Origin of the sequence: Microbulbifer echini (assembly GCF_041447225.1) — a bacterium.
GTDB classification, from domain to species: Bacteria; Pseudomonadota; Gammaproteobacteria; order Pseudomonadales; family Cellvibrionaceae; genus Microbulbifer; species Microbulbifer echini.
The window spans coordinates 1-57,671 of record NZ_JBGMEL010000001.1; the positions used below are offsets into that span (position 1 = coordinate 1).

38 protein-coding genes (1 of these 38 running past the window's edge) are annotated in these 57,671 nt (G+C 47.4%); 5 read left to right on the top strand and 33 right to left on the bottom strand.

Annotated elements, in window-relative coordinates:
* Nucleotides 1–443: transposase (locus tag ACCI51_RS00005; RefSeq protein WP_371842145.1), on the bottom strand; the 443-nt coding region annotated here is incomplete at its 3' end.
* Between the two features lie 175 nt (nucleotides 444–618).
* Between ACCI51_RS00005 and ACCI51_RS00010 the strand changes: the two genes are divergently transcribed.
* On the top strand, nucleotides 619–897 hold the full coding sequence (locus ACCI51_RS00010) for a zinc-ribbon domain-containing protein (RefSeq protein WP_371842146.1): 279 nt from the start codon (nucleotides 619–621) through the stop codon (nucleotides 895–897).
* A 139-nt stretch (nucleotides 898–1,036) separates the two neighbouring features.
* On the opposite strand, the gene ACCI51_RS00015 is transcribed toward ACCI51_RS00010, so the two are convergent.
* The 5 genes from ACCI51_RS00015 to purU form a co-directional block, all read right to left on the bottom strand.
* Complete coding sequence (locus tag ACCI51_RS00015; RefSeq protein ID WP_371842147.1) at nucleotides 1,037–2,356, bottom strand: glycosyl hydrolase family 18 protein; 1,320 nt, start codon at nucleotides 2,354–2,356, stop codon at nucleotides 1,037–1,039.
* A 113-nt stretch (nucleotides 2,357–2,469) separates the two neighbouring features.
* On the bottom strand, nucleotides 2,470–5,268 hold the full coding sequence (locus ACCI51_RS00020; protein ID WP_371842148.1) for a TonB-dependent receptor: 2,799 nt from the start codon (nucleotides 5,266–5,268) through the stop codon (nucleotides 2,470–2,472).
* A gap of 399 nt (nucleotides 5,269–5,667) precedes the next feature.
* Entirely contained in the window at nucleotides 5,668–6,399 is a 732-nt protein-coding gene (locus ACCI51_RS00025) for an AraC family transcriptional regulator (RefSeq protein WP_371842149.1), read from the bottom strand.
* Between the two features lie 109 nt (nucleotides 6,400–6,508).
* A complete protein-coding gene (locus tag ACCI51_RS00030) occupies nucleotides 6,509–6,931 on the bottom strand; it encodes a hypothetical protein (RefSeq protein WP_371842150.1) in 423 nt (140 codons plus the stop codon).
* Between the two features lie 66 nt (nucleotides 6,932–6,997).
* On the bottom strand, nucleotides 6,998–7,834 hold the full coding sequence (purU, locus tag ACCI51_RS00035) for a formyltetrahydrofolate deformylase (RefSeq protein WP_299585323.1): 837 nt from the start codon (nucleotides 7,832–7,834) through the stop codon (nucleotides 6,998–7,000).
* Nucleotides 7,835–7,917: 83 nt separating this feature from the next.
* Here purU and pepQ point away from each other — a divergent pair, with 83 nt between their 5' ends.
* Together pepQ and ACCI51_RS00045 are read left to right on the top strand one after the other, a co-directional pair.
* Nucleotides 7,918–9,231: a Xaa-Pro dipeptidase gene (gene pepQ / locus ACCI51_RS00040; protein ID WP_371842151.1), complete on the top strand. Its 1,314-nt coding sequence runs from the start codon at nucleotides 7,918–7,920 to the stop codon at nucleotides 9,229–9,231.
* A gap of 305 nt (nucleotides 9,232–9,536) precedes the next feature.
* Nucleotides 9,537–11,588 (top strand): amidohydrolase family protein, encoded by a 2,052-nt coding sequence (locus ACCI51_RS00045; RefSeq protein ID WP_371842152.1) that lies wholly within the window; start codon nucleotides 9,537–9,539, stop codon nucleotides 11,586–11,588.
* Nucleotides 11,589–11,683: 95 nt separating this feature from the next.
* On the opposite strand, the gene metE is transcribed toward ACCI51_RS00045, so the two are convergent.
* A complete protein-coding gene (gene metE / locus ACCI51_RS00050) occupies nucleotides 11,684–13,918 on the bottom strand; it encodes a 5-methyltetrahydropteroyltriglutamate--homocysteine S-methyltransferase (protein WP_371842153.1) in 2,235 nt (744 codons plus the stop codon).
* A 176-nt stretch (nucleotides 13,919–14,094) separates the two neighbouring features.
* Here metE and ACCI51_RS00055 point away from each other — a divergent pair, with 176 nt between their 5' ends.
* Together ACCI51_RS00055 and ACCI51_RS00060 are read left to right on the top strand one after the other, a co-directional pair.
* Nucleotides 14,095–15,030, top strand: coding sequence for a LysR family transcriptional regulator (locus tag ACCI51_RS00055; protein WP_455363767.1), 936 nt, complete (start codon nucleotides 14,095–14,097; stop codon nucleotides 15,028–15,030).
* 104 nt (nucleotides 15,031–15,134) lie between these two features.
* Nucleotides 15,135–15,674, top strand: coding sequence for a cytochrome b (locus ACCI51_RS00060; RefSeq protein WP_299585333.1), 540 nt, complete (start codon nucleotides 15,135–15,137; stop codon nucleotides 15,672–15,674).
* Between the two features lie 126 nt (nucleotides 15,675–15,800).
* Here the strand turns inward: ACCI51_RS00060 and ACCI51_RS00065 are convergent, their stop codons facing one another.
* The 26 genes from ACCI51_RS00065 to ACCI51_RS00190 form a co-directional block, all read right to left on the bottom strand.
* Nucleotides 15,801–17,570, bottom strand: a complete 1,770-nt coding sequence (locus ACCI51_RS00065; RefSeq protein WP_371842154.1) for a DEAD/DEAH box helicase — start codon at nucleotides 17,568–17,570, stop codon at nucleotides 15,801–15,803.
* A gap of 223 nt (nucleotides 17,571–17,793) precedes the next feature.
* Nucleotides 17,794–19,035 (bottom strand): capsule biosynthesis protein, encoded by a 1,242-nt coding sequence (locus ACCI51_RS00070; protein ID WP_371842155.1) that lies wholly within the window; start codon nucleotides 19,033–19,035, stop codon nucleotides 17,794–17,796.
* A 679-nt stretch (nucleotides 19,036–19,714) separates the two neighbouring features.
* The gene (locus ACCI51_RS00075; protein ID WP_371842156.1) at nucleotides 19,715–20,776 is read right to left on the bottom strand and encodes a phytanoyl-CoA dioxygenase family protein; all 1,062 of its coding nucleotides are present in this window, start codon (nucleotides 20,774–20,776) and stop codon (nucleotides 19,715–19,717) included.
* 133 nt (nucleotides 20,777–20,909) lie between these two features.
* On the bottom strand, nucleotides 20,910–22,922 hold the full coding sequence (locus ACCI51_RS00080) for a capsular polysaccharide biosynthesis protein (protein WP_371842157.1): 2,013 nt from the start codon (nucleotides 22,920–22,922) through the stop codon (nucleotides 20,910–20,912).
* Nucleotides 22,923–22,951: 29 nt separating this feature from the next.
* Nucleotides 22,952–23,872, bottom strand: a complete 921-nt coding sequence (locus ACCI51_RS00085) for a glycosyltransferase family protein (protein WP_371842158.1) — start codon at nucleotides 23,870–23,872, stop codon at nucleotides 22,952–22,954.
* An 18-nt stretch (nucleotides 23,873–23,890) separates the two neighbouring features.
* On the bottom strand, nucleotides 23,891–25,624 hold the full coding sequence (locus ACCI51_RS00090; protein WP_371842159.1) for an SLC13 family permease: 1,734 nt from the start codon (nucleotides 25,622–25,624) through the stop codon (nucleotides 23,891–23,893).
* A 594-nt stretch (nucleotides 25,625–26,218) separates the two neighbouring features.
* Nucleotides 26,219–27,034: a phytanoyl-CoA dioxygenase family protein gene (locus tag ACCI51_RS00095; protein WP_371842160.1), complete on the bottom strand. Its 816-nt coding sequence runs from the start codon at nucleotides 27,032–27,034 to the stop codon at nucleotides 26,219–26,221.
* A gap of 64 nt (nucleotides 27,035–27,098) precedes the next feature.
* Nucleotides 27,099–29,318, bottom strand: coding sequence for a glycosyltransferase family 2 protein (locus tag ACCI51_RS00100; protein ID WP_371842161.1), 2,220 nt, complete (start codon nucleotides 29,316–29,318; stop codon nucleotides 27,099–27,101).
* A gap of 863 nt (nucleotides 29,319–30,181) precedes the next feature.
* Nucleotides 30,182–31,372, bottom strand: a complete 1,191-nt coding sequence (locus ACCI51_RS00105; RefSeq protein ID WP_371842162.1) for an alginate O-acetyltransferase AlgX-related protein — start codon at nucleotides 31,370–31,372, stop codon at nucleotides 30,182–30,184.
* A 207-nt stretch (nucleotides 31,373–31,579) separates the two neighbouring features.
* Entirely contained in the window at nucleotides 31,580–34,549 is a 2,970-nt protein-coding gene (locus tag ACCI51_RS00110; RefSeq protein WP_371842163.1) for a glycosyltransferase, read from the bottom strand.
* A gap of 14 nt (nucleotides 34,550–34,563) precedes the next feature.
* A complete protein-coding gene (locus tag ACCI51_RS00115) occupies nucleotides 34,564–38,727 on the bottom strand; it encodes a hypothetical protein (protein WP_371842164.1) in 4,164 nt (1,387 codons plus the stop codon).
* Between the two features lie 670 nt (nucleotides 38,728–39,397).
* Nucleotides 39,398–40,159: a class I SAM-dependent methyltransferase gene (locus ACCI51_RS00120; protein WP_371842165.1), complete on the bottom strand. Its 762-nt coding sequence runs from the start codon at nucleotides 40,157–40,159 to the stop codon at nucleotides 39,398–39,400.
* Between the two features lie 471 nt (nucleotides 40,160–40,630).
* Nucleotides 40,631–42,064 (bottom strand): mannose-1-phosphate guanylyltransferase/mannose-6-phosphate isomerase, encoded by a 1,434-nt coding sequence (locus tag ACCI51_RS00125; RefSeq protein ID WP_371842166.1) that lies wholly within the window; start codon nucleotides 42,062–42,064, stop codon nucleotides 40,631–40,633.
* 161 nt (nucleotides 42,065–42,225) lie between these two features.
* Nucleotides 42,226–42,405 (bottom strand): hypothetical protein, encoded by a 180-nt coding sequence (locus ACCI51_RS00130; RefSeq protein WP_371842167.1) that lies wholly within the window; start codon nucleotides 42,403–42,405, stop codon nucleotides 42,226–42,228.
* Between the two features lie 27 nt (nucleotides 42,406–42,432).
* Nucleotides 42,433–43,434 carry a hypothetical protein gene (locus tag ACCI51_RS00135; protein WP_371842168.1) on the bottom strand — a complete coding sequence of 334 codons (1,002 nt, stop codon included), beginning with the start codon at nucleotides 43,432–43,434 and terminating at the stop codon, nucleotides 42,433–42,435.
* Between the two features lie 29 nt (nucleotides 43,435–43,463).
* The gene (locus ACCI51_RS00140; RefSeq protein ID WP_371842169.1) at nucleotides 43,464–44,633 is read right to left on the bottom strand and encodes a glycosyltransferase; all 1,170 of its coding nucleotides are present in this window, start codon (nucleotides 44,631–44,633) and stop codon (nucleotides 43,464–43,466) included.
* Nucleotides 44,626–48,450: a glycosyltransferase gene (locus ACCI51_RS00145; protein WP_371842170.1), complete on the bottom strand. Its 3,825-nt coding sequence runs from the start codon at nucleotides 48,448–48,450 to the stop codon at nucleotides 44,626–44,628. Before ACCI51_RS00145 ends, ACCI51_RS00140 begins: the two co-directional genes overlap by 8 nt.
* 75 nt (nucleotides 48,451–48,525) lie before the next feature.
* Nucleotides 48,526–49,806: a UDP-N-acetyl-D-mannosamine dehydrogenase gene (gene wecC, locus ACCI51_RS00150; protein ID WP_371842172.1), complete on the bottom strand. Its 1,281-nt coding sequence runs from the start codon at nucleotides 49,804–49,806 to the stop codon at nucleotides 48,526–48,528.
* A gap of 80 nt (nucleotides 49,807–49,886) precedes the next feature.
* Entirely contained in the window at nucleotides 49,887–51,011 is a 1,125-nt protein-coding gene (gene wecB, locus ACCI51_RS00155) for a non-hydrolyzing UDP-N-acetylglucosamine 2-epimerase (protein WP_371842173.1), read from the bottom strand.
* A 30-nt stretch (nucleotides 51,012–51,041) separates the two neighbouring features.
* Complete coding sequence (locus ACCI51_RS00160) at nucleotides 51,042–51,503, bottom strand: hypothetical protein (RefSeq protein ID WP_371842174.1); 462 nt, start codon at nucleotides 51,501–51,503, stop codon at nucleotides 51,042–51,044.
* 2 nt (nucleotides 51,504–51,505) lie between these two features.
* Nucleotides 51,506–52,636: a dTDP-glucose 4,6-dehydratase gene (gene rfbB / locus ACCI51_RS00165; RefSeq protein ID WP_371842429.1), complete on the bottom strand. Its 1,131-nt coding sequence runs from the start codon at nucleotides 52,634–52,636 to the stop codon at nucleotides 51,506–51,508.
* Nucleotides 52,637–52,735: 99 nt separating this feature from the next.
* Nucleotides 52,736–53,608 carry a dTDP-4-dehydrorhamnose reductase gene (rfbD, locus tag ACCI51_RS00170; RefSeq protein ID WP_371842175.1) on the bottom strand — a complete coding sequence of 291 codons (873 nt, stop codon included), beginning with the start codon at nucleotides 53,606–53,608 and terminating at the stop codon, nucleotides 52,736–52,738.
* Nucleotides 53,609–53,749: 141 nt separating this feature from the next.
* Complete coding sequence (gene rfbC / locus ACCI51_RS00175; RefSeq protein ID WP_371842430.1) at nucleotides 53,750–54,292, bottom strand: dTDP-4-dehydrorhamnose 3,5-epimerase; 543 nt, start codon at nucleotides 54,290–54,292, stop codon at nucleotides 53,750–53,752.
* Nucleotides 54,293–54,322: 30 nt separating this feature from the next.
* Nucleotides 54,323–55,237 (bottom strand): glucose-1-phosphate thymidylyltransferase RfbA, encoded by a 915-nt coding sequence (gene rfbA / locus ACCI51_RS00180; RefSeq protein WP_371842431.1) that lies wholly within the window; start codon nucleotides 55,235–55,237, stop codon nucleotides 54,323–54,325.
* Nucleotides 55,238–55,377: 140 nt separating this feature from the next.
* The gene (locus ACCI51_RS00185; RefSeq protein ID WP_371842176.1) at nucleotides 55,378–57,012 is read right to left on the bottom strand and encodes a polysaccharide biosynthesis/export family protein; all 1,635 of its coding nucleotides are present in this window, start codon (nucleotides 57,010–57,012) and stop codon (nucleotides 55,378–55,380) included.
* An 88-nt stretch (nucleotides 57,013–57,100) separates the two neighbouring features.
* Nucleotides 57,101–57,671: the end of a hypothetical protein gene (locus tag ACCI51_RS00190; RefSeq protein WP_371842177.1), read on the bottom strand. The gene runs 665 nt beyond the window's last position; only the last 571 of its 1,236 coding nucleotides appear in the window; its start codon lies off the right edge, out of view; the stop codon is at nucleotides 57,101–57,103.

The window sequence follows — 57,671 nt, forward strand, 5'->3', positions numbered from 1 at the left end:
TCTATGCGCTCTGGAATAAGCTTTACGCCGGCCTCAGAACTTGCCCGTTTACGATAAGGTTTGCCTTTCCTTGGCAGACGTGACCTCCAGTTAAGTCGACGGATCCAGCGGTAAATTGTTGAACAGCTAACTGCTTTCGTACACCGTTCAAGCCGCATTCGCCCAGCGATTTGTTCAGGGCTTGCATTTTTTAGCTGGAGGTCGATTTGTACCTGCATGGCAAAGTCGAGCTTGGTGTGCTTAAGAGCTCCGTGCCGCCGTTGCAGTGCCTGACGATGGGCACTCTCGGCACAGTAGGGGCTGCAACGACCAAGCTCGCGAGAGATGGTCTTATTGGCTCTATGGAGGCGTTGTGCAATGGTTCGAGCTGAATAGCTCTGCCCATTAAGGGCCTCAATCTGGTATCGTTCTTTTAAGGTCAGCTGGTTGGTATGGGTTCCCATGAGGTTCCTGGCTTGTTTGTGTGGAAGCTTACTAGCCTACAGCCAGCTGGCCTCTCTCGCTATTGCCAAGTGTGTCGGTTGTTATGGGAATCTAGGGTTAAATAAGGGAAAGATCCTTGATCAATTCAGTGGCCCCATTCCCAACTGGGCTATTGCGGTAGATAGGGCAGCTATTGTGCACCACTCTTACTACATTGACATTCCACTCTACTACTTGGATCGAGAATTCCAATGTAAAGATTGTGGCTCAGATGAAGTATGGACGGCCAAGCAACAAAAATGGTGGTATGAAATCGCCAAGGGCGACTTTGAGACCTCTGCGGTTCACTGCCGTCCCTGTAGGAAAAAGAGAAACCAATCGAAGGCAGAGCAGAAAGCTCATATGGAAGCAATGGCAAAGAAAAATCCACACCCCAATGAGGCCTTTTTTAAAAAGGGCTTTATTAAAGAATAGTACAGGTGCATCCAGTAAGAACCAGAAATCACTCCTTAGGAACCGAGTATAAGGATTGTATTTCGGAGTGTTTACTATCCACTCCGAAATAGATTTACTACAGAGAATTAACTAAATTACATCTATCAATATTTTTGAACTACTTAAGACAATTAGGAAGCGCTGAAGTACCTGGCCATATTGTAGAAAGGTAGCTGCTCGAATCTTTAGTCATATTAAATATCATAGTGCCGCCACCCAGGTTATTATTTTCATTACAGGAAGCTAACGCACTTGCAGCGGAAGCACTATTCAATACAGTAGAAGCGCCAACACCCAACTTAGATCTATCGACCCCCAAGTTTAAGTACTTCTGAACTCGAGAGGTGCAGCTTGAGCCCAACCAATAGCTCATCTCCCAGCCATAAGTTAGTTGATCGCCCAGCTTCTTGCCATTCCATTCAGCCTGAAAAGCATCGGTATCACTCCAAAGTGCTTTGGAAATGATTTTATTCGGCATTTTCTCTCGTAATACACTAGTCACTTTTACCAGGGAGTCAGAATAGGTTTGACTGCACTGTGAGTACTCATCATCAATATCAATACCATCCAGCCCATATTGATCGACTGCATCTTTCAACTGCTGAGCAAAGCCTTCTGTGGATTGCTCATCGGCAAAACAAGACCAACCAGCATTTTGATGATTTCCGAGAACGCTGAGTACCACTTTCGTACCCTTGGCCTGCAAATCTTGCACCGTACTCAAATTGTTATTGAGTAAGTCTGAAACTTGGTCATTAAAATGTAGAACAGCTTTCTGGCCATCGTAATTAATATTTGCCGCGAAGATCACAGCTATATCAAATAACTGGCTGCCATCACTCCCTGTAAAGCAGCCTGCATTGCCCAGGTTATTACTATTAACCTCTACGTAAGCAACTTTGGGAGCGGATCCACTTTCCTGAGGAGTATCAGATTTACACAGTGTTGAGCCCAGCTCACGGATTTCATTCTTGCGTGAACCACACCGATACCCACTGCCATCCATGGAGGCATTATCGGCAAGGTTTGCAATTTCCCAGTCTCCCAGAACAGAGCACAGCTCATCTTTATAAATTTGTGCCTCAAGATAGGTAACTGGGCCGGCATCCGACGAACAACTGCTTCCACTGACAACATGTGGTGCTGAAGGTTCAGACTTACATAATGTCTTGGACATTTGGCGACTTTCATTATCCGTCAATTGGCAATTGTCCCCCAGGCGCTCTATTGAGGCCCCTCCAGATAGACCGGCCAGATCACCGCTATTGACAAGATCACAAAACTCATCAGGATAATTAAGCACTTCAGAATACCCTACTGTTGTAGAGTCCGAGGGACATACGTCTGAATTGACTACTTCAATATCCGCATATGCACCAGCTTGTAATAGAAAGGTGGCACAAGCAGCTAGCATTGCTCTACGTGTCGGTTGCTTCATATCTATGCTCATTTCTTATTATGTAGTTATATGAATTTTATAATCTAACAACTATAGTCAAAAAAATGGTGTAGAGCTTACGCTCTACACCCAACACTACGATCAACGAGGTGTTAGAATTTATAGTTTGCGCCAATATACAATCGGCGCCCAGAATAGTTGTTGTATGTCATCCGATTTTCCTGTTTCCAATATCCCTCAGCCACTTCTTCAGTTAAATTGATAATAGAGGCAGAGATATTAAAGTTATCAGTGAAGGTATAAGTTGCATTCAGATCCAACTGTCCGTAGTCCTTATCGTATACCGCATACCCACGATGTAAACTTGTAACCCTGTCATCCACCCAATTATAGGAGGCACGAACACCGAAATTTTCATTCTCATAAAATGCAGATAAATTATATTGGTGTCTCGCGGTACCAGGTATCTCAGCTTCGATTGACTCATTAGCTAGGATGATGGTGGAAGTGCCGGTATCGGTAAATGTATAGTTGGCCATAAGACCGAAGCCACTTTCGAAAGCATGCTGGGCAAACAACTCCACCCCACTAGAAGTTGCGTTTCCTCCCCCTATCTGCCCCTTCATTTCCACTTCAATAGGGCCATTACAACAATCGTGCTCACGCTCAACAATTTCAGTTACTTGGATTGGCAGATTGTCGATATCTTTGTCAAATAAAGTTACACCCAATGCAGAACCATCGGCGTAATACCACTCTAGGCCAAGGTCGAACTGCTTGGAGATCATTGCCGCCAGATCCGTATTCGCAAAGAAGCCACTTCCTCGCCCCGTCCACTCATCCGGAGAAACAATATGCACTGGTGGACCATAAGTTTCAGCCTGCCCCAGATAAGCGTAACTCACCCTTGACATGGCTTTAGAGGCTGTAAATCGTATTACCAGATCACCAGTTAAATCCCAAGCAACATTCAAACTTGGCAGAAATTCTTTTGTGGTATTGCTGCGTGAGTTAGCAATAATTTCATCCGATTCCATTCCGGTAATATCATCATACGTTTCCGTAGATAATTTTGTGCTGACATAGCGAACCCCCAAGTTTCCGCGGAAGTCTCGCCATATAAAATCTGCTTGGGCATAGGTTGAGAATATTTCCTCATCAATTGTATAGGTGCCAGATAGTACTGGCATAACAGTGAGGTTGAAGTTTCCACGCACATAGTCCATCAAGGCATCGGTATCAAATGCCAGGAAATCAATTGCACCTGTATTACCAGCACTATTATCAACTACCTTATCACTAATTAAAGTTGAAGTATCTGGATGGTAATCAGGATTGTGGAACCATTGATCGCCAGATAACCAACCCCGGTAACCGCCATTATCATCAGTCTCGTCATCCCAGCGATAGATATCTCTATAGGATCTAGCCTCATGATCCCGATACTTTGTACCCACATAAAACTTATTAACAATTCCCCAGTTAGTATCAAATGCCAAATCTAGCTGATAGTAACTCTCTTCATCGCTATTTTCCGTAGCATCTGAGCCAAACCAGTCATAATAGGGATAAGCTTCAGTATCTTTAGTGAGATCTGTGGAAACTTCATAACTCGGCTTACCATCTGCAATTGACCAAAGCCAGCTATCCACGGAACCATAACGAGCATCCATATTAGCGTATGTGAGTTCAGAAGTTCCTCCCTCAGCTTCTGTATGCCCAACATTTATAGCCGCGGTATAAAAATCCCCCTCATAGATAACTTCAAAATCATAAGTATTAGATTCCGATTCACCCTTGCGGGTATAGCCTGTCAGCTGAGGAGACATCAAACCACGGTATACGTCTACACCGCCATTTACATCTCCATCGCCCCAGTTATTTTCATTAAGGTCGCCATTGTCATTAAAACCATAGGTGACGACTGTATCTCCATCCACTTCAATGCCATAGTATGCATCGTCATGATCATTCCATTCCGCAAATGTCAGGCTTTGAGTATTAGTGTCATAACCAAGCTTGGAGCCGAAATAAGCAAAACCAAACTCCAGGCGTTCAGTGGGGCGCCACTGTGCGGCAAGCTGGTATCCATCACGGGTTCGGTCTTCCTTAGAGTTGTGAATACTTACCTGCGTGGGCGCCCAAACATCGTTGAAAACTTCTTCTGTGGTCTGATCAACAAGAGCTGGCAAATCTGCATTTTCATCCGTATCTGAGTGTAAACGCCAGCCACTTGCATAATTGGTAACTCCGGTTACGCCACGGTCCTGACTGGTATACCCCACTAAAACACCAAAAGTATCGCTCTCATTTTTCCAGGAGTAGAAAGCATTATATTGTGGGTCCCACTCTTCGGTAGTATCTGAATAAGTCGCCTCTGTGGTGATTACACCTTGTCCAGCATCAAGATCAAGAGGTTTGTGGCTATGTAGGATAACGGTACCACCGACACCACCTTCATCAATTCTTGCCTCGGGGCTTTTATAAACCTCTGCCCTGCTGATCATACTGGAGGGAAGCAATAAGTAGTTAAAATTTCTAGAGGGGGCTCCGCTACCGGAAGTGGCAATGTAATTTCCATTTAACTGGGTAAGAGTCCACTCTGAGCTAGTTCCTCGAATACTAACCGTGCTACCTTCACCACCACTGCGATCGATAGTGACACCTGGCACACGCTGGAGAGAATCAGCTACATTCTTGTCGGGGAACTTACCAATATCTTCTGCAGTAATAGCATCTACTACAGCAAGGGAATCCCGTTTGATTTCAAGGTTTCTGGTAGCACTCTCAAGAATTCCAATGACTTGAACTTCTTCAATCCTCTCATCAGAATCGGAAGTATCTTCCGCGATCGCCATGCTACTTACGACCAGCGTGATAGCTGCAACCATAGACTTCTGCGTGAAACCTCTCCTCCAGGTATTAACCATTTCTCGGCTATTTTTCTTCATTATTTTCATAGCATCCCAACTTTGTTTTCTTTCTCTCACTGGTTCAAAAATTGCCAGCCCTCTTTGGGAGGCTGGCGTAAAACTGTCACGGGATCCTAAACCCCAAAAGACAGTTCATTTGTTGAGCACTAAAACCCTAAAAAAAAAACCTGTTGAAGAGGTAATCAATACTGGGATACTAATGAAACAAAATCGGCGCTTTAGATTTTTAAGAAAAAAAAGCAGTCACAGACAACCAAAAATGAATCGGCTAACTCCCTGCTTTAGGCATAAAATCCTAAGTCAAACTTGGAGCTAGAATTTTCGGAAATGAATGAAATGGGCGACTGTCAACTCATCGATTGAAGTTAACGTAGCAATCTCTCTAAAGTTTCTGAGGAAAATCAGCTTGATCGATCTTTATATATTGGACTGAACTTCACTGCGATAATTTGCTGGAAGCTGTCCAAACATGCCTTTGAAGTGTCTACTAAAGTAACTATGAGATGTAAAGCCAACCCGATAAGCAATTTCAGATATTGGGCTTTGTGTTTCCACTAACATACGACGAGAGTTCTCTAATCTGACTTCCCGAACGAATTGCATGGGTGTTTTATCCAGATATTTTTTGAAACGCCGCTCTAATGCACTAACCGATAAACTCGCAGCCTCTGCCAAATCTTCAACCGCAATTGGTTGGCTATAGTTATTTTTTATGTATTCAACTGGCCTTTTAAGTTTATCCATTCTAGAGAGAGCCTTAACCGTCTCTTTAAGGTCTCGAGCTACGCCATAGGTTCCTATGATTTCTCCATTGGTACTTTTTAATGGTCGCTTTGATGTCGTAAACCAAACTAACTCGCCTGTTTTACCAATATTCAATTCCAGCCGATCTGTAATCGTCTCTCCCGATATCACCCTTTTGTCATCACGCATATAGTTTTTTGCGAGATAAGAAGGGGAGAAGTCCATATCTGAACGGCCAACCACCTGATGTAATGACCTACATCCGACATGCTCAATAAATTCCCGGTTACAATGCACCACATAGCCGGATTCATCTTTTATCCAGAAAATAATATCTGATATAAGATCAAACACCGCAATGATCTGCTGCGTGGTGACCTGCTCCAAGACTGATTTATACTTCATTATTCTTATTTACATTTTGTATAAAACTGGAATTTAGCTGAGCCTACTGACTAACCTCTTAAAAATTAACAAACTCAATAAGTTTTTTCTAATCAAAACACTAAAAAAATCAAAATGCCCCCTCTCTACACTCGCCTCGCACTTCCCCTCCATATGGGGAGATGATTCGCTCAATTTCAAAATAACCACGCTCGCAGAAACCGGTTTTTATCAACTTCTGCTCCAGAGCCCAGTCAAAGTAAGCTTCTACCCGGCGACTCGAAGGACCACCGCTACCCATGGGGCCTCGTCTCTGCATTTGGCTCTGCGAACTTGAGCTGGCCACTATCGGCGTAGGAATATCACGCCGTTCCCTCTTAAGCGTAAAAGTAAAGCGCTTAGCGCCATTGGGGGCGATTTCGGTCTCGAAAGACTCCTGCATTCCAGGTATAGGGCTATTGCTAGCACAACCCGAAAATACCAGAGCAACCGCCAGGCAAGCCACTAGCTGCAGCGGGGGAAATCGATCATTTAGTTTATTCGCATTCAGCACGGCAAGCTCCCTCAGCTTATTTTTGCTTTTTCGTACAAGGCTTTTAGCCTCCTCATATTCTATTTATTACTTGAATACTACGGTTTTATTGCCGTGGATAAATACCCGTTCCTGTAGTACGAGTTGCAGTGCTCTTGTGAGCACCAGCTTTTCCACATCGCGACCCGCATCCGCCATGGACTCCGCCGAATAGGCGTGATCCACATGAATCACATCCTGTTCAATGATCGGCCCCTCATCCAGGTCGTCAGTAACAAAGTGTGCGGTGGCACCAATAATTTTTACCCCGCGCTCATAGGCCTGCTGATAGGGCTTGGCGCCAATAAAAGCCGGCAAGAAGGAGTGGTGAATATTGATAATACGGCCGCTGTAGCGAGCGACAAAATCGGACGTCAGCACCCGCATATACTTGGCTAACACCAGATAATCCGGAGTGTACTTATCCACCAGGGTCGCCACTTTTTGCTCATGCTCAAAGCGCTCAAGGCCTTGCGCAGATACGCAGTGGTAGGGAATGTCAAATTTCTCAACCAGCCCACCCAGGTCCGGGTGATTGCCAATCACTGCGGCGATCTCCACATCCATAGCGCCGGAGTAGCACTTCATCAAGATATCTCCAAGGCAATGGGGCTCCCTCGTTACCATCAACACCAGGCGCTTGCGCTCGGCCGAGACCAGGCGCCGTTCCGCCCCCTGAGGCAGGGCCATATCCAAGTCTTCGAGAAAGGTGGCATCGTTAAAGATACCCTCGAGGGCAGTGCGCATAAAAAAGCGGCCCTCGACGCGGTCCACGAACTCATCATTCTTGATAATATTGAGCTGGTGCTTGTAGCAAATATTGGTAATCTTCGCGATCAGGCCCTTATCATCGGGGCAGTCGGTCAGCAGTATCTTCTTTTCCATGGTCGAATTTCAGGCCAAATATCCAGAGTTCAGACTATACACTATGCCGTCTTATCGATTCAGCGATCCATCCTGGGGAGAACATGGATAACAACCTTTACGCAGATCACATGGCCAGCCTGTGCCGCCGCTACGACGACATTCTCGAACAGAGTGGCTTTGAAACGCTCAATGTATTTAGCGGTGCACCTAGGATGCAATTCCTGGATGACAATCCCTACCCCTTTAAGGTCAATCCTCAGTTCAAGGCCCTGGTACCAATTACCGATAACCCCAACAGTTGGGTGATCTACAAGCGTGGGCAGAAGCCCAAACTGCTGTTCTATCGCCCGGTGGACTTCTGGCATTATGTTCCCCCCGCTCCGCAGACTTTCTGGAGTGCGTTCTACGATATCGAGCTGCTGAGCAAGCCCGCCGATGCACGGGAATTCCTCAGTGCAGACAGGGCGGCCTTTATCGGCGAAACTGAAAGACTACAAGACTGGCCTCTCGGCACCATCAACCCAGAGCCCCTGATCAATCGCCTGCACTGGGCACGCGCTTACAAGACACCCTACGAGGTGGCCTGCCTGCGCGAGGCCAACCGCATAGCGATGGCCGGCCACCGCGCTGCCGAGCAAGCCTTTCGCAGCGGTGCCAGCGAGTTCGAGATCAACCAGGCCTACTTGAGTGCTACCGGCCAGGGCGAGAACACCATGCCGTACGGCAATATCGTGGCCCTCAATGAACACGCGGCGATACTGCACTACACGCACCTCTCCACCCAACGCTTGCCTGGCACAGAGTTAAAAACCTTTCTGATCGATGCTGGGGCCAACTGCAACGGTTATTGCGCAGATATCACCCGCACCTATACCTACGCCGATAGTGAGTTCTCTCAGCTCATTGCGGCGATGGATGAAAAGCAGCTACAGCTGGTCGATGGCCTCAAACCCGGCCAGCCTTACCCGGACCTACACCGTCAGTGCCACCTGAAGGTCGGCGAACTACTGGCTCAATTTGGTATTGTTAAGTCCTCTGCCGAAAGCGCAGTGGAATCGGGTCTTACCCGTCCGTTTATGCCTCATGGCCTGGGTCACTTCCTCGGCTTGCAAGTGCATGATGTGGGCGGCCACCAAAGCAGCCCCGATGGCGGCGCAACACCCCCACCGGAAGAGTATCCCTTCCTGCGTACCAGCCGTACGATTGAAGAGAGTCAGGTATTTACTATTGAGCCGGGACTCTACTTTATCGACAGCCTGCTGGCGGAATTGAAAGCCTCCGATCTTGCCAGTGAAGTGAACTGGGACAAGGTGGAGGAGTTCCGCCCTTACGGTGGTGTGCGTATCGAGGACAACATTGTGGTCGGCGCAGACACGAACATGAACCTGACCCGCAACTGGGAAGCTCAATCCTAACGTTAATGCCCGGGATCTTAGTGCCCAGTCCCTAAGCGCACCCCGCAGCCAGGTAAGGTCATCCACAACCTGGCTGCCGAATTTCTCTTTTTCTTCCAAAAACCTTCCTGCGCCTTAAGACTAAAAAGCACGAATCTACGCGCGATCTACGGCTATAAAAAACCAGCTGCAACGTCTTGCCGCGCCAATTAATCCCTCTACCGATTTTTATCCTTAGATGCCTTAGCCGAAAGCCCCTATCTCTTGCCTAAAAGTACAAAAGCAGCCAATCTCCCCAGCGCAAAAACAACAACAAGGCCCATCTCATGAAGAAATCCAGGCTAGCCACACTCGTCACCGCCGCTGTACTCACAGCGGCTAATTCCACCTATGCAAAATCCATTGAGTATGTGTTCTACGATAAAGAGGGGATCGCCGGCACCGAGGTTATCGAACAAAAAGGTTCTAAAGTTACCGGCGAGCTAAGCCTCGGGTGGAACAACCGCCGTCTCAACCTCAAGGAGAGTTTTACCATTGGCGCGGCCAAGATGCCCGAGCATCTCTACATTGAAGGTATCAGCCCATTTGGCGCTCCGGTCAGTGAAGAATTTACCCTAAAAAATGGTGTGGCTAGCTGGCAGGGTTCCGATGAGCATGGCAGCGCGAAAACTTCCGAAGCGCAATTTTATATTCCTAAAAATACGACCCTGGCCATCCAAACTCAGCTGGTTAAAGCATTGATCGCCGATAAAGACCACAGCATAGGCTTATTGCCCCAAGGGCAGGCGCAGCTGCACAAACTCGACCAATTGACTCTACAGCAGGGCGACGAGAAGAAAACCGTCTACCTCTACGGTGTGAGTGGCCTCGGTTTTACACCGGAATTGGCCTGGCACGATGAAAAAGGCGATCTGTTCGCTGCCGATGAGGGGGGCTGGTTTGCTATTTTGCGCAAGGGTTGGGATAAATCACACTTACAGGAACTAAAAGAGCGGCAGGTGGCCGCTGCCGATAAATACTTGCAAGAAATCGCCGAGAGACACACGCACACCTCGGCCCAGCCGATTCTGATTAGTAATGTCAGCCTGGTGGATGTAGAAGCGGGCAAACTCCTGAATAAACGCCACTTGCTGGTCGAAAACGGCAAGATTAAAAAAATCAGCCGCCGCCCCCTCAAACTCGATAATGCCACTCAAATTGATGCCAAGGGCCACACCCTGATTCCAGGATTGTGGGATATGCACGCACACTTGTCCCCCAACGATGGTGCTTTGAACATGGCTGCGGGCATTATCAATGTGCGCGACATCGGCAATACTCACGAAAATATCACGCGCATCTCCAGTCTATTTGAGTCCGAGAAAATTATTGGTGGCGATCTGTTCCGCGCGGGCTTTATGGACCGTGAAAGTGAAAATGCCATGCGTATGGGAAAAACCGCCGACAGTCTGGAGGAGGCCAAGGAAATTGTTGAGTGGTATGCGGAACGCAACTACCAGCAGATTAAAACCTATAGCTCCATGGAGCCCGAGTGGATTGCCCCCCTGGCTAAGCATATTCATGATAACGGTATGCGTTTATCCGGACATATCCCTGCGTTTATGACGGCAGAGGAAGCAGTGGATGCTGGCTTCGATGAAATCCAGCATATCAATATGCTGTTCTTGAACTTTATGGGCAAGATCGATACCCGCAAGAAACTGCGCTTTACCGAAATCGGGGAACACGCTCACGAGTTGGATTTGGAAAGTAAAGAAGTTGCCGAATTCCTGGATAAACTCGCACAAAAAGGCACTGTCGTGGATGCCACCACGACCGTATTTAGCTCTATGTTGCTGCGCGAGCCAGGCAAAGTAGATCCCGAATTTGCCGATATTGCCAACCACTTGCCGGTCAATATTCAGCGCTCATTTATTGGTGCGGAGTTAGATGTAAAACCCGAACATCGGGATGACTACGACTTATCCGCAGATGCCCTGCTCAAAATGATGCATAAACTGCACGAACACAAAGTCACGATGGTGGCCGGTTCAGACGGGATTCCCGGCTTCACCCTGCTGCGCGAGCTAGAGCTCTACGCCAAATCCGGCATTCCCACCATTGATGTACTGCGCACCGCCACCCTGGTGCCCGCCCAGGTAATGGGGGCCGATAAATACACCGGTAGTATTGCGGTGGGTAAAAATGCAGACCTGGTATTACTGGAGGGCAATCCTCTGGAAGATATCAGCGCGCTGCGCCGCACCGCACTGGTAATCGAAGGTCAGAACCTATACCGCCCAGATGAATTGTACCAAGCACTCGGTATCAAACCATTCCACCCCTCAGTGCCATTTGAATTAAATGGCACCACAACGATTGCAGCGCAAGCCCAATAACAAGAAAAAATAACTGGCAGGAAGTATCAGCTATTTTCCTCCATCAAAAAAACCGGCAATCAATACCATTGCCGGTTTTTTTATTAGGGTAGCGATTAGGCTAATTCGGTGCGCACTGCCCTAGCGGCCTCCACCATATTCAGCAGAGATGATCCCACTTCAGCCCAGCTTCGGGTTTTCAGACCGCAATCTGGATTCACCCAAAGTCGCTGTACCGGCACCACTTCAGCAATTTTCTTCAATCGATCCACCAGCTCCTCGCGTTCCGGCACATTGGGGGAGTGAATATCGTAAACACCCGGTCCTATCTCATTGGGATAATCACCATTCCTATCGGCAAAAGCACTGAGCAGACGCAAGTCAGACCGCGAGGATTCGATAGTAATGACATCTGCATCGAGAGAGACAATCGCTTCCATGATTGCATTGAAATTGCTGTAACACATATGTGTGTGAATCTGAGTTTCCGCTTTTACCTCACTACAGGTATAACGGAAACAGGCCACCGCCCAGGCAAAATAATCCTCATGCTCAGACTCCCGCAAGGGGACTCCTTCGCGCAGTGCCGGCTCATCAATTTGGATAATACCGATGCCCGCCGCTTCCAGGTCTAATACTTCCTCGTGTAGTGCCTGGGCAATCTGCAGGCAGCTTTCACTGCGATGAATATCCTCGCGCGGGAAGGACCAGTTGAGGATAGTAACCGGACCGGTCAACATTCCTTTTACCGGCTTGCTGGTCAGGCTCTGGGCATAGCTGCTCCACTCTACGGTCATCGCTTTGGGTCGAGAAATATCGCCAAAAATAATCGGTGGTTTTACACAACGAGAACCATAACTTTGCACCCAACCATTGCCGGTATGCACAAACCCCTCCAGCTGTTCGCCGAAGTACTCCACCATATCATTGCGTTCCGCTTCACCGTGCACCAGCACATCCAGGCCGAGAATCTCCTGGCGCCGAATCGCCTCGGCAATTTCCGCACGCAGGTGTCCGCGATAATCCGATGCACTGATTTCTCCACTGCGAAACTGTCGACGCACCTTGCGTAACAAGTCTGTTTGCGGAAATGAGCCGATCGTGGTGGTAGGCAGCAGTGGCAATTGCCAACGCTTCTTCTGCACGGCGGCCCGCTCCTGATAGCGCTGCGTGCGCCAGCTATCCTGTAAGCGCTCAGCAATAGAACGGCTTTGCGTAATACCCTCTACGCTAGCTCCAGCCGCTGTAGACTCTCCACACAATAATTGCTGTAACTGAGCCAACTCCTGAAGCTTCTGCCGACTGTAGGCGAGCTTCTGTTTTTGATCGTCCGGCAGTGAAACTTCTGATTCCAGATCCACAGGACTGTGCAACAGTGAACAACTGGCAGACAGCCACAGACGCTCCCCCAGCTGCTCCGCGAGAGGCTTTAAAATGCACTGCCATTTCTCCAAGTCCGCCCGCCACACATTGCGCCCATTCAGAACGCCCGCAGACAGCACCCGGTTTTCATCGGTAAGCTCAACCGCTGCTTGCAACTCCTCCGGCGCGCGTACGCAATCAATATGTACACCGGAAACCGGCAGGGAAAATGCCAGCGGCAAGTTTTCACGCAGGGGAGAGAAATAAGTGGCCAGCAGTAACTTCATGCCTGCGCCCGCATGCGCAATCTGTTGATAAGCGCGATCAAATGCATTCCGCCACTCATCCGGCAGGTCCAAGCCCAGTATCGGCTCATCCACCTGTACCCAATCCACATTCTGTTCCGCCAGCTGTGAAAATAGCTCTGTATAACAGGGCAAAATTTCTGGAAGCAGCTCTAGGGCATTGTCGACCCCCCGCCCCAACCACAGATAAGTGAGCGGTCCGATAACCACTGGCTTGGCAGCATACCCCTGGGACTGAGCTTCGCGCACTTCATCCAGTAGCCACGTACTATCCAGGGAAAATTCCTGATCGATGGAAAACTCCGGCACCAAATAGTGGTAATTCGTATCGAACCACTTGGTCATAGCATTCGCCGCTACCGGCTGACCCGATGGCGCGCGCCCGCGGGCTTGGCGGAAATACTGATCCAGCGTGTTGTCTGCCGCACCTTCGACAAAGCGCTGACCGAGCACACCAAACATCTGCGAGTGGTTGAGCACCTGGTCATACCAGGCAAAATCCCCCACGGTCACGAAATTCAGTCCAGCCTCGCTCTGCGCCTGCCAATTCTCCCGACGGATCTCTGCCCCCACCCGCAACAGTTGCTGTTGGGGAATTTCACCGAGCCAATAAGCTTCCTGAGCTTTTTTCAGCTCTCGAGCAGCGCCGATACGCGGGTAACCAAGGATATGTGTTTGCACCATTTCTGCGTTTCCAAGTCCGTTCCTGTGAGAGGGGATGGCCCCTTTGATTCTTGCACTCGCCGGCAGTGACCTCTCCTAAACGGGTATCAGCACTTGCGAAGCTTCGGACTTGATTGTGTGCCGGCCATGTTATTCAATCAATTTCATATTTTTTGTTTTAAACATGAATAATATTAATGATGATTGAAATACGCCATCTGCGGGCCCTCTCAGTTTTACGTGAAACTGGCAGTCTGGTGCGCGCTGCCGAGTGCCTGCACCTGACCCAGTCGGCGCTATCTCACTTATTCCGGGAGATGGAGGAACGCCACGGCCTGCCGTTATTTGTACGCAAATCCCGCCCCTTGCGCTTTACCAGTGCGGGCTTGCGCCTGCTGCAGCTCGCCGATGACCTCCTGCCCCGCGTAGCCCTAGCCCAACGGGATCTGGCCCGGCTGGCATCCGGACAGTCGGGACGTTTGAATATCGCGATCGAATGCCATAGCTGTTACCAATGGCTGATGCCTACGTTAAATACCTATCGCGACGACTGGCCCGAGGTAGAGCTGGACCTGTGCAGCGGCTTTCACTTTGCACCGCTGCCAGCACTCACCCGGGGAGACCTGGACCTAGTGGTCACCTCCAACCCGGACCGGGAACTGAAAGGCATTCACTACCTGCCACTCTTCAGCTTTGAGATGTGCCTGGCACTCAGCCGCAAGCACCCGTTGATACAAAGTAGCGCTAAGCGCCGCTGGGTCAGCGCGGAGGAACTGGCCGGAGAAGTACAGATTACTTACCCAGTGGAACGGGAGCGTCTGGATATTTTCCAGAACTTCCTCGAGCCCGCCGGAGTCGAACCCGCAGATGTGCGCACGGCAGAATTGACGGTTATGATGGTGCAGCTTGTCGCCAGCGGCCGCGGTGTCTGCGCACTGCCCAACTGGGCCCTGCACGAGTACCTGCAAAAGGGATTTGTGGCGCAACTGCGCCTGGGAGAAAAGGGTCTGTGGAGTACTCTCTATGCCGCGGTACGTGAAGAAATGCTGGAGCAGGCTTATGTGGCCGATTTCCTGCAAACCGCACGGGATACCTGCTTTACCCACCTAAACGGTATTCGCACGGCAAGCTGAATTGGCCAAAAACGACTTGGGCCAAGTAGAAATAACCGGAGCGGATGCCTACATCCGCCACCAAAAATAGCCCAAAGCGGGCACAGCTTTACAGGAGATTATTTATGTCCACAACTCGCGATCACTGGAATTCAGTGAGTAAGGGCCTGCACTGGCTATTTGTACTTCTGCTACTAGCCGTATGGGGCGCTGTAGAACTGCACGAGTTCTTTGAACGCGGCGACCCTATGCGTGGCTGGTTTATGCGCCTGCACTTCTCCCTCGGAGTGGCGGTACTAATGCTGTTAACAATCCGCCTATATTGGCGCGCGCGCCACAAGCGCCCACAGCTCCAGGGCAGCTCCTGGCAAAAAGCGCTGTCCAGCCTAACCCACGGCGCCCTTTACTTAGTCCTACTGGCGATGCCCGTTTCCGGTATTGCCATGCGCCAATTGTTCGGCAGGGATACGGAATTTTTCGGCCTCTTCGCCATGCCCCGCCTGCTTGCGGAAAATTCCGACCTGGGCAAACAGCTCGCCTTTCTACATAAGGATGTACTGTGGCCGGCCCTGCTGATTCTCGTGGGGCTGCATATCGCCGCCGCCCTGTGGCACCACTTTATTATGCGCGACAGCACTCTGACCCGCATGCTGCCGCAGCGCTAGAGACTAGGAAACTTAGGGGCGGAATGCCAGAAAGTGAAAAGGTGAACTGTGGGAAAACAATAAACCGACCGGTTTACTAAAAAAAACGGCGCAATTTGCGCCGTTTTTTTAGAGCAGGGCAAAGGGTTACTCTCCGCTATTCTCCCGCTTAAACTTCGGCTTACCTTTGGGCTTTCCCTTTGGCTTGCCTTTGGGCTTCGCTTTGGCGTTTGTCGCCGCTTCATCGAAACGGGCAATTTTCATCGGTCTCCCGGCCACCCGCACTTTTTTCAGGTGTTGGAATATCTCCTTGGGCATGCCTTCCGGGAGGTCCACCGTAGTGAAATCCGGATAAATCTCGATACGACCGATATAGGAGCTATCCAGGTCCACCTCATTGGCAATGGCACCGACAATACCACCCGGACGCACACCGTGCTCCCGCCCAACCTCGATACGATAACGCTGCAGGCCCTCATCGGGTGGCGGCATTTTATGGTCTTTTTCGAAGCTATCTCTCTTGCGACGGCGGCCTTCAAACTCATCGTCCCGCTCTCGCCTCTCCCTTTCCTTGCGCGGCTTGGACTCCTGCTCTTTGATCAGTAGAGGTTGGTCACCCTGGGCCATAGAGGCCAGAGCTGCAGCGACATCCAGGGGATCCACTTCATTCTGGGCAAGGAATTCTTCTACCAGCAAACGGTAGGGGGCCAGGTCGGTCTGGCCTTCCAATGTCGCGGTAATGCGCTCGCGAAAGCGCTGCATCCGTGCACTGTTAACAGCGTCTGCACTGGGCAGCTCAAGTTTCTCGATAGGCTTCTTGGTGGCCTTCTCGATAATACGCAGCATGCGACGCTCGCGCGGTGCCACAAACAAGATGGCGTCGCCCTCACGGCCGGCGCGGCCGGTACGACCAATACGGTGGATGTAGGCTTCGGTATCGTAGGGGATGTCGTAGTTGATTACGTGACTGATCCGTCTCACATCCAGTCCGCGCGCCGCTACATCAGTGGCCACAACGATATCGAGCTTATTTTTCTTGAGCTTGTCGATCACGCCTTCGCGTAAATTTTGCGCCATATCGCCATTCAGGGCAGCACTGGCAAAGCCGCGCGCAGCCAGCTTATCGGCAAGCTCTACCGTGCTGTTTTTGGTGCGCACAAAAATAATAGTGGCATCAACTGGCTCCGCTTCTAGGATACGGGTCAACGCATCCAGCTTGTGCAAGCCGCCTACGGGCCAGTAGCGCTGGCGAATAGTCTCCGCAGTCTCCTGTTTGACACGGATCTTGACCTCAACGGGCTCGCGCAAGTGTTCGCGGGCGATCCGCGCAATTTCTTTCGGCATAGTGGCGGAGAACAGAGCGATCTGGCGCTCTTCGGGAATCTGCTCCAGTACCCACTGAACATCATCAATAAAGCCCATACGGAGCATTTCATCGGCCTCATCCAGCACCAGAGTGCTCAGGTTGGAGAGGTCAAGGGAGCCGCGACGCATATGATCCATCACTCGGCCGGGGGTGCCTACCACCAGCTGCACACCGCGCTTCAGTTGTTGCATCTGGCCGCGGTAGTCCGCGCCACCATAGATTGGGGCCACGTGAAAGCCCTTCAGGTTAGAGGCATATGACTGGCAGGCCTCTGCTACTTGAATAGCCAGTTCACGGGTCGGTGCCAGAACCAAAGCCTGGGGACGGCGGTCTTTCAGGTCTAGCTTGGATAGCAGTGGCAGTGCAAATGCTGCGGTTTTGCCAGTGCCAGTCTGGGCCTGGCCCAGTACATCGCGGTTCTCCAACAGGGAGGGGATTGTCTGTGCCTGAATCGGAGAAGGGGTCTCATAGCCCAGTTTTTCAATGGCGGTGAGGATTTCAGGCGGCAGGCCCAGCTGGTCGAAGCCGGCCGGTTTTGGGGTATCGGTCATTTCGGAATTCACTTGAAGCCTAAGTCCCTGTCGCGGGACTGGAGCGGTGGGTCAAAAGGTCGCGCAGTCTAGCAGGTTAGGCGTCCCAGATCAGCCTATTTTTTAAGCAGGCGCCTCGACGACCCCAGTCCTAAGCAACGCCATTCCTGTCCAGAGACTCTAGAAAAGAAATAATAGCCCAGGGAAATAGCAGTAACAGCCATGAGAGGTGCCAGCCTGCACGCTAGCCTACATCGACCTTTGCCGGCAAAGGCACCGGGGGAATACGGCCTTGAGTGGCGGCCTCCTGTAAATGGGCACAAACCCCGGCGACCGTATTCCCGATATTTCTGGAAAAGCTGCCATCCACCTGGGTACGTTCATACAGGTATGTGCGAAAGCGCCGAAAAAACCCTTTATCCACTGGTTCCGCTTTAACCCAGAAGCTGGAGAGACTCCCCTGGTGCGTCAGGCCTGGCAAGTCGTAGATACAGCGCCCCAGTACCTTGGTGGGAACTCCGTGCAATAGGGCTGAAATACCCACGGTGCTATTGATGGTCACGACTCCCCTAGCGTGATCCAACAAGGTGGGCAGGTGTAAATCGTGACAATACATTACTCGCCCACTGATCTGATAGCGGGCCTCAAGCACGTCAATCAGCTTCTTATAGTGACAAAAACCTCGATCCATTGGATGGTGCTTGATCACCATCATTGTGTCCTGCGGTGCATCCCGAGCGAAGCATTTCAGTGCGATATCAATTGCATTCTCAATAGAGAGCAGGTCGGAGTGTTCACGCAACTGGAAATCATCACGGGTTTGCAGAGGGAACAAAAAGAAACGGCCGCTGAACGCCCGAGTTAATTGGCTCGTAAGCTTGCGTTCGGTGAACTGATAAAGTCCCTTGCGGTAAAGGCTCCTGAGCCAGCAACCGCCTTCATGCAACCAACTGCGATTACGATGATGACGGTAGTGAGGAAACTCAGGCCGGGCAAGGCGCATCGCCAGGTAATAACCAATCGCAAAATACGCCCGGTGCCAAAATGTATGACCAATAGGCAAGCCTGGGGCTCGATTGTTGGGCCGATAATGATCAATTGCCTGCCTGGACCAATCTGTGGTGGAGAAAGCATTGACGCCTCCCCATTCCATAGTCACGAAATCCGGTCGCAAATAGCCTTCTTCAAAAACACAAAATGCGATATCCAAAGATTCACACACTTTCTTGGCAATAGTATGAAAGCGCCGACAATCGCCATAGGCAAAAACCATGTCAACTTGTTGCTCAGAGAGATAGCGATGGAAAAATTTCGCCCAATCAGCTTCACGGCCGGTGAAATCTACTTGATGATCTGCACGGCCGAAAAAGCGATCACCGCCATTGAAATTGATCTTGTGAGTGACCAGACCATGCTGTGAGAGCCTTTTTGCCAACTCGGCAAAGAAAGGCCCATGCGGCCCCTGTAAAAATAGTGCCACAGACATGAATTGGCCTACCCCCGAATCTCAGTAGATGATTGCATTAAAGTTCGACAAATGAACATAAAATATACGATTTTGAATCCACTCAATAGCCATCATAAATAAAAGCTGACTAAGTCATGCCGCTTGGAAAGACCCTGCCCCAACCGAGGTGATATACCAAAAATTACTAGGCTAAGGGCAAATTGTATGAAAGCGGAATAACTATAGACCCTAAGGTAGTCATCCAAGCGCTAACATTCCAACAAGGCTTCTTCGAGCAGGTATATTGATGCCGACTAAGACCGAAAAAGCTATTTTCAAGCATCTGAAAAAAATCCGACAAAATAGCACAGGACTCAGAAAGTAGAGACAGCTATAAAATTGACTCACCAAAAGATAAAAAAGGGACGTTAAAGGATGTTTGATTCTTTATTTTAAAATTCCAACCAACAGATTGCCCCACCCAACTGTACCGGTATTACATCCTAAAGCCCGCCATTTTATGCGATAAAGAAAAATATGCCAGTACAGCCTATTACAGCTCCTCAAACACAGGTCTCAGGCCAACCAGCGCAGCTATGCGCCAGTTAGTCTTCTCCAGCAAGAAGACAACAGCCCTTTTGTATCTACCTTTGAGGAAAAATAGACTAACAGAATTAAGTGATTAGGCCCGCAGCCATTGCATCGAGCCTCCGCAGACTCAAGTATTACTGGAGGATTCTTCACGATCAGTACGATTGAGAGCACCATAATAATTTCTCTGCTCGCCCCCCTTTGTCTTTCGTTGATCAATCCTTATCAGTGCCTTCTTCCAGACCCACTCAAATACGCGCGCCGTTGATTCTGGGAAAGGCGTAAATAAAGGATTAAATGGGTTGTCTCTAGCCTGCATCCACACGGTCATACGATGTGACGGCTTCATGGCTGAACCACGGCAGTGAAACCCGTAAACATTACCAATTAAAAGGGTGTTTTTCGGAACATATAACTTCTTTGCTTCATAACCCATTTCCGTCAAATCTTCCGCACCAACACGAAACGAGCCATCCCAATAACGCCCAGGTGTGCGCTCAGGGCCCCTCCTGCATGACTCCAGGCTCTGCCGGTATTCCCACTTTAGCCGCTTCCATGTGAGTCGATTAGAGCCAGGCACATAGACGTATGGACCATTATTATCCGATGTATCGTCCATATACAGCCAAGCTTTCACACATGGATGGAAGGTATCTGCATGCAAATCCCGTTGCGGATCAGGGCGCGGATTCACATTGGCATGATTACAGAGATTTTCAATATAAAAGAGTGGTGGTCGATTCTTTGACGAGCAATAACGCATCAATCGAGTCAGGCGTTTATTCGAGTATAATCTTTGAAAAAAAGGCGCCTTTTTTCTCTCATTGGAATCCATAAAGATGCGCTGGGTGACGGTAGTACCTTCAATGATTTCCCTGATCGGAGCTTTTAGATTAACTAACTCCCGAGATAAGCCTTCAAATTCACCCGGGGACAGGAAGTCTCTCTTAATCAAATAGCCATTACGAATAAATGCACGGCGATCCACAGAAGAGACAAGTGGCGACAATAGAATTAAGCGAAATCTAAAAAGTAGATGCGCCAGAATAACCCTAGCCACATGTAATCCACATCGATTCAGCAGGTGACTGCCCAATAAAGGGTTATTCTTAAAACTTTTCCCCCAGCTAAACAGCTCCAATATCCACTTTGGAATTTTCCAAGTTAGCCCAACCACTGAACGCCACATAACCGCCTCCCAAAACAGGGGCTAATTCACAGGGGAAACACTAAGTACACCCATGATCGAACTAATGGTTGACCCCTACCTAAAAGGTGGGCACATACAGCCACCATTAAATTATCCCTGCAGAACAAGTCCCTTAATATTTTAAAAAAACATTCCGATACCAGCGATACGCCTTGAACAAAACGCCCCTATTCCGGTTAACTTTGCGATCCATCTGCAGAAGCTCCACAGTGGTTTCCGCATCAATAAACTCGCCAGTACTTGGATCCACATAGACAGGATAAAGAAGTAGAGCACCTGCTATCAACTGATCCAAACTCAAAGTGCGCTGTCGACGAAACCTAAAGGCCTGTAAATCCAGATCGTGGAATTCACGATCAACCAAGAGTGTATCTTCAGAAAGCCCCCACCCGGCATAAAATGGTAATCCATAGGTCACCACTTTAATCCCTCGCAATAATGCCTCAAAACCACAAAGGGAACTCAATGTATGTACTTCATCAACTTTATCCAGCAGTAGGGAAATATCCCCCTGCTCGATTATTGTGTCGTACTGTGATTCTGCCCCTACCGGTAAAGCCCCCGTGCGCGCACCGGTAACAACATCCGGATGGGGTTTATAGATAATATGAGCATTGGGATACTTCGCCCTTACTCGCTGCAACAATGAAAAATTGCTTTTAATCACTGGAGAACCGTAGGCAATGGAGGCATCGCTCTCCACCTGACCAGGAATTAAAATTTTCGACTTATTCTGGGGGAAACACAAATTCATTGGCAGTCCTGACCCACCAACATTGTATTTGGTCACTCTATTAACCACCAACAACTCACGGAGCTTTTTAGCTTTAAACAAAATATCTGGTGAGAAATGCGTGGTACCGAGCAGGACTTCCAGATCGTTAGGGTGCCTCGCATCAAAGTAGATACCTTGAGCATCCAGGACCAGGGAACTAGGCGTTACTAGATCAACACCCAAGCCTACCGAGCGCAAGAAGCCATCCTCAATCCGCCATAATTTAATCTGGGATTCTTCACATTTATCAATTAAAGTTTTAGTAACCCGACTGGCCCAAATTAAAATATTAGTGCCTGAGTTAACTGCGAATATCTTTTTTTCTGATCTGGAAAAATCAATTTTAGCTTTATCTCCTATAAAATCAGGAATAAACCTGCGTTTCCAGGGAGAAAACCCGACACCCAGCCAAAACCCCTGGAAACGTTGCCTCTGCCTCTTTTGCTCTATGATAAGAGCTAATGTATCCTCAAATGCACATTGTCGACCGGTATAAGGGTTAATATAGCGGCAATAACGCAGATATGCCGCGCAGAATATTTCAGTTAAAGTCCGAGATACATTGCGCCGTACAACAGACTGGCGATCCTTTGTCAGTCCCCAGCCAGAATAAAAGGGTACACCAAAGCAATGTACCTCTTTACCCGCAATAAGTGCATCAAAGCCCAGCTGACTGGTAACTACGTAAACCTTGTCAACGCAATCAAAAATCGACCATGGAGAAAGATCCGTTGCAATAATCCTACAGCCGTTTTTCTCTGCGAGAGACTTCAAATACCCAGATTTTTTCCCTGCAACGACATCTGGATGTATTTTTACATAGATCTCGGCCTGCGGATTTTCCTCAATCGCACTCTGTAGCATCTCATGGAAATGGCGCTCGGAAGCCAACCCGGCACTGACCGAAATATCCCCATAGGTCTGGTCCACTACCAGAACCGCTGGAGGATTGCCGGGTATATCCAGAGGGTTATCATCAGAATTATTATATTTACACAAGCGGTGTGTACGTAAGAGATTCAATCCGCTAACTGCCCGACTTAATTCCTCCGCACTAAAATCGCGCTCTCTGATCAGGGTCTCCAAATCGCTTGGTCGCGAGGCATCATAATAGATACCACTGTAATCTACCGCTAAACTATGCGTTTGCGCCCCTTCGACCCCAAGGCCAACAGAGCGCAGAAATCCATCTTCTATAGAAAAATAGGGAAGACCCGCTCGATAAGCGATTCGCTGCGCTTTAACTGCTGTTGCCTTGAGTCCCCAGCCAACCATTTTAACGACAGCTTTACCTGGCCTTGCAGCCACATACTGACATTTACCACCAATAAAACTTTCCAGAAAACGCATTTGCCGGAGGCCTAATGAACAGTGCCCAACTACAAGCATTTTTTTGCCCCATGGAACAGCTTTTCCCGCAAAGCGTCATCACTAGCCAGCTGTAAGATGGCATCCACCCAGACCGATGGCCGCATGGGTAACAAAAGTCCATTCTCCCGATGACGAATCACGCTGCCGTAAATATCACCCTCTGCATAGATACCCACGGCACCCGCCTGAGTGATATCGAAAAACTTGGTGTGCGACCTAGCTCGATTGAAGGGGCTATTTAACAGCGGAGCTAATCCTATAGTCCGCCCAGGCTTTTGTAGCATGGCTAAATAAGTTGGCCATTTCATTGGGTGCAATACTTGCACCCGTGGAATGTTTCGAAAGAGTCGATTTATACTGCCGTCACCGATAATCTCAAAATTCAAGTTCTGGTTTTGCTCGATTACTTGTCGAATGATTGGATATAGCCAGTTAGCATCGTCTAAGTGCGATGCGGAACCATGATAAAAAATAGAAATTGGTTGGTCGGCACTCAAATCTAGTGGTTCTGCCGGTAATAATTTCGGAGACCAATGGCTATATTTATTTTGCAAAAACGGCGTTGAAACCAATAATTGCGCACCAATAGATTTTAACCAACGTTGCTTAGACCAGCTGTAACGCAGTATTTTTGCTTGATATCGGAGAGGCATCCGAGAAAAAGCCGACCAGTCTAATAAATCATCGTCGATAAATATGGATACACCAGACAATTGGTTAAGGTTTTGCTGTACGAGCAATTGCCACTTACGAGGGATATAGCGCACAAAGATGAGCTCAACTCCTTTGAGGTCATTTACCTTGGGCAGATCAGAAAACGTCAAACGTTTAGCACTGACCCCCAGCTTACGTAAGTAAGGGAGAACAAAATAATCTGTAGAAGGATTGGGCCCCTCCTCCACAATCATCCCGCGGTTGATTAATTCCAAATCGGACTCCAACAGAAATCAACGCTCAAAAGGAAAAACGATTGGTAATAAAATCAAAACCGATAATGAATAAGCAATCGTCAGAGGCAGGCCCGCCCGCAGGAAATCCCGCAAGTGATAACCGCCCAAGTTTTGTACAATTAAGTTGGTCTGATATCCAAATGGAGTGAGAAAGCTCGCACTAGCCCCATAGGCCACAGCCATCACAAACGGCATCCAGCTAACCTCGAAACTCTCCGCCAAACTCCAGGCGAGTGGAAATGTCAATGCCGCAGCAGCGTTATTGGTCATCAATTCTGTCAGTAATAAAGTGAGCAGAAAAATACCCACCACGCCAACCAGTGGTCCAGCGCCCTGTAATGCAGCTCTCATTGACTGAGCCAGGCTATCAGCCAAACCACTACCTGAAAAGGCCTCAGCCAACACCAAGGCGCTAGCAATAATGATCCATATCTGAAAGGGAAAACGCCGCTGCAATTCAGAAGTAGTAACGATATTCAGGGCTACCATACAACCGAGCAAAACCACCAGTCCCTTCAATAAGGAAAAAATACCCATTGCAGAACCAGCCACTACACCAGCAAATCCAAATCCCATTAACCAACTATCCCGTCGGGAAAGTTGGCGCTGTACGTTCGTACCGCTGATTACATAGAAATTTTTATCAATGTTGCGGTGATGCTTGAAATCCTGCCCTACGGCCAACAATAGAACATCTCCCGACTGCAGCTGAATTTCACCAAGCTTACCCGAGAGCCGATCACCGCCACGACGCATGGCTACTACCGCCGCATCAAAACGAGTGCGGAACTGACAGCTCTTAAGAGTTTCACCAAGGATACTGGAGTTTGGGGTAAGGACGACCTCAGTAAGCTCCATATGCAGCGTATCGTCATCCAATGCAAATAAACGCAAGCCCTCAATAGCCTGGAGTCTTTGTAAATCTCGAACATCGCCACTAAAAAGGAGCTTATCGCCACTGCGTATCAACTCTGTTGGCGCTACCGGGCTGATACTGCAGCCCTCCCGAATGACTTCAACCAGATAGAGAGTTTCAAGTTGACGCAGATTATTTTGCTCAACGGTGCGCCCATTTAGCGGGGAATCAGCAGTCACCTCTGCCTCCAGCAGATACTGGGCCACCTCCTCCTCGACAGCTCCCCCCTCCGGTAATAGGCGATTACATAACAGTAAAACTATCAATCCCACCAATACTGCCACAGCGCCAATGGGCAGGAAGGCAAAAAAGTCCAATGAAGGCTCACCTCTATCCAGCACAAAGCTGTTTACGATCAGGTTCGTGGAAGTACCAATCAGGGTTAAGGTTCCCCCTAGAATCGCCGCATAAGAGAGAGGTAACAACAGCTTGCCCGCAGGGTGTCGCCGCTGAGCCTTAATACTGGAAGCTAAAGCCGCAACCACAGCGGTATTATTCAGAAACGCCGAACTCAACGCAGTAGCACTCGTGAGCCTAAGAAGGCTTGACTTTAAGCCCCCCCCAATCAAGCCATCGGATATTGCCCTGAGCCAGCGGGCCTTTTCTAGGCCGATAGAAATCAGGAGGAGAGCTACCAATGTCACCAGACCAGGATTGACAGCTTTCTGTAGTACTGACTCAACTGGCACGAAACCAGTTAAAAAACAAACAGCGGCAGCTGAAGCAAAAACCAGAGATGGGCGAAATCGGGTGAAAATCAGGGAACCGATTACCAGGACGAAGATACCGGCAACAAATAATTGAGAAAGAGTCATAAGATCTGAGTGTTGCTCTGGTTACCGGTGTAGATATTTGCACTTTTTACACGTCTTAGCGAGGTCAAATTATACTAAATTTAGTGCCGACACCAAACGTTATTGAGTTAAGCCAAAATAACGTGATAACTATAGCTACCTATCCCATCAACATTCTTTTAAAACGAACGCTATCAATCCACATTAACACAGAGAAATTTTCGCACTTCTTCGGAGTTTTTTCTGACCTTCCATTGCTGAACACTGGATCAGCCAGACCTACTTAACGCTTCTCAATTATTTCATCAAAACCCGGGATAAACCTGACTAGCCAGGATGTTTTTTCTCCCATCATTTCGTAAAAAGTAGTGCCCATGATGCCTCATAAGGTCAATGGTAATACCTGGTGGGAGTACCTCCAACTTAATAGCCAATCGCAATTCTAGCCCAGCCGGCCTTATAAGAACGGACCCACTCGCTTTTCATAAATTTTTTAATTCAATAAAATGTAAATTTTATCAACCAGACAATACCCCATTCTAGCTCGTCCCACTCTTCCTTCACTGGAAGTGTACGCCCTCCAGACTCCTGTACTGCTAACAGAGGTATTCGGCACTACCGCCTAAAAAATCGGATAGTTTTACCGGCGAGACGTCGCAGTGACAACTTGGGGGATGTCACCCGGGAGAGTTGGTAGGGAGCGAAACGTTGGATCCATTCCGGTTCGCGCCAACGGATCTCAGATTCACTGCTGCACAAAGGTGTATAGTAACGACAGCCTTCGAAATAATAGTGGGTAACGAGGCTGTGTCGTGAGAGGCTCTTGTCTGGATGACTACCACCGCCATGCAGTAGATTGGCGTGCCAAAGTAATACCTGCCCCTTCTTCAGTATCCCTCGTACTGCGCACAGGCTATTTTTCTCTATCATCGCCTGGATATAATTTTCATATTCATTGTAATGATCATAAGAAGGGGACACATCTACATCCTGCATGGTAACCTCGGGTAACCTATGACTCCCAGGATAATAAACAAGTGCTCCGTTGCTTTCATCTACATCTTCCAACGCTACCCAGGCGCCAGCCATATACCCCGATGGCTGACTGTTAAAGTGGATAGTATCGGAGTGCACTCTCTGTTGCGTACCCACAGGAAAGTTTAGGGTCTGAAAAGCCTTGGCTTTACGCCCAAACAGATCACGCAATGCCCTTAGCACACGCCTTTCCAGCGCAATACGCCGAACACCAGCATTGAAGCGCCAGGCATCCTGGATGCGCGTACCGTGAGCATAGTGCGAGCCAGTTTGGGGGCGATGGTAATAAGGTTCAATATCGGCAATCACACGGTCAAGCAAGCGTGCCTTCAGACGAAAGTCTAAAATCAGCATTCCGTCACGATGAAAATTTGCTTTCTGTTGCGAGCTCAGCATTTCTAGCGATTCCTGAAATAAACTCGAGATATCAAACCCGTAAAATGTCGTTACCCAAAGTCAATCAGCGCCAGAGGGGGGCTTTTGTTCGTTCATTTAATCCCAGTGAAAAATCTTCCCTGGTGTGCGTCAAAAACGGGCTGTAATACGGATCCATTCCCGCACACGTCGACCATCTGGTCTTTAAACACATCGCCTCTCGATCAAACCTAGCCCGCTTTTCCGGAGTATTATCGATACCACGGCTAATAGATTCATGGTGATACATTTCTGCCCAGGGTGTCCATAGGTTGCGGTAACCCGCCGCCTTCACCTTCAAACAGAAATCTACATCGTTAAAGGCAACTGCAAAGTGCTTCTCATCCAGCCCGCCAACCGCTTCAAAAATACTTTTGCGCACCAGCAAACAGGCGGCAGTAACCGCTGAAAAGTTTTGAGTGCAGATTAGTCGATTCCTATAGCCCACAGCATGATGATGGTAAAATTTATGAGCATGGCCTGCCAATCCGCCCAAACCGATCACAACTCCGGCATGCTGTATACGTCCATCGCCATAATGCAGTTTGGCCCCCACACAGCCAATTTCAGACCTTATCGCATGCCCAACCATTTCCATCAACCAATCGGGTGAGGCCACCTCAGTATCATTGTTGACCAGACCAATAATTTCACCGCGAGCATGCTGTACGCCGAAGTTGTTAATTGCCGAGTAATTGAAGGGCGCATCGTACTTGATTACCCTCACATTGGACAAAGTTTTCAGTTTCGCCAAATATTCCAGTGTTTCCGACTCCACGCTCTGATTATCTAAAACCAGAATTTCGTAGTTCCTATAGGTTGTTTTCTCAAGAATACTATCAATACACTGCCTTAACATCGACAGCATATCCCGCGTAGGAATCAAAAGGGAAACCAGTGGCTCTTCCTGCTGCACTGGCCAACGCACATGTAATGTTTCTCGATTTTTTTTAGACTCTACCTCAACATCACTGCAGCCTATCTCATCAAAATATTTCTTTAAAATACGCCGACTACTTTGTATATATTGCTCGCCATCGATAGTTTTATATCTATGAAAAAGGATTCTCGGTATATGAATAATTTCCCTTTGCGGATTTTCCAGTTTCCGTAACACCCGAAGAAACAACGTATAGTCCCAAGCGACTTCACCCGCCGATTCAATAGGTCCATATTCATCTAAAATACCGGGTGCAAAAAGTACAAATTCCCCTATATAATTTCGGGAAAAAAGCAGATCTGGATTCCAGGCGGGCTTGAAATTTGGCCGACAGCGCCGACCTGCCTCATTGAGAAAATCCTCATCGGCATAAATAATTTTCGCATGGGAATTCTTCCTCACAACATACTGCAAACAAGAAAGTGCCTTGGAGGAAAGTACCGCTCGCGGAGGGCACATTAACCGATAGGTATCGGCATCTATTATTTTCTTCAGGATCTCAGCGCCACTTAACGCTTTATCAATCAACCTAATCTTGTTGTTGGAATCAACAAATTCCCTAAACTTGACAAGATCATTATCACTAATTTTTTTTGCCGGAAGGATAAACAATTTCCAGTTCTGATAACTTTGATCTAGTACTGAATCAATAGTATTTCGTATATCATTCAGTGTATCGGTCACACTAACCGGCATCAAAAGCGAAAAACACAAATCCGCAGACGTTTTGAATGAATCGGGCCAAAGGGTTGGTTCAATGGTCTTGACCCAGTCCCCATAAGAAGCTCGTACTCTACGGGGACTAAAAGTTGCATCGTAACAGGCCCAACGATTAGTCATTCTGGATGGCACTCGTAATTGTCGGCTTGTTAATCTAGAACGCATACGATTACGAGCAAATAGCAGAGACACTCTCACCAAAGTCAACTGGCGAATGGTGAAGTCACATTCACATTGTGCCGGAGAAAAAAGTAGCTCTTCCCCCCCCCGGGCAAACCAAATCAGACGCTTGGATACACGCCCATTGCGTACAGGCAAACGTAATCGTTGGGACTTACGCCCCTCCTTGTGCTGAAGCACGAAGGCCGTATCCAAATAGCTTTGATCCGATTCAATCAAAACTTCTACCATATACCAGCCACGCGCAAAATTTTTGTTCGCGATGGAGAACATAGATTGGCTGGAAATGGATTTGCCGGTTATACAGCCGTCGGTACCCGGCTGGATAGTCATCCCCTGAAGCGGGCACAGCAGTGGACGTAAATCGTACCTCGTTAAATGAGGGACAGCGATTTCAGGGCGCTTAACTCCCATATACAACTTCATAAGCTCCCATTACTATCTCGAACAGCCTTTACTTGCATTCTAATTTTGCCTGAAGACAAAAAATAGGCTATTAAAAAATTAGGTTTCTTGACATTCACTATTAATCACAGAAAAATTCTGGATATATATTTTATAAAGGAGTTTTCTTAGCAAGAAGAAATTCGTAATTTATAAAATAAAATTATCTTTTTCTTTATGCTGCAAGAAAAGTAACCTTTGCTCATCAGCAATTCCCAGCAAGTCTATCTCTATTACCATTCTTACCCGCCTTACCTGTCATGTTTAGACACATATTTCCTCCCAACCGGCATCCTTTTAAAACACTCTACTCCGACCATTTACAGATCATGTAACTTTTGAATCAATAGTCAGATCATTGCAACTTCCTCTGGATAGGTGCGCTATATGGCATGAAAAATGTTTCGAGTATGTCTCCGCCAACATTAAAGTAATCACTCAATACTAGCTTTTCACTTAAGTCTGCACCTTACTTACACCAAAAAGCATCAGTAACCTTGACGGCTCTTAGCTTATCTCGATTGATGTAAATATCGAGAGACATTACGTCTTGCTATCTATAACAAAACCAACGATCCATTGGACCCAAACGCAAACCAGTCACATCATAAGCTTAAATTTTGATCGAATCACGAGAAAAATATCTATTAACAACATCAAAATTAGTTAGACTAATGAGCTACACTCCTTTGTAAACAGCTTGAGAGATCCCTTTAAAAACAGCTCCAAAACTACTTTGACCAATAAATACAAATCAATAATTCAAACTTTTTAATATTTCATAGCATTCGACATCAAGCAATATTAGTAGATGTCAACGTATTTCCTCAACATCCCATAACGTTCTAACTATTTGATGGTACGCTACTGGCTAATAATAATGAATGATACCGGGCACCGGATTCTGAAAGTCCACTTTTAAGCCAGTGAGCCTGATTACCTATAACCTCTACACGGCTGTCTTCACTAAGTCCTGACCACTTTTCCGCAATTTCATCCGCGAGTTGATATCCAACTACTGGAGGACGAACTACAAAACGACCATTAGTTTGGGCAATTAAAAAATCCGGACTCTCTTTCGCAACAACTGTAGCATCAATATTTCCGGCTGAATGTACAAATATCACATCGGTAAAAACCCGAGCGACATAGTCCAACATGGTATAACTCGAGGAAGAGCCAAAGATCAAGCATTTAGCCGCCACCAAAGCATTTTTCTTGTGTGTGACCAGCACCCGCCCCATATTGGGTAAATGGTTGTCGTACCGTACCCATTGACGATAGGAAATGCCACTCGGCATCCATTCTCTCGCAGACCGTCTTGGGAACATTTTGTTTCCCAGATCCCCCCCCCTCAGACGCTCCTTGAAATTATCCTTCTCAAAGAGTGTTTCGATACTTGCTATATCCAATCCCAGAACTTCCAAGACAGCCATCAAACCGCACAAGGCTCCCTTATGAGTCCAGTGGGTGTCACAAACACGAAACATCTGTTCTGATGACCTCCGCATTCTCTCCGTAGGATGTACCACCTTATGATCTGGCCTCGCTAATTTTTCCACCTGCTCCACAGGGGTTGTAGGCCCTTTTAGGTGGGGGTAATAATCCGACATCACCATCTCTTTGGCTGGCGCAATCAGTACTGCGTAAGCACAATGATACTCCGCTGCCAAATCATGAAGAGAATCGAGGTAGTCCGACCAGGCACGTCGCTCCAATCGGCCTAACAGTAATTCCCCGCAAAATTGTTCGACACTCTGATTCGTATCATTATCAAGAAACAGCCAACCATCCCGCCCTTCGAGGATTTTCAAACTTCCTTCGACAAAAAACTGGATGACATCATAGTCAAGACCGGCAATCTCAAAGCCAAAGACGCCATTATCTGTTGCAAGGGTTATAGCAGTGCGAAATCCACAATATAATTGTGCGTGCCTATCAGGCGCATCACCCAAGACCCGGCTCACTACATCCGGCCGGGGGACCTCCACTTTTAGATAAACCTTTCGCTCAGCAGCCTTTACATATGGCCGCACATTAGCTCCCCTCTCGGCCAGTACCCACCCTTGAAACATCAGGCCTGGGCCCATAAGAGATTCGTCATCGCAGTCCTGCTCATGACGAGGGTAGTCCAGACACCACCGGAATACGCCCGGACAGTTGGGGGTTAATGGTTTAATAGAGATGTGATACATGTTTCGTTGTTTACCAGAGCCGGGCTGGACCCGGCAGCTTAAAATACTTCATTGCAACGAGTGTGCATTTTCGGTGACCATAGATAGCGCGATACCCAGCTGGTCAAGCATTGTATTCCCACTGAAGTTCTCTGCCGCTCGTCGGCGACCTGCACGGCCCAGGCGCTGGCGCAGCTCCTTATTCAAAACCAATTCAATGACTCTCTGCGCAACTACATCCACCCTCCCAAACGGTACAAGAAAACCAGTATTGCCATCCTCGATAAGTTCCGGCAGCGCCCCCCAATGATATGCGACAACTGGACGCGCCGTGGCCATAGCTTCCAGCACCGTACGCCCAAATGATTCCTGGAAGTGCGACAGGTTCACAACTATATCAGCCAGGGTCAAGGCTTCCTGGGGATCGGCGGCATAGCCGGCAAACTGCAGACATTTTGCAATCTCGCCACTCTTCTGTCGGATTTGCAAGTCCCGCGTGTGCTCGTTCTCAGGCCCAACCAATACACAAACCGCGGGAATCGCATGCTGCTCAAGTCTTTGGGCCAACTCAACAAAATCAGCCAGCCCCTTTTTTGGCAAATTACTGCTAATCAAGGCGATGCGCACAAGCCGATCTCCAGCCGCATCCTGGTCGCATAACGGCCTATATCGAGTCAAGTCAATAATATTCGGCACAATGACCGAACTCCTTGCGCCTATTTCCCGCTCCACAGCCTTGGAGCTTGCCACCACAATATCGGCCAACTCCCGAACCCGTGCAGTAATAGAGCCAGCATCGGTTCCCAGTACTCGACAAAGGGCTACATCCCTATACGGCAGTTCACGCACGTGAATCAGGGTAGGCACATTCAGGGCCCGAGCAGCCAGCAGCGGCTCATCGAGAACCAGAGTATTGGTGTAGACCGCTCGGATAGAAAACCTCTCAATTAGGTGTTTAAACTGCGCCAGAGTTACAGAACTAGGAGCCCGCCCATCCCGCCACCAACCATAAGGTAGAACAATTACCGCCCTCGCCTTGGACCTGATGGCCTCAACATAATCGGTGTTAATAGCACTTGGCAGGGCCACCACCAAGTTGACCCCTAGCTTATTTAAGGAGGACAGTACATCCAGCAAGCTACGCTCAGCGCCGTATAGATACTCTCCGGCCTGGTGAGCGCAAACCAACATGTTCAAAGCGCCCGGCCGATAGGCTTGCCTCCCCGTAATTTCCGCCAGCGGCTCTACTCCCTGCGTGCGCCCCACTGCTAAATAATGGTGCAAGGTAGACAGGTTACCGACTCTTGCTTCTGGAAAACGGTATCCATAGCCTGAGGTGCTAAATCCTGGCCCCGGGTCTCTCCCTTCAGTAAAACCAACGGTCCAATAATGCTCGAACAGATCCACCAGCTCTTCGTGTAAGTCTGGATACTGCTCAAGATACCAAGTGGCATCGAAATAGCCAGACTGCTGGGCAAGATCCATCGGGTTGAGACCCGATACAAGCTTGCCCTCGCAGCATATTGCCTCAGGCACCAGGAATGGCCGTGAACTGGGATTAGCCGGCAAATAGAGATCGCCTGGAGACTCAGCCCTTGCATGCCAACGTCTGGCCGCATCTTCGTAATCTTTCCGAACACCATAAAACCGTGTATCGAGGTGTGTCTCACCACGCTGACTCAGAGAGTTGTTATCGATGCGGCCGAAACTAAGTGGCACACCTGGTAACACTTCCTCTAAAGCATCCTCGCCAAAAACCTTAAGTAACCGGTAGTAATATTCAGTGTCTGCATTGACCGACACCCTATCCCAAAAGCCCAATGTCTCGACTACTGACCGATGGAACATCAGTGAGGAGACATTGCGATACACCCAACTCTCTTCCGGCCGCCAATGGGAAAAATGCAACCCGTCGGTGGTGCGTACCCAGTGAGAGGTGCAACCCACCTTATCAGGCATGCGCAACAAGGCTTTAACCTGGCATTCGATTTTTTGTGGGTGGGACCAGTCGTCACTGTCGTGAGTCGTAATCAGGTCACCGCCAGCTTGTGCCAGGGCAGTATTGCGGGCAGCATAAGCCCCCTGATTCCTTTCGTGATGCAGAAGCCGGATTTCCAGACCAGGTCGCAAGCGCGTATTTCGTTCAAAATCTTCCATTACCTGCCGAGTGGTGTCCTTGCTGGCATCGTCGACAACCAGAATTTCCAGATTACGCCAAGTCTGTTCGCATAACGATCGAAGAGCTGTCGCCAGGGTCAACTCTGCGTTATAGGCAGGGATGATTACAGATACCTTTGGGGCACTGTTATCCCCTTTGATGGCCAGCTGTTCGGCGGAACGAAGGGAATCCAAATTCAAAACCCCAAAATCCCCCCCTACCAAGGTACACAACCTATGCCGTGCAAAAAACCGGTTGATGATATCCAGGCGCCGACGATTCAGCTCCCCGTCCTGTTTGTCACCGCCCATCCCTAGGACGAGTAAGTTGGCCTCGGCCAGTACCACATCCGCCTGCCCTGCAAAACGTTGTGTCAATATATTCATTGCCCATTGGGCAACATCCAAATGCCCACACTGCAATGCAGCCTCCAGTGTCAACAGATAGGGACCGGCATGTGCAGGGTAAGGGTGCAAAGCACTTTGAAACTGCTGCAGGTAATTCAATGCCTTCGGCCAGTTTTTATTTACCGCATACCAACGCGCGATCGCCCAAGCCGCATAGTGACGCTCATGGTCGCTGGCCTCCAAAGCTTCGGCTAGATGCACCAGCCGAGGCATCATGAGCTTATCCCCCCCCCTCCATAGATGATGCTCCCAGGCTAGGGCACGATTGCGAGAGGGGAGTCTGCCCTCAGAGCGACCATGGTTGATATAGTGCACCCAAGGGTCGACCCCGGCAGCCGCGACATCCGGATAGGTTTGCAAATACCATTGAGAATCGAATTGATCGGCAGCCACCGGTGTGTCGTCACGCCCTAAAGCATAAGCATTGGGGCGCTTCCGGCCATGTCTCGGCCAAAGATTCTTTATGCAAAACACAGTTTAAAATCCATTCAGCCGGGAAGTGGCTGGCGGCCTTCCTCCCGCCCCATCGAGACATAATGCACGAGTGGATTAAAGCCGCTGTCTTTTACATCCGGATTAGTGTCGAGATACCACTGACTATCAAACTCTGGCCCAGGGTTACGCCCTTCGAAAGCGCCAAGTTTCAAGTAGTGCAAAGCGGGATTACTGGCTGCGTTTTTATCTTCTGCCACATCGGGATATGAGGAAAGGTACCACTCTTCATTGAACAGACCGGACTGATTGATTTGATCCAGCTCCTTTTTTTGCTTGCGTATTTTTTTTGCGCGCTTACCGAAAGGTATGCCGATAGGGAGCCCATACTCTTTGCCAGATTGATTGCCATCTACTGCCTCCCCTTTCGCATCCTTTTCTGTTGCCACACGCAGAGCAACCACCTCCGCTTCTTTTTCTTCTAGTAAACTAGTCAGTAACGATAACTCTTTAAAGCGCTCATCGACCGAGCTCTTTGCACCTGAAAGATCAGACTCCAGAGCCTGCACCCGGAGCTGCAACTGCCGCCCAGCCTGCAAAAGGGTATCCCGTTCTTTTTCGACGGACTGCAGCCCCTCCTCCAGGCTCCGACAAAGGGAGTTCAGATCTGCCTGGTCTTTATCTAAATCTTGTTTAGCCTGCCGGCTCTGTTGTAATTGTCTCTCGGTAGACTTGAGTGACTGCTCCAGCTCTTGGATGCGCCTATTTACTTTCTTAGACTGCTTATCTCTCTCCGCCAGATCCACCCGCAAGCGTTCGGCTACCACCACCTGGCTCTTTTGAGATTTATCTAATTTCATGAAATCAGCAACCCGCTCCTTTAACTGCCCCTGCAAAGTGCTGACGGTGCTTTCCAGCTTCTGAATACGCGCTGCCGATTTACACTCTTTTGCGTCATATGACACCTTAAGATCTATATTCTGTTGTCCTGCATTCTCGAGTAATTCCGTTAGGGCAGCTAGCTCTTTGTAACGCTCTTCAAGGGATAGATTTTTTCCTACAATTACCTCCTCCAGCTCCCTAACCCGTATTTCAAGGTCGCGCTTTGCAGCAACTGTACCTTCAGATTTACGTTGGAGCTCTACAATGTTCTGCTCTAGCTGTTCGGCATGAACTCGAGCTTGCTGCCATTGCTGCTGAGCTTCCTCAAGTACTTGTACCCGCTCCATAAGTTCGCTTTTTTGCGCTGCGATGCTCTCAAATTTTCGCTGATGTTCTGCAAATTCTTGCTCCAAGTGTTCCGCTCGAGCTTGTGCCTTTATCCGCTGTTGCTCCTCCTCCTCCAGCGCCTGCATCCATTCATCGAGCTCACTCTCATTCGCTTCGCTACTCTCCAACTTGCGCTGAACCTCCGAGAGATCTCGTTCTAGCTGCTCGGCGCGACCCTGTACTTTCTGCCAATGCTGCTGCTCCCCGGTCAGTGCCCGCACTCGCTCCTCGAGCTCCCTCTTTTCAACAGCTAGTCTATTGGACTCCATCTCAAATTCGGCAAGGTTCCGTTCAAGCTGTTTCGCACGGCCTTCTGCTCGTTGCCACTGCTGCTGTTCTTCTGTCAGAGCCTGCACTCGCTCTTCAAGTTCGCTCTTCTCAACTGCAACCCTATCGAACTGGATCTCAAGTTCCGCGAGGTTCCGTTCAAGCTGTTCCGCACGGCATTCTGTTTGTTGCCACTGCTGCCGCTCCTCTGTCAGTGCCTGCACACGCTCTTCAAGTTCGCTCTTCTCAACAGTAACCCTTTCGGACTTATCCTGAAGCTCCGTAAGATCCCGCTCAAGCTGTTCCGCACGACATTCTGTTTGTTGCCACTGCTGCCGCTCCTCTGTCAGTGCCTGCACACGCTCTTCAAGTTCGCTCTTCTCAACAGTAACCCTTTCGGACTTATCCTGAAGCTCCGTAAGATCCCGCTCAAGCTGTTCCGCACGACATTCTGTTTGTTGCCACTGCTGCCGCTCCTCTGTCAGTGCCTGCACACGCTCTTCAAGTTCGCTCTTCTCAACAGTAGCCCTTTCGGACTTATCCTGAAGCTCCGTAAGATCCCGCTCAAGCTGCTCCGCACGACCTTGTGCTTGTTGCCACTGCTGTCGTTCCTCTGTGAGTGCCTGCACACGCTCCTCAAGCACACTCTTCTCAACAATAACCGTTTCAGACTTGTCCTGAAGCTCCGTAAGATCCCGCCCCAGCTGTTCAGCGCGACCTTGCTCTTGCTGCCACTGTTTCTGTTCCTCAGTGAGTGCCTGCACTCGCTCTTCAAGTTCGCTCTTCTCAACAGCAACCCTTTCGGACTTGCCCCGGAGTTCCGTAAGATCCCGTTCCAGCTGTTCAGCGCGACCTTGCACTTGCTGCCACTGTTGCTGTTCCTCTGTCAGTGCCTGCACACGCTCCTCAAGCACACTCCTCTCAACAGTAACCTTTTCGGACTTGTCCTGAAGTTCTGTAAGATCCCGCTCCAGCTGTTCAGCGCGACCTTGTACTTGCTGCCAATGCTGTTGTTCCTCAGTGAGTGCCTGCACTCGCCCTTCAAGTTCGCTTTTCTCAACTGCAACCCTATCGGACTGGATCTCAAGTTCCGCGAGATTCCGCTCAAGCTGCTCCGCACGACCTTGTGCTTGTTGCCACTGCTGTTCCTGGTCCGCCAACGCTGATTTCAAGCTATCGTTGAGATGCCGCTCGCTATCTAGAGCTTCTTCATGTTTTTGAAGAGTAACTTGCAGCTTCGACCGCTCTTGTTCGGCCTCTGTCAGTAACCCAGTCAATCTAGCAAGCTCTTGGCTCTGATTCCCGCAAGATGTTCGTTCATCGACAAGCTCGGATTCCAGCAAGCACAATCGCTCTTCAAGCGCGTTAACCTTTTCAGCCTGAGAGCGCCTCTCCGCTATACTTCGAGCTCGATCTTCCTGAAGTCTTTCCATCACCTCATTTCGTGAGACGAGTTGTTTTTTCTGCTCTTCCAAGTTAGCCGAAAGAGTGGCCCCTTCAGCTCGTTGCTGCTCACACATTTTATTCAAACGGCGCTGCTCTGATTGTGCCCTAGATAATTCATCCGCACTGGATTCCGAGCGAATCTGATACTTAACCAATTCCTGCTGTTGCTCGGCGTTGGCCGTCTGTAGCTGTAAAAGCTGCTGGTTGCGTTCATTCAACTGTCGGTACTGCTCATCCAGGCGCATGCGAAGCTGTGTGACTTCAGATTTCAACTCATCGCGGAACTCCTGCAGCATACTGACTCGCTCAGCTAACTGACCCCGCTCCTGAGCATGCCGCTCCACTGCGTGCTCCATACGCTGACTAAAACTCGCCAGCTCCCGTCGCTTGGATTCAAGCTGAGTGCGAGTATTTTCATAGTCTGTGCTCAACTGCTCCAGTTGGCTTTCCTGTTCTGCAAGACTCGCTTCCAGTACTTCAGCCTTCTGCAGGTATTCGCCTGCCTGTAGAGCGTCTTTGCAGGTGCGTCCTAAACGCGCAAAAACATCGCGGACCACCTGTAGGGCCGAGTTAGGCTCATCCCGCTGGAATAGATTAGCCAGCAACGGGCCCAGCTCGCCCCCAGTTGAAATAGCTCCCATCCCTTCGCCTTGATGGAAGGCAAAAGTCGCGTACTTTTGCGCTAAAGTGTCAAACGTTCGAGAAATCTCATCCCCAGAGGCACGCCTCGAAATACCAGACACCAGTACGAGGCCACAAATAGAGAGTTTCGGTTGCCAGCGGGCCAGCAGGCTTTCCAGGTCTTCCTCGGCTGTGGGGTTCAATAACAGCAGATCCACACTTCCATCTTCGAATTGACTAGCAGCCCTCATCGAAGGACTATCGAGCAGAAAAGAAAAACTGTCAAAATGCTGATCGTGATAAACCCGTGTCTCATTTTGCGGAGTGCTTGCATTCCCACCTTTTTCCAGAGAAGTGACATAACAGCGGGTATCTAACCGCAGCCGCTGCACAGCTTGGCAAAGAGCAAAATGGGCAACACCGGACTCCATTCCCAAAGTCATTGCAATACGGGGTTGGTGTGCCTCCATTAACCAGAATAGGAAGGGGACATGCTCCAACCAGGACGACGGGCGAAGGTAATCCGGTTTCCAGAACATAGAGCTTTTGGCCAGGGAGTTAATGGCCGGTTTTATCGCCAGATCGGCTTGCTTTTTTGTCAATTCCGTTGTCGACATGTATTTCTACTCAAAATCAAGGTTATGGCCTAGTTTTGCCTAGGCGACTGTCATTAATCGGACTTGTGAGGGAGGCGTCCAAAGTATTTAATGAAATTCAGATATTGAAGGTCAAAGTTATATTGATCGATTCCAGGGCCACAAATAACTTTATTCCTCGGCAAATATTATTCATCGTCAATACCTGCCTGGACCTGATGAAACAACCATAAATATCCAGCGAAAGCCCACACGAATAGTTAATCTGCAATGGGAATTCGATCAAAATCTAGACCAATACCCTTCATCAGTTCTAGAAAACGCTGACAATATGAGGGCACATCTTCACTTTCTTGCCAATAAGGATACACATACGAACAACACTCTAACCTTCAAATACAAAAATCAATTCCAACTTCAAAATTTTTCCACTACGAACCTAGAAAATTTTCCCAAAATATTTTTTGCATTCATTGGAAAAACAATAATATTTCGAACGCACAAAAGGAAATCTGAGAGCCTGAGAGCCTGAGAGCCTGAGAGCCTGAGAGCCTAAATAATTTTATCATCACATGACTCCGCAACAACCACTCTCAGCCCTCACCCCACTTTCTAATCTTCAGCATACTCAGCCCAACAAAACTTCCCAATACGTCACCGCAAGAAATTAACAAAGGCATCAATGAGATTTTCATACAGCTCGAGTCAGTCGCCCAAGGCCTTTTTCTAACGGATAGTATTCCAGCTGAAAACCATGATCCTGCCCCCAGCGCTCACAGATATCCTTCTCCTCCTGACGAATAGTATCGTCCATCCAGACTTCAGCCTTTGTAGAAAGCCTATCTGACATCGCCGGTAGCGCCGGGTAGCGACTATATAGGCATGTAACCCCTGGGGGCCCATCCACCCAAAGCAGGTCTACACTTTCGACCCCATTCAGCAGTGACTTCGGATACCAACGTGCAGGCTTCTCAGCATTCTTAGGGCTCATGTGTTCGTCCTCCCAGGATTCCAAATCTCCTATGCGTAAGTCCACCCACGTCTGTAAATATTCGGCTTCTAGTGTTGCCAATGTTTGCACACCGTAATGATTACTGTGCTCAATGGATATTAGTTTTCCCATACCGTTTTGACGCAGCGCATCAGCAATTACCAATGTAGAAGCACCACTACCAAACTCTACGACCACTGAGGGCCGGGAAGTCATGATGTGTGTATGCAGATGAAGAAGAACATCAGGTGAGGCCGCCCAGCCACGTAATCCGGGAAGCTGCCCTTTGATAGATAGGCGACGCTGCAGCCAGCTCAGACTTTCCAGCTGCATGTAGAGACGATTCTGAACCGTAATCAAGTCACGAGTCATCTTTATGGAGTTTTCTTTGCCAGCCTTAAGGAGCCTTTTTTCAAGCCTCTCCAGAATTCTAGAAAAGTCATCCATTTTTTTATCAGACATAACAGCTGACAACTCCAATAAATATTTATTATACAAACATCTAGGGGCAATTTTTTCGAGTCATTCAATACCATCCGCCACCTAGTAAAAATTAGTCATTTTCTACTTGTCCAAGATAGAAGCATTAAACTCGTTAGCCATCTCAAGATAACAGCGCAACAGCTAGGCATTGCCAATACAGGAAGAACACAGATATACGATACCGCAATTCTCCAATGTGGCAAGAATCCCAGCCCTATGGCCTTTAGCTGACTTAGGAACCCAACTTCAGACCCCGAACAGCTGGGGCAATACGTCATTTGACCTTTATTTTCTGGCTATACTGAGCAGTTAAGCCTTTTAACTGACCATAGCTATTAAAGATCCGACATACTAAATCTTGAGAAAGTGCTTCCTCTCGCATGACTGGCGACTAATTAATAGAAACCGCACAGGGAACTGCGCATCAGAAGTTAACTTGCTCCACTATCATCAACAGCGGCCATAGCTATCTTCAAAGCGGACAATGTCATCTTCCCCCAAGTATTCCCCGCTCTGGACTTCGATCATTACCAGGGCAATGATACCGGGGTTCTCCAACCTATGCTTATGACCAGCCGGAATGTAGGTAGACTCATTAGTTCGTAGAAGAATATCCTTGTCACCATTGACTACCTTGGCGGTACCACGAACCACTATCCAATGTTCACTCCGGTGGTGGTGCATTTGCAGTGACAAGGAGGCTCCCGGCTTTACTTCTATACGCTTCATCTTGAAACCCTCGCCCTCCTCCAAAACGGTATAAGTTCCCCAAGGTCGATGCACCGTGACATGCTGATGATGCAGCTCACCTCCACTTGCCTTGAGTCTCTGCACCACTTTCTTCACATCCTGGCTACGGTCCTTATGAGCCACCAACAGAGCGTCAGGTGTATCAATGATTACCAGGTCTTCCACCCCTACCGCAGTCGTCAAGCGGTGAGAACTACGAACGTAAGTATTACGAGTACCTTCCAGTTCGGCACTCCCCGTCACCCGATTGCCGTCGGCGTCCGGCTCAAGTAACTCTGCCATGGCCTGCCAGGAGCCTATATCACTCCAGCCCAGATCACATGGCACTACCGATACACGCGAAGACTTTTCCATTAGCGCATAGTCGATGGAGTCATCCTCCACCATACCGAACGTTTCTGGTTCAAGCCGCGTTACGGTATGCCCATTCCCTTGACTGCGGCTAGAACCCTCCAGGGCAACAGCCATACTTTGCGCAAGGCTAGGCGCATGCGCTGCCATTTCATCCAACAAACTGCCTACTTGGAAGCAAAACATTCCCGAGTTCCACAGGTGGCTGCCACTGACAAAATACTGCTCTGCTAAATCTCGGTTGGGCTTCTCTACAAAGCCTTCGACGTTGAACGCATGTTGACCCGAAACATCACATCCCTCAGCGATCTCTATATAGCCGAAACCCGTTTCCACGTGTGTGGGTTGAATACCAAAGGTGACCAAGCGCCCTTCAGCGGCCACCTCGGAAGCTAATACAACAGCCTTCGCAAAAGCAGCTTCATCACGTACTAGATGATCCGCGGGAAGAACCAGCATTAGTGCACTATCTCCATAGCGTTGCTGTAATTCCATAGCAGCGGCATACACTGCGGGGGCCGTATTGCGACCGAAGGGCTCTAATATGTAATGAAGTGGCTCAGAAGGTGATAACTCACGATACTCATCCTCGGTGCGGAAGAAGAGATCACGATTAGTAACAGTAGTGACGCTCTCTATAACACCTGTGGTTCTTCCCCGTAAGTAGGTTTTCTGAAGCAGAGAAAGCCCATCCTCCATTTGAATGAATGGCTTGGGATTTGCTTCCCTGGAAACTGGCCACAAGCGTGAGCCAGTCCCGCCCGCTATAATTACAATATGCATATATCACCTTCAGGGAAAACTATTATTAAAAAATAAAAGGACTACTAAGCAGCTAAATACAAATTAAGTACCTTACCTGTTATCATCGGCACTCTGGAATGAGTGCCAACCGGTGTTTGATAGAAAATCACACCTCCTCCCAAAAACGAACCTACAGCATCTCACAAGGAAGATGGAGCGGGCACATTATTAACTAGCCCACCCAAAATTTCTGTATTTACATTCCTCAAAAATTCTTTTTCGCTTTTTATAATCTTACAATCCCCTTCCTCCCCTGGAAATTCTGCTAACAGCTCACCACTTATTTCACTTTCGTAAACCATCAAAAACGACTTCGACATAAGCACATATCCCAATGAAATTTCTAGTCAAGAAACAACTTCCATGAGAGCGTCAGTGTATATAGACATAAAACTACCAAAGCACTCTTTTCCAGAGCTTTCGACATCTAGAACAGAGGATTTATTTGATCGACCTTTACTCACATCAAGATTATTAAATAATATTTCACCGCCTAGTCTTCGACGAAAAAAATCATGATTCTGCAGACTAAAGACGCCATCTACTAAGCGCGCCTTCCTCTTATCCATACCCAAAAAAGGAGAGGAATCTTCAAATTTCAAAGCAGTAAGACTCGCAACTTTAGATATTACTCTATGCCTTACTTCCGGCCTTAAATACTTAGAGCCAGCCAAAACTTCATTTGCCTTTCGGCAGAACTCAACAACATGCGCCGAACGTCGACTATTAAGTGGACTCGCACCTTCTGGGACTGAAAAAACAACATTACAGTCAATAGCAGAAAAAAAACTAGAGAAATTTTCATTTTCAGGGAATTTCGTATAATCCAAAACCCTTACATCTGAAAAAGCATCAAACCACCTTCCCAACAAAACCTCGAATTTAAAAGCAGGATCAGAAAGACAACCCATTAGAAATTCATCATATTTCCTAGATTCATATCCCGTCGCACAGTTTTGCGAATAAATAGAATCTATGTATTCTACTTGAGGCCTAATTGTGACAACTATAACGGGCTTTGCATTCAATTTTTCACAAAAAAACAATATATCACTTATTACCTGACTACTTTTATAGTAACCGCTAAAATTTTCAGCAGACAAAACAACTTTATCACACTGCTTCTCGGATACCTCCCTCTCTAACTCAGACCACCCCCCAAATGCCGACTTATACTTCCAAGAAGACACCGATTCGTAAACAAGATTATGATGAGCATTCGTTTTTGTGGAACCAGACTCAGGATATAAAATTCCATTTTCAAAGAGCTTATCTTTATTATTATGCAACAAGGACTGAATACTTGTTGTCCCCGTTTTATGTGTGCCTATATGAAAATATACTATCATTAAAATATCACCTAAAAAATTTTAGACCTTCAGAGAGAACCGTGATGCACCAACGATTGAACGCTCTGAAAAAAAGACTGAGAAATAGAGCAAGGCGAAAGCTTCTGCTTAGATCTAGCCAGAGCCTCTGATGATATTTTTTTTCTTTCAACCAAATCCTGCATAACATCGATTAGTGAAGACAGCTTCGAATTATCAAATGTAATTCCGCAGCCGCTTTTTTCAAGATCTAGAAAGCCTCCACTATTCGGTCCAATTACCGGAACATCAAAAGTAATCGCCATCATTGCCGCACCTGAATTCATCGTGCGATAGTAAGGACAAACAGAATAATCAGCAGAGCGGAAGTAAACCTGAATATCTTCACTAGGAACAGGGGTCATATCCAGGATTACCTCCTCCTTATTTTCTCCCCATTTTTTTATTTTATCTACTAAATCCCTATCAGACGGTAAACCCGCAACAATCAAGCGAACTTTATATTTTGACCTATCTCTTAAACAATCATAAGCCGACATCAAACGGTCATACCCTTTGTATTCCATAATCGCGCCAAAAGAAAGAAAGACAAACTCATCTTTTTTAATCTGAAGCTTTTTCCTTGCCTCTTCACGTGTAATTTTATCTGGCTGCGCACCTTCGTAGGTTGGATGAGGGACTAAAAATGTTTTCCTTTCGTTCAACAGGTAGTACTGCTCTGTCAAGTTTGCACTGTCACTCGCCATTATGTGCACCGCATCGGCTGCATCTGCCACTAATTGGTGAATCTGCTTATCCTGCTCTACCCAAACAGTTTCATGTGGCATTACATTGTGAACTGTCCAGACGATCTTGTGACCGTTTTCTTTGATTCTCCGAATCAGTTTTTCCCAATAAACAACAGCCTCATTAGCCTCATCTTCAGTCTTAGCACGCTTTGTTTTATCGTGCAGCCAATGAAAATGGCAAACTACTTTTCCTGGCCAAGGAATTTCTCCACACAGGTCAAGTTTATGAATTGGCAATAGACTGACATTAAAAATATTGTGGGCTGAATATAGCAAAGCTTGGTATTGATTTCTTTGCGCTACGGGACCATAGGCAAGCACAAGATGTTCTTTAGGTCTACCAAATAGCTCTGAGTAAGTGACATCCAGATCCTTGGATAGCTCCGCACAGCTCTGCCATAGTTTTTCGGGTGAATCAATGACCTTAAGCATGCTGCACCTTCTCTTCAGCCTTACTGGCCACTGCAATTAAATGGCGATAAATAGAATCGTAGCGTTTAGCATTAGCACTCCAGGTACGCTCGGCAAAGACCCATTTCTTTGCCGTTTTAACCTTACTCTCTCTCATTGCTGGATTATTAATATAGTCTTGTAACTTCTCAACCAAGCTATCCACATCCGCAGGCTTAGCAACAAGCCCTCTCTCCTCGTTTTCTCCTACGATCTCCTTCAAGGCGGGCAGATCCGTTACAACAATGGGGCGCTCCAACGCCATAGCTTCGTAAGGTTTTAGTGGTGTAACCCAGTCAGCGGCATAATCAGGGATACGTGGAATAACAAATAGATCAATCGCTTTGTAGTAAGAATTAATCTGACTATGATCGACCTCGCCTGGAAAGAAAATAACTTCCTCAAGCCCTAACTCAACAGCCAATCTCTTCAGATTATTATGCTCAGGACCATTCCCAACCAAAAGTCCTCTAACATCAAGCCCCGAGATCTTTCTTAATTGGTGAATTGCCCGTATAAGGTATTCATGTCCCTCTCGAAGAGACATATTTGAGATGTAACCGACCACGTAATCAGCACCCTGCAGTTCAGGAATGTCTGCTGGCTCGAACTCATTACCTAAGTATTTGGCTTCATCAATTGCATTTGGAATAACTTCGATTTTATCGGGAGAAATACCGCGCTCTATGAGTATTTTTTTCATGCTATAGGAGATCGTTGTAACAAAATCTGCTTCAGCCATACAAAAATCTTCTTTGATCACTCTAAGCTTTGTTTTCTCAAGATCCATTACATCATTTCGCACAGGCGTCCAGGTGTGCTCATGAAAAGATCTAACTTCATAAAGCAGCGGCAATCTTGTCACCCGCTTTATTGCTAAAGCTTGAAGTGCCAACTCATACCCTCTAACACCAGACGCCGCATGGAGTATGTTTGCTCCACGGTCCTTTAGAATCTTGGCTATATGAAATGCCGAGTAATTTGTGCGGTCAGGAAACGATATCCCTCTCAGCCCATCCGTATTGGCACCGATTCTAAAATGCTCAACCCCTTCAATCACCTCATGATTTTTTGTGTCAGCGACTCCAGCTGACCTTGGATACCCAATTGGGGTGATGATGTACGGATCAATTCCAATCCTTTTCTGGGAAAGAGCAGTGTTTAGACAACGAATAGCTCCACCGCTATTTTCATAGGGATACGCTGTCTTATGCAGGTGTGCAACTGTAAGCTTTTCAGTTCCTTTTATCTTGAGGACTTCGCCACTTTGAACCAAATTCGGTACCCAAGTCCGATCCTGCTCGACCATTTCTTGAATCGCGCCGTTAAGTTTTGACAGATCATTCGGATGCTTGGAAAGCATATATTTATAATTCAGAAGCGCTAATCGTAAGCTGGTAGCGCCTTCCTTATGGATATAGGACTCGACAGCTTTGATCCATTCGACACCCGGGACAGCTAGGCTAAGCCAGCGAGCAACAGATTCAACTCCAACCTTACCGAGATTCGCTTTTCTTATGTTTAACTTTCCTTTTATCGAAAAGGCGACAATATCTACCTCCATCTTGCAGATTTCAGTAGGAATGGAGAATATTAATACTCTTCCCGATTCGTTAGATTTCGAAGTATCAACATACTGATATAGAGGATAAGCTTTAGAGGATGAAAAACCTTGCAATTCATTTATAATTCTTTCCCCATTCGCATCAAAGAATCTAAAGCTTGCGACTAACCCCTTTGGGCTCCCCCCTGATTCATCTTCAACTTCTAATTCAAGGTAATACAACCCTCTGCCATCGACAGGTTGCCTAATCGTATAAATAGCCTTAGGCGATAGTACAGCTATTTGATCACGGCGTGATGCTGGCTGACTAACTTGACTAATAACCTCAAGAAACGTATTCCAGCTCTCTGTATTTTCCGGATACAAATAATATTTTCTATCAGCCATTTTTTCGCAAACTTGCTCAAGAGCGTACTTTTCCTCAAAGTTTATATCAGAAAAATATCTTGGGATATCTTCATCAAGAAAAGCATCTGCGTAATGAAGATACTCTTTAATGACGGGCAAGGATAATTTCTTTGCTGCAATTATCGCAGGCAAGGAAGATGTAAAATCACCAGCAGCAATAACAATTACCGGCCGATACTCCCTAAAGGTCTCAATATAGGCTTCAACATCTGCTTCCAGGCAAAGCTCTGCTCGCTTGGTGATGGTATTATCCGAATACAAGCCCTGGATGTACGGAATGCCCTCCACCATAGTTTTGCGCTGCTCAGCCTCATAGCCATTTCTCACCTGCCATGACTGACCCCATCGCACGAAGCATAATGCTTCTATATCTCTGGCTTTGAGTAATTTGGCAATTTGAAGGGTTCGCTTAGCATATCCGCCCTGACTGTGACTCCGACCATGGCTGACAACCAACGCGACGCGCCCCTGAACGGATTCAACAATTGGCCTTGTGGGTTGTTCGAGCACCTGATTAGCCAAGAGGACAAGATTGTCTACATTGAACGCAGAAGCATCGCTAGCAACTTGTCCATGCTCTGGAGGCTCTCCCCTCAGTACCTTTACTAGCGGCCTCACATGTTTGACCATTGCCAATATTCTGGGTGAGGGAATAGGCGTATCCAGGCTTTGCTGGATACTTTTCATCAAGCTATTGGAGTTACCCGCCTCAAATGTGGTTACGCCCTCATGCTTAGCGGAAACTTCTTTCAGTGGTGTCACATCCGATACTATTAATCTCTTTCCATACGCCAAAGCCTCCGATGCCTTAATTGGGGATACCAATTCACACACAGATAGTCTTTTGCGCGGAATCACTACAGCATCAATTAGCGCATAATAATCCGCAACTTGTTCATGGGGTACCCGCCCTACTTGAATTAGCCAGGGTTCACGTACCAGAGTTCTCTGAGTATCGACCACTTCATCTAATGGCTGCTCATCTCCCACCAACAGTAGTTTTAATTTCTTGCCTTGCTTGTTTAGTTCCGCACATGCATCAATAAGAATATTCAGCCCTTCATAGAGGTTGAAACTCCCGACATAACCCACCACTTTGTCATCCGGGTTGATACCTAATCGACGCCTCAAGGCTGAATCAGGGCTCTTGATCCTGGGCATTTCACTGATACCATTGGGCACTATGTGGATTTTATCGATATCCACTCCACGGACAACTAGCTCTGCCTGCATCGACTGGTTCAGGGTGAAGACCTTTAAAGCCTGCCTCCCCACGAAAGCATTACGTTCAGCCTCCCGTTTAAATGCCAGGGTATTCTCAAAGCCTAACTCTTGAGCCGCACGGGAAAGCTCCCAAAAACCCCGCACTTCGTTGTAGAAAGGCAAGCCAAGGCGTTTTGCTGCTATCCACGCTGGTAGCCCTACAATATAATCAGAGGCCGCCAGTACTGCCGCAGGCCGGAAGATCTGAAATAGCTCAATAAAACGTGCCACACTGGCTTCCAAATGAGCCCTCTCGTCATTCGGTGCCCTATCATTAGGCCAGCGGCTATGGATATACCTCACCCCATTGACCTCTGCTTCAGGTCTGATTGCCTTTTTTGTAGCACCCAGCTCCCACGGTCGACCTGGGCGGACAAAACATAGCGTCTCGAAGCCATGTTCATTCAGCGCCTTGGCAACCCCCTGGGTTCGCACCGCATAACCATTACTGGCATAACTTTGTCCGTGACTCACCATGTAGGCTATGCGGCCACGAATTGGGGTATTGATTCTATTTACAGAGTGGTCTGCAAGTTTTTGAGCGTGTTTTAACAGTACATCCATAGGGAATTCTGTCCGACGGTTAGCAAACTGACGAATACAGTTAGATGTGAGCGACAGGAGCTGCTCGCTCGTGAATTAGCTGAGAAGACCTACAGCGTCGATAACATTGTTTTTAGCTGACACAAATTCAACTTCTCTAACAAAAGGACTGTGCTTAACCAGTACACAAACGACATCAGCTTCAGCTAATGACCGCTTTAGAGGTACTAACTCTACATTTGTGTGCTCAAGTTTTCTTGGTAAAGATTCGATGTTTGGCTCGACAATCTGTACTTGGCAACCAAGCTCAGCAACCGCATTCACAATACTCAACGCCGGGCTTTCGCGAAGGTCATCAATATCAGGCTTGAAGGCGATACCTAGACAGGCAACCGTAATATCACCGCTGGTATATCCAGGATTTTTGTGTTGAATCTTCTTTAGAGCATCCTTCACTTGACTCAATACCCATTGCGGCTTGCCATCGTTGACTTCACGTGCAGCTCGGATCAATTGTGCCTCCTCAGGACAGGAGTCGACAATAAACCATGGATCCACGGCTATACAGTGCCCACCTACCCCTGCTCCAGGTTGAAGAATATCGACACGCGGATGGCGATTCGCTAGGGAGATCAACTCCCAGACATTAATATCCAATTTATTGCAGATAACAGAAAGCTCATTGGCAAACGCAATATTTACATCCCTAAAGCTATTCTCGGTCAGCTTAGTCATTTCTGCGGTTCGAGCTGTAGTTACTAGGCATTCCCCTTCAACAAAAATATGATACAGGGCTTTGGCAACCTCAGAACATTTTGGCGTCATACCGCCTATTACCCTGTCATTTTCCACTAACTCACGAACCACATGCCCAGGTAATACCCGCTCTGGGCAGTGTGCTATACGAATATCAGAGGTTTCACCATGAGTCTGAGGGAAGGTAAGGTCAGGGCGGGTTTCTGCAAGCCATGCAGACATTTTCTCTGTAGCTCCCACAGGTGACGTTGACTCCAGAACTACCAGATCACCGACTTTAAGTACCGGGGCCAAAGCTTTTGAGGCTGACTCAATATAGCTGAGGTCTGCCTTATGTTGCCTGCCGTCAGCATCTGAATTAAAAGGTGTAGGAACAGCAATCAAAAACGCATCAGCAGGTTGTGGCTTCGTAGTGGCCTGCAAATAACCTTCTATCACCGCTGCGTGTACAATCATATCCAGTTCAGGCTCAACAATATGGATATTGCCCTTATTGATCGTATCAACAGCATGCTGGTTTACATCTACGCCGATTACTTTCTTTCGCCTTGAAGCGATCACTGCAGCTGTAGGCAAACCAATATAGCCCAGTCCAATAACGGAGATAGTTTCAAAATTCATGGTTATCCCTAAAAAATTCTTCCTGTTCGCTCTTTGAGAAATTGCTACAACTATTGTATAGCGATTCCTTATGTTCCTAACTAATGCTTAAAATCAATCAACGCTTCTACAATTCGATTACATGCTTCGCCATCACCGTACGGATTGTGTGCGAAGCTCATTTTCTTATAAGCCTCTCTGTCTGTTAGTAAAGAGTTCAGCTCCCGTGTAATAACTCCAACCTCAGTTCCAACCAGTTTAACCGTTCCGGCTGCAACCGCTTCAGGACGCTCAGTAGTGTCGCGCATTACAAGTACAGGTTTTCCGAGTGAGGGGGCCTCTTCTTGTATACCTCCAGAATCCGTGAGGATGATATTGGCTCTATTCATCAAGTAGACAAATGGCAAGTAATCCAAGGGTTCGATTAGATGAATATTGTCTATGCCCTTCAATAGTCGATTAACTGGTTCACGCACATTCGGATTCAAGTGTACTGGATAAACTATTTGAGTATCCGGATGCGCTTTAGCAGTGGCAGCCAGTGCCTGGCAAATACGTTCAAATCCATCACCGAAGCTCTCCCGCCTATGCCCGGTCACCAAAATCAATTTCCGAGCATCATCCAGAAATATGAATTTTCTGGCCAGCTCTTCAGAGAATGATTGGTCACTATCCAGCTTTCGAACTACTTCTAACAGAGCATCAATTACCGTATTACCAGTAACAAAAATTTTATTTTCAGCTACTCCTTCATTCAGCAAGTTTTTTTTTGAATTTTCTGTTGGAGCAAAGTGTTTTTCTGCCAAAGCACCGGTAAGCTTACGATTGGCTTCTTCCGGCCACGGCGAATAGAGGTTGCCAGTACGTAGACCGGCTTCCACATGCCCGACTGGAATTTGCTGATAATATGCTGCCAACGTAGTAGCAAATGTTGTCGCAGTATCACCATGCACAAGCACAATATCCGGCTTAGCCTCCGCCAGAACATTACGCATTCCCTGTAGAATACCAGCGGTCACATCCGTTAAGTCCTGGCCCGGCTTCATTAGGTTTAGGTCGAAGTCAGGCTTCAGCTCGAATAGGCTGAGCACTTGATCAAGCATTTCCCTGTGTTGCGCAGTGACACAGACATTTATATCGAACCGAGGGTCACCATGGAGCTTTAAGGCCAATGGCGCCATTTTAATAGCTTCTGGACGGGTTCCAAATACAATAAGTACCTTCATCTAAAACTTCCTTTAAAAATCAAAACCCTACTATTTTCCATCCATAAGCTGATATTCGAGCTCATGACAACGTCGAAAATACTTTTCCAGCAGCCACTGCGTATCATCCAGCTGACTACATACTCTGTCACCTGACTGAAACTGATCATCAGATTTAGAAGAAGACGCCTGAGCAATACCCATACTGATGTCTTGCTGAATCATCCGCGTCTTATGCCTAAGAGGCTGAACCTCACGTCCCTCACGCCGACCAAAACGTAAATAGTGCACAAGAGGATTTTCATTGCTCTGAACTACGTCCGGATAACTCTGTTGATAACTTTCACCACAAAACAAAGCCGACGGACTCCGCCCCATACGCCACCCATAGCGAAGATAGTGCTGCTCAGGGGTAAGCTTGATACTTTCTATATCCGGGTGCTGAGCTTTGTACCAATCAGCATCGAAGAGAGGGGAATCTATTAGCAACTGAATTTTATATTTTTCATCCATTACTATCTTCCACCATGTTTAACTTGTTTGGTTTCTAATTGGACTGGCATCCATTCCTGAGAGCTGCCATTCTTAACAGACTTCCACCAAGCATCATTTGATAAATACCAGTTAATCGTTTTCTGGATACCCGAATCGAAGGTTTCTTTCTGTTGGAAACCAATCTGAAAATTAGCTTTTCTTGAGTCTACCGCATATCTACGATCATGCCCCGCTCGGTCGGAAACATACGTAATCAGGTCCTGACTCTGCCCCAATAACACTTTTTTTGCTTGGGGGTATTTCTCTCTCAATTGGACATTATTGGCGAATTTATCATTCATACGCTGACATATAAATTTAACAACGTCTAGATTACTCCATTCATTATTTCCGCCGATATTGTAGCACTCACCAATCTGCCCCTTCTTGATCACCAAGTCGATAGCGTGTACGTGATCAACAACATAGAGCCAGTCACGAATCTGATGACCATCTCCATAAATCGGTAGCGGCTTATTCTGCAAAACATTGGTAATCACGAGCGGTATTAGTTTTTCCGGAAAGTGGTAGGGTCCGTAATTATTTGAACAGTTACTGGTGGTAACGTTTAACCCGTAGGTTTGATGGTAAGCACGCACCAAGTGATCTGATGCAGCTTTACTGGCAGAATATGGACTATTTGGGGCGTATGAGGAACCCTCACTGAAAGCTGAATCGTTAGGGCCCAGAGTGCCGAAAACCTCGTCAGTTGAGACATGATGAAAATGATGCCTATCCTGATTTAAGCCGCCATCCAACCAGATTTTCTTCGCAGCTTTGAGAAGACTATAAGTACCAACGATGTTGGTTTCAATAAACGTATCAGGGCCTGTAATAGATCGGTCTACATGGCTCTCTGCAGCAAAGTGCACCAGGGTGTCGATTTTATGTTCCTGAAGCAATCGTTCAACCAGCCCAGTTTCACAAATATTACCCTGACAAAAATAGAAGTTTGGAGCGTCCGCCATTAGGGCAATATTGGCTCTGTTACCGGCATAGGTGAGCGCGTCCAGCACGACGACTTTATCGTGCGGGTAGGCTTCCATCCAATAATGGACAAAGTTGGCACCTATAAAACCAGCACCACCGGTGACTAGTAAATTACTCATTATATTTCTTTAGTTTCTTTTTTTCGTCAACCAAATCAAATCGTGCATCGTTCCCAGGTAAATTTCATCTACAAAGGAGGATCGAAATATTTCATTGCACTCTTAAAGAGCAGCCTTTTCCTGCAATATCTGCCGCAATGCCTGTCGCCAGTGCTTTAGCTCTATTCCCAGCTCACTTAGGACACGGTGTTTGTCCAATACGCTATAGGCTGGGCGCGTTGCCTGAGCTGGGTAATCCAGCGACTTTACTGGCTGTATCTGAACGTGTTTATCTACTGGCAAAAGACCAACCATTTTGCTCTCCTCGTAAATCGCTACAGCAAAGTCGTACCAACTCGCGATGCCAGCGTCAGTGCAATGATAAATGCCTTTTGTTTTTGGCTGTCCCACCAGAGCATAAATGCTTTCCGACAAAGTGTGGGTACTGGTTGGCGTACTAATTTGGTCTGCTACAACGCTCAAATGATCCCGCTCATTCATCAGATACAGCATAGTATTAACGAAGTTATAACCTACCTGCGCGTAAATCCAAGATGTACGGACTATGACCGCTTCAGGCAGTATTTCCTGAACAGCTATTTCTCCAGCAGCTTTGCTTTTCCCGTATACAGACAAAGGCCTTATAGGGTCAGTCGGTGAATATGGACTAGACTTTTGACCATCGAATATAAAGTCGGTTGACACATGAATAAGACGGGCGCCAAACTCTTTACACGCCAAAGCTAAATTCTCAGCGCCATAAGCATTTACTCTAAAAGCCTGCTCTGGCTCAGACTCGGCCTTGTCTACTGCCGTGTAGGCAGCAGCATTAATGACTATATCCGGCAACTCAGAGGATACTGCTTCCATAACGCTATTTCGTTGGCAAATATCCAGTTCCTTGCGGCCTAGGCCAATAAGTTCTGCACGTTGAGGTACGGACTTCCTCAGTTCACGACCCAGTTGGCCATCCTTGCCTATTAGTAAAATTTTCATAGATCAATCTTGGTAATTCTGGTCGTTTAATGTCTTTAGAGCACTCTAGACCTTTCGGCCATATTGATTGCGGCCATAGGCAGCATCTAAATTTAGGATTTACAGCAGGCCAACTTTATTAGGATAAATGAGTAATCAATTTTACATTACTATGTCTATTAGAAGCCTACTTTCAGCATCTTTTACAGAGAGTTTGGGTAATTCACCATTAATTAATGGCCAATCTATATTAAGAGTCGGGTCATCCCAGCGTAGCGAGCATTCGTACTCTGGAAAATAATAGTCAGTGCATTTATAGACAAACTCTGCGGACTCACTAGTTACATAGAAGCCATGTGCAAAACCCTCTGGTATCCAAAGCTGACGTCGGTTCTCTGCTGAGAGTAACTCGCCAACCCACTGCCCAAAAGTAGAGGAACCACGCCGTAGGTCTACCGCCACGTCAAATACCTCTCCAGAGATAACACGGACCAGCTTTCCCTGTGGTTGTTGACTTTGATAGTGAAGACCACGAAGTACACCCTGGGTGGATTTACTGTGATTATCCTGAACGAATACCCGCTCACCACACGCTCGACGAAATAAATCTTGACGGTAAGACTCGTAAAAGAAACCTCGCTGATCGCCTAAGATATTCGGCTCAATAACTACCACGCCAGGTATTTTAGTCTCTGTGAGTTTCATATCATTTTTACCACTAATCAACCAACTCAATCACCGTCCAAAAGTATGATCTCTCAGGGACTCCTCCAACAGCTGCATCAGATATTCACCGTAACCGCTTTTTATGAGTAATCGAGCTTGACTTTCAAGTTCATCGGCAGAAATAAAACCTTTCCGAAAGGCAACCTCTTCCGGACACGCAATTTTCAATCCTTGGCGACGCTCAATGGCCTGGACAAAGTGAGCTGCCTCTAGCAGGTTATCGTGTGTACCAGTATCCAGCCAAGCCGAACCGCGACCCATCAATTCAAGATTAAGTTCTTCTCTATCCAGATAGATTCGATTTAGATCAGTAATCTCTAGTTCACCCCGATGACTCGGTCGGACTTCTTTCGCCAAATCACACACTTGGTTATCATATAAATATAGGCCTGTAACAGCGTAATTGGACTTAGGCTCTGACGGTTTCTCATCAATACTAATAACTTTGCCACGGGAGTTGAATTCAGCCACACCATAAGCACAAGGGTCCGCAACTCGGTAACCAAATATTGTAGCTCCTTGCCGGCGATTGTCTGCTCTGTTTAATAGCTCACTAAAATGGTCGCCATAAAAAATATTATCCCCTAAAATCAACGCACTTGGCCGATTGCCAATATGATTGCGACCAATAATGAATGCCTCAGCCAAACCATTTGGTGAGGACTGTACCGCATAGGTAAGGCTAATGCCCCACTGGGCTCCATCACCTAACAACGTCTGAAACAAATACTGATCCTGGGGTCTAGTAATGATGAGTATTTCACGAATACCTGCCAACATTAGCGTGGTAAGTGGGTAGTAGATCATTGGCTTATCGTACACCGGCATCAGCTGCTTACTAACACCTCTAGTAAGCGGATAAAGCCTCTCACCCTTACCGCCTGCCAGGATAATCCCCCTGCGCCCACTGTCAGTCGCCCCCATAATCCCTTCCAACTTTTTAACCTCACATCGGTGCAGAAGAACTTGTAATTTGGTGTTCTGCTGCTGTGACCATTTATCAGTGTGCTTCAATATCAACAAGTAGTAATACTAATTATCCTACTACTACTTTCTATAGCTTTCTAAAATGACAGGACTGCCGCAGTCCCAACAGCAATACGGTACAAAATTTCGGTTACATCTTTAGTTACCTGTAATTCACTAGATTGGATTTTTGGCATTACCATAATCTCATCACCAGGACGCAGCCTATCCCCAAGTCGATTATCAAAATCTTTGTCATCAATGCGGCTGATAGTACCATCAAGATGTAAAATAACTAGCTCACTGCGATTTGCATTATTAGCAAAACCACCCGCTAGGTCGATATAGTTTTCTAGAGTACGTTTTTTGTTGAAAACCAATGAAGTAGGAAAGATAACCTCACCTACAATTGATACTGTAGAGGCTCTCAAAGGAACGACTATTTCGTCACCATCCTCGAGTAACATTTCAGCAGCATTTGGATTGTCGGCAATGACAACTTGCCCCCTTGGCTCTGCCTTACGGGCCTGCCTGATAAAATTCTGTATCATCAGGGCATTATCTTTTTGTGCAGTTTTTTCCAGGTCGGTATTCGGTTGGCGAGTTAACACCTCCATCTGAAGAGCATCGAGTGAGCGATCTAGAGCTACTCGCTGCTTTATCGCTACACTTTTTCGATAAAGTTGAATAGATTTCTGATCCGCATTTTCGCGAAATCTTAGCTGAGCTAAAAGCTCTTCCAGAGTAGCACCATAGGGCAGCACATAGGTTGCGGGTCCATCCAGCTCACCTGATACCTTAATCAAAATAGATTGCACATCGTTATCACGAACTAATTCAACTTGCGCCCCGGGATAGAGCCTTGCTGTCATAGCCTCAGCCAGAGGCAAATAGTTAGCCTGTTGCACATCATTCACAACCTGAGTAATTCGTGCAAAATTAGCTTGTGGATCAGGTTTACTGACAAGTAAAATTTCACCGAGCTGAGTATAGGGGCCGATGAATTCCATTTGTGCAGCTTGTTGTACGGCGCCATCAACGGTTACCGAGCCTTTTCGGGCCCCAACCACCACTACATCACCACTACGCAATTGTAATGGGGGCATAATACCTTCAACCAAAAAATTGTATAGATTTACTCGCTGCATCAACTTCCCTTGACGTAAAATCTTAATATCAATAAAGCTTCCACTTTTTGGATCTATACCATCAGCACTATCCAAATAATATAGAATCGAGTCTGAACTGAAACCGTTATAAAGACCGGGATTATTGACATATCCAGTTACAAAAATCTTTACTGGCTGACTTGCCTCTAGATTGGCGTAAGCTTGAACATTATTTTTAAAAACACGCTTTACATGACGTAATACGAAGTCGTTAAGAGTCCCATTCTTTACTCCAGCAACATGAACGGGCCCTACTTCCGGCACAAAAATATTTCCCTTGGGGTCAACAGGCAAGCTAGCACTAAAGCTGTAAGCCCCCCAAAGCTGCAAATTAATCTGGTCACCAATGGTTATACGGTAATCTGGATTAAAACCGCTAAATGGCTGGTCCTTGAACCCCCCCTGGAAGAGCGGCTGACCGAACACCGGCACCCCAGAAGGCGGCTGCTCGGCTGGAACCGTATCATCTACCAATTGGGTTTCCAATGCAAAAGCTGTTTGACAAGCCAACGTAGCTACCAGGCCCAGACCAAGCCCTAAATTTCTTACTTTTCCTGTAATCATTTGTGCCAATCTTTCTGAATCAATTTATATAAAGACAGGCTTAACCGCCCGCCCCATCTATCCTATCGAATCTGGCGATAATTAGGGTTTACATACGATGATCGCGAATGCTGGCAACAAGCATCTTTGCAATACCAAACAATAACAATAATATTACTGCCAAGCTTGCTAGGTTATAAAGTTTATGAGGATATTCCGCCTCCTCTGCGAGAGAGGGCTGTGTTACCACCATTAAATGCTTTAACTTTCCGGAGGCCTCCATTCGAGCACTCCCCAGTGCTTTCAGAGAAGCGGCGTAGGCATCAGTAGCGAACTGTAAATCTAACTCAAGATTCTGAAAATGAGCCCCCAGTGTATTGAGACGGTGCTCACCCTCCTCATCACCTATACCCACCAGCCGAATTTTTTCTAGCTCAATTTGCTTTTCTAAGGCGCCAATCTCCGCCTGCATGGAAATTATCTGAGAGGAATCCGTATTTAGGTATGTTTTGGCTGCAGTGAGCTTGGCTCGCTGCTCGGCTAAGCGGGCTTCAAGGTTTTGAATAATACTGCTAATCCCCTTAGTTAACTCTTCAGGGCTTACCACATTATTACTATTCTGAAAATCGAGAATATCTTGCTTTGTAATACGTAACTTGCTTTGTGCAAGTTCTACCTCG

Coding starts and splice junctions, on each gene's coding strand:
- rfbA (WP_371842431.1), bottom strand. CDS start 55,237: ATGGGGGCGACTGACAGTGGGCGCAGGGGGATTATCCTGGCAGGCGGT.
- ACCI51_RS00160 (WP_371842174.1), bottom strand. CDS start 51,503: ATGGATGAAAAATATAAAATTCAGTTGCTAATAGATTCCCCTCTCTTC.
- wecB (WP_371842173.1), bottom strand. CDS start 51,011: ATGAAGGTACTTATTGTATTTGGAACCCGTCCAGAAGCTATTAAAATG.
- ACCI51_RS00095 (WP_371842160.1), bottom strand. CDS start 27,034: ATGCTGAGCTCGCAACAGAAAGCAAATTTTCATCGTGACGGAATGCTG.
- ACCI51_RS00060 (WP_299585333.1), top strand. CDS start 15,135: ATGTCCACAACTCGCGATCACTGGAATTCAGTGAGTAAGGGCCTGCAC.
- ACCI51_RS00145 (WP_371842170.1), bottom strand. CDS start 48,450: ATGGATGTACTGTTAAAACACGCTCAAAAACTTGCAGACCACTCTGTA.
- ACCI51_RS00020 (WP_371842148.1), bottom strand. CDS start 5,268: ATGAAGAAAAATAGCCGAGAAATGGTTAATACCTGGAGGAGAGGTTTC.
- ACCI51_RS00100 (WP_371842161.1), bottom strand. CDS start 29,318: ATGAAGTTGTATATGGGAGTTAAGCGCCCTGAAATCGCTGTCCCTCAT.
- ACCI51_RS00130 (WP_371842167.1), bottom strand. CDS start 42,405: ATGTCGAAGTCGTTTTTGATGGTTTACGAAAGTGAAATAAGTGGTGAG.
- ACCI51_RS00065 (WP_371842154.1), bottom strand. CDS start 17,570: ATGACCGATACCCCAAAACCGGCCGGCTTCGACCAGCTGGGCCTGCCG.
- ACCI51_RS00115 (WP_371842164.1), bottom strand. CDS start 38,727: ATGTCGACAACGGAATTGACAAAAAAGCAAGCCGATCTGGCGATAAAA.
- ACCI51_RS00140 (WP_371842169.1), bottom strand. CDS start 44,633: ATGCTTAAGGTCATTGATTCACCCGAAAAACTATGGCAGAGCTGTGCG.
- ACCI51_RS00055 (WP_455363767.1), top strand. CDS start 14,095: ATGATGATTGAAATACGCCATCTGCGGGCCCTCTCAGTTTTACGTGAA.
- ACCI51_RS00025 (WP_371842149.1), bottom strand. CDS start 6,399: ATGAAGTATAAATCAGTCTTGGAGCAGGTCACCACGCAGCAGATCATT.
- ACCI51_RS00015 (WP_371842147.1), bottom strand. CDS start 2,356: ATGAAGCAACCGACACGTAGAGCAATGCTAGCTGCTTGTGCCACCTTT.
- metE (WP_371842153.1), bottom strand. CDS start 13,918: ATGGTGCAAACACATATCCTTGGTTACCCGCGTATCGGCGCTGCTCGA.
- ACCI51_RS00185 (WP_371842176.1), bottom strand. CDS start 57,012: ATGATTACAGGAAAAGTAAGAAATTTAGGGCTTGGTCTGGGCCTGGTA.
- ACCI51_RS00045 (WP_371842152.1), top strand. CDS start 9,537: ATGAAGAAATCCAGGCTAGCCACACTCGTCACCGCCGCTGTACTCACA.
- rfbC (WP_371842430.1), bottom strand. CDS start 54,292: ATGAAACTCACAGAGACTAAAATACCTGGCGTGGTAGTTATTGAGCCG.
- wecC (WP_371842172.1), bottom strand. CDS start 49,806: ATGAATTTTGAAACTATCTCCGTTATTGGACTGGGCTATATTGGTTTG.
- ACCI51_RS00135 (WP_371842168.1), bottom strand. CDS start 43,434: ATGATAGTATATTTTCATATAGGCACACATAAAACGGGGACAACAAGT.
- rfbD (WP_371842175.1), bottom strand. CDS start 53,608: ATGAAAATTTTACTAATAGGCAAGGATGGCCAACTGGGTCGTGAACTG.
- ACCI51_RS00120 (WP_371842165.1), bottom strand. CDS start 40,159: ATGTCTGATAAAAAAATGGATGACTTTTCTAGAATTCTGGAGAGGCTT.
- ACCI51_RS00080 (WP_371842157.1), bottom strand. CDS start 22,922: ATGCGTTTTCTGGAAAGTTTTATTGGTGGTAAATGTCAGTATGTGGCT.
- purU (WP_299585323.1), bottom strand. CDS start 7,834: ATGGAAAAGAAGATACTGCTGACCGACTGCCCCGATGATAAGGGCCTG.
- ACCI51_RS00070 (WP_371842155.1), bottom strand. CDS start 19,035: ATGTCTGTGGCACTATTTTTACAGGGGCCGCATGGGCCTTTCTTTGCC.
- ACCI51_RS00125 (WP_371842166.1), bottom strand. CDS start 42,064: ATGCATATTGTAATTATAGCGGGCGGGACTGGCTCACGCTTGTGGCCA.
- ACCI51_RS00090 (WP_371842159.1), bottom strand. CDS start 25,624: ATGACTCTTTCTCAATTATTTGTTGCCGGTATCTTCGTCCTGGTAATC.
- ACCI51_RS00075 (WP_371842156.1), bottom strand. CDS start 20,776: ATGTGGCGTTCAGTGGTTGGGCTAACTTGGAAAATTCCAAAGTGGATA.
- pepQ (WP_371842151.1), top strand. CDS start 7,918: ATGGATAACAACCTTTACGCAGATCACATGGCCAGCCTGTGCCGCCGC.